Raw genomic sequence first — 57,671 nt, 5'->3', positions numbered from 1 at the left:
ATATACCGAAAGTGGGGTTCATATGAAAGAACAAGAGGATATGCAAACAAAAGAAGTAATTTTGCAAGTTGGTCAATTGTTACGACAAATAAGGAATGAACAGAAATTAAGTTTAGAAGAGTTAGCGAAAAAAACAGGTGTTAGTAAATTAACGTTAGGGAAAATTGAGAGAGGAGAAACGAATCCTACATTAGGCGTCATTTGGAAGATTACAAAAGGATTATCTATTCCGTTATCAAGGCTTATGGTGATAGAAGATATAGTAAATGTTGCACGCTGCGGACAAGGATTTATTATAGAAGAAAATCAAATGTGGCGATTAGAGACTATATTTCGTTACAAAAAAGAAACAGGATTGGAAATGCATCGTGCTTGTTTGCAACCGAATAGCGTATATGAGGCAGAACCTCATCATGAAGGAGCTATCGAATATGTAACAGTAATGAAAGGGGAAATTTCGATTCAAGTTGGACACGAAATGTATGAATTAAACGAATTTGATTCTATTCAATTTGAAGCAAATAGAAAGCATAGCTATGAAAACACAGGAGATGAAGTTGCAGTGCTCCATTTAACAATGAAATATTTATCTTGAAATAAGGTATCACGCGTATTTTCATCTTTGGATTTTATGTGCCACGCTATAGTTGAGAGCTGTATTGACAGAACCCGTGGAATTAGGTGTTTCAATGAAAAGAGCGGAGTGGGATTTAGCAAAGTAAGTATGTCTTACTGACCTTTATGAGAGATTTGCCTACAGGGCACTTCCTAACCAACAACTGCTTTTAGTGCAAATAGCAAAATGGGTGGAGAAAAATATTGTGTTTTTCTCCACAGTCTATTTCTTTCTGATCTATTGTTGAGCACGCAAAGTGGCTAGCACAGTTTTAGTTAAGATGTTTGTGCCGATTTCAAGAGCATCTGTATCAAAGCTCATATAAGGATGATGGAGTCCAGGAGTGAGGTTACAGCCTAGGCCAATCATCGTTGCTTTTAATTGTGGTTTCTTAATTGTGTAAAAATGAAAATCGTCTCCACCAGAGGTGATGAGTGTGGGTATGATATTTTGTTCGCCAATAACTTCGGCAATGCCTGTGCGTGCAAATTATAGGATTAGCACGTGCGCTTATTATGAATCCAGATATTATTATTTGTGATGAGCCTGTATCGGCATTAGATGTATCTATTCAATCGCAAGTGCTGAATTTATTGGAGGATTTACAAAAAGAATTTAACTTAACATTATTGTTTATTTCTCATGACTTAAGTGTTGTACGCCATATTTCCAATCGAATTGGCGTAATATATTTAGGAAAGCTAGTAGATGAAACAACGACAGATGAAATTTTTAGCAACCCAATGCATCCTTATACAAAAGCACTTTTATCAGCAATTCCTGTGCCCAATCCGCGAATAAGACATGAAAAGATTAAGCTGCAATGTGAAATCCCTTCTCCATTGAATCCACCGGCTGTGTTTTCCAGACGAGATGCCCTTTTGTAATGGAAAAATGCCGGACGGTGGAGCCAGAGTTGGTCGAACATTCACCTGCCCATAAAACGGCCTGTCATTTATATTACAAGTAGGGGAGTTTTGAGAAATGAAAATTGAAAAATTTATAGTTCGCAAAATGAAGATGACAATGAAATCACCCTTTGAAACAAGTTTTATGAAGCAGCAAGAACGTATTTTCTTAATTATTGAAGCGTATGGTGAGAAGCATGTTGGTTATGGAGAATGTGTTGTTAGCGCTTATCCTTATTATGGAGAAGAAACGGCTTCAACGGCATTCTCTATTATTGATGAATTTTTAATACCACTTGTTATTAATCAGGAATTCAACCACCCAGATGAAGTAAATGAGAAATTTGCTCGTGTGCGTCGCAATAATATGGCAAAATCTGCGATGGAAGCAGCCATTTGGGATTTATATGCAAAAGAGCAGGGCATACCTTTAGCACAAGCACTTGGAGGAGAAAAAAAAGAAATTACAGTTGGCATTAGCCTAGGCATTGAAGAGGATACGAATGTATTGCTGGAAAGCGTTGAAGGTTATTTAAAACAAGGGTTCAAAAAAATTAAAATTAAAATTAAGCCTGGAAAAGATATCGAAGTACTCCGTGTAATCCGTGATCGTTTTGGTGATATTCCTTTAATGGCAGATGCCAATTCTGCCTACTCGTTAGAAGATCTACCATTATTTAAGGAGATGGATAAATTAAATTTAATGATGATTGAGCAACCACTTGAGCATGATGATATTGTCGATCATCGAAATTTACAAAGAGAACTCAATACACCGATTTGCTTAGATGAAAGTATACATTCATGCGATGATGCTAGACGTGCAATTGAACTAGGTAGCTGCAAAGTGATTAATATAAAGATAGGCCGTGTTGGAGGCTTATCTGAGGCTAAAAAGATTCATGATTTATGTCAGCAGCATCAGATCCCTGTATGGTGTGGGGGCATGCTAGAATCAGGGATTGGTCGTGCTCATAATATTGCCATTACAACACTGTCAAATTTTACAATACCTGGTGATACAGCACCGTCTTCCCGCTATTGGCATGAGGACATTATTGAGCCAGAGATTGTCATGAATGTACAAGGACATATCCAAGTTTCTGATCTACCAGGTATTGGTTATAATGTTGCGCAAGACAAACTTGAAAAATACACACTAGAAAAATATATTTACGAAGCATAATGAAGGACGAATGCCTTGTTTTAGAGTTATTTGAACAGCTTCAAATTTCATTTCTTCTCTAAATTTAGCCATACAAAAACTGCACCTGCAATTGTTAGATTGTGTCTAACAATTGGGGTGCAGTTCACTATAAAGATGGGAGGCTTTAGAGCTCCATCAGATTAAACTTTACTACAATCCAAAAATTGTGAAGGTTAATTATGTGTAAAAGTTCTTGCTACAATTGCTCATTTTATTGTATGCGGCTCGACGCTCTTTAGCGAGAAAGATACCCTGTAGCAGAAATCAGCGTCTTTTCATTAAAAAAAGTGGGGAAAATTCGCTAATGAACGCACTTATTACTCTGAAGTAATAGACGAAAATAATACGAAATTTACAATGTGAATTTTTTTAGTTCTACAGACAATGTATTTGTCATTTCTTGAAGTTCTGAAACCTTATCACTAATTTTTTTGAATGATCCTAACTGTTCTTGAGTAGAAGCGGATATTTCTTCTGTTCCTGCAGCGGTTTCTTCCGTAATAGCTGAAATGTTTTCAATGGCATTGTTCATGTGCTGGCTTATTTCGCTTGTTTTCTCCATATCCTTCGTAAGGTGCTTTAACTGATCATTAATGTCTAATACATGAGTTGCAATTACCTCAAAAGACTTTTCTGTATCGGTCATCGATTGTAATTGTTCTTTTGAAAGCTGATGTCCATGCTCTGCCGTAGAAAGAATGAGTGTAATACCATCTTGTATATGTGTCACCATAGAAGAGATGAAAGTAGTTGCCTTTTCTGTTTCATGAGATAGTTTTTTCACTTCCTGCGCTACAATAGCGAATCCTTTTCCGGCTTCGCCAGCACGTGCCGCTTCAATTGCAGCATTTAATGCTAAGAGATTTGTTTGATCAGCAATCGCGTGGACTGCATTAGCCGCACCTTCAATTTTTGTTGTGAATTGAGAGAATTGAGTAACAGCCTCTTTGATATTAATTGAAGTGGATGAAATATCCTTTGCAATAGAGGATTGCTTCTCTAGTGAGCTACGACCATTTTGAACAGCAGTAAGTGCTTTGTTACCGTTTACTGCTGACTGTTCACTTGTTTCCTGAACAGTAGTAAATTGATCCGCCATCGTATTCATTAGGATAGCCGTTGACTGGATATCTTCTGAAATAGTTAGGCTTCCCTTTGCCAATTCGTCCGTTGATGTAGCAATTTGTTTACTGCCTTCGTTAACGGTTTCAATATAGCTTGTGACATCTTTAGTAAATAGGCCAACATTTTTACCTACATGATCAATGGATTGTACGGTGCTTTTTAAGCTAACAATCATTTTGGAAAAGTTCTCAGTCAGTTGATCAACTTCATTGCGGCTACCTTTCTTATAGGGAAGGGAAGAGGTGTCAATTGTCAAATTCCCTGCAGCCACCAATTGTGCACAATCCACGATTCGGTTAATCGGATTTGTAATTTTTTTCGTTGCGGCATACGAAAAAATGATAGTAGCAATAAGTAGAAGGATACTTCCTATTATTGTTGATGTAGTAATAAAAGAAATTTTTTGTGTTGCCAAATCATTCGTTTCTTTATACCATTCATTTGTTTCTTTTTTCAGTAGATACATATCGTTCAAAATACCGGATATTCTGATGGATTGTTTTTTTATCTCAGGACGATTGTGAGCAAGAAATCCTGCTTCTGAAGCTTTTTCTAATTCGTCGTATTTACCCCCGATTTTTTTGATGATGGCCTTATGCTCAGCTATTTTTGCAATAGTTGTGAGTTTTTCTAAATTTACTTTCGTTTCTTGTAAAGTTGAAAGAGCTTCATTTTTATTGGCCTCACTATCTAAAAAAGTGTAGTTATTTAATGATTGGCTCGCTAAAACTAAACTTTGTTCAAGTTCTTTCACTGCCAGCAATAGCTCTGTATCATCTTGTGCAGTTGTTTGTATATCAAATGTTTGAACGATAATAAAACCAATCATAGCCATTGCGAGGACAATGGGAATAAGTATGTTCATGAATAATTTTTTTCGTAGTGTCACTGACTGTTCCCCTTTTCTGCAGTAACTTTTATTTTACCCGAAACAATATCTTCTTGTGCTTTTTTAATGGCAGCCTGTTGCTCAGGTGTAAGTTTAATAACACGTATATCCGCTAGGCCCACGCCATTATCAGCTAAACCGAATGACAACGATTTTTCGGGAATTTTCCCTTCCTCATCTAATGTTTTAGCCAATTTAAAAACAGCCTGGTCGACGTTTTTTAACATTGATGTTACGACAGTTTTTTCTGCAATGTAAAATTGATCAATATCAACTCCGGCCGCATATATGCCCATATCTTCGGCTTTCTTTATGGCACCAAAGCCAGTGAATCCAGCTGCATGATAAATAAAATCTACACCGTTCTTAATGTAACGTTCTGCGATTGTGGCACCTGCCTCGGTATCATCAAATGTGCCAGCGTACTCACTAACAATTTCGATAGTTGGATTAAAATACCGAGCACCCTCAATAAAGCCGTTTTCAAAATGATGGATAACTGGAACATTTGCACCGCCAATAAATCCTAATTTTCCAGTTTTACTCGTCATTGCGGCAACCATTCCAAGTAAAAAGCTTCCTTCCTGCTCTTTAAAAGTGATTGAAGTGATGTTGGCAACATCCGATTGACCATCTATAAGGATAAATTGCTGATCAGGATATTTCTTCGCAGTCTTTTCTAAAGCTTCTTGTACAGAGAAGCCTAGACCAATAATGACGTTATACTTTTCTGCGACAAGTTCCTCTAGCTTCTGCTCGTAATTGCCATCAGGCGCCTCTTTATAATCAAACAAAATACCTAGCTCATCGCGTGCTTTCTCAAGCCCTTTAAAAGCTGAGTCATTAAACGATTCATCACCAAGCCCTGCATCCGAAAGTAAGATACCAACTTTATAGTCATCTTGCGCTTTTTCCTGCTGAGTAATGGAACAGCCTGCTAATAACAAAGCTATTAAGCAAAAGCCCATCATTAATTTTTTCAATATGAATACCTCCAATTGTATGTATTATTTATATCGGCAATAAGTTATTCTAAGTCAGAGGTCAGACGATGATTTTTTATTTTACCATTAAATACTATCAGATTATTTACAATTTACTACAGGAAAATGGGTTTAAATCATTCTCGATATTTTCTAATCACTGAGTATTTAGTTTGTTTTGTAATGGATTTCCTCTATTTGTATAGTGAAAAAGGTAGGGGAATAATGTGAAATATTTATATATTTTGCAAAATCATCCCTTTTCTTTAGCAAATAAAAAGCCTCGCAAACATCTAAAGAGTTTGCGAGACATACTAATGAATTAAACTGCACCAAATAACTTTAATATATTTATTATTATGATCCCTACAATGCCGAAGTCTGAATCACCAAATGTAGTTCCTTCATAGCCGATATCACCCATAAAGATCAGTAGAATCGCAGGGATAAAGCTAATAATTAATCCGTTGGCAAATGCTCCTACCATAGCACCGCGTCTACCACCAGTTGCATTTCCGAATACTCCTGCAGCAGCACCCGTGAAAAAATGTGGTACAAGCCCAGGTACAATTACTTTTAGCTCTATGAGAGGGAGTATAAACATGGACACTAAGCCTGCTACAAAACTAAACAAGAAACCGATAATAACTGCATTCGGTGCGAACGGAAAAATTGTAGGGCAGTCTAATGCAGGCTTTGTGTTTGGCACAAGTTTATCTGCAATACCTTTAAAGGCAGGAACAATCTCGGAAATTAGCATTCGCACTCCAGCCAAAATGATATAGACACCAGCGGCAAAAGTAATAGCTTGAATAATGGCAAAGACGATAAAATTCGAACCGCCAGATAATTGTGTCTCAATATAGGATGAACCTGCGAATAGAGCAACGATAATAAAAAATAGACTCATAGTTAAGGACACAGCTACAGATGTATCCCTTAAAAAACCTAGAGATTTTGGGACTTTTATGTCTTCTGTTGATTTGGCTTTGTTTCCAAACAGCTTCCCAATTTTAGCAGAGACATAATAACCAATACTGCCAAAATGGCCAACAGCAAAATCATCACTGCCAGTTATTTGACGAACAGTTGGTTGTAAAATGGCAGGGAATACGACCATACAAAGACCTAGTATAATAGAGCCGACGATGATAAGAGGTGTACCACTCATACCGCCGACTGACAGTGACGCTGCGATTAAACACGCCATAAACAATGTATGATGACCAGTTAAAAATATATATTTAAAAGGCGTAAATCGCGCAAATAATATGTTCATAATCATACCGAAAACCATAATCATGGCCGTAGATGTTCCGAAACTAGTTTGAGCGGCTGCTACAATCGCTTCATTATTTGGGATAACCCCTTGGACATGAAATGCATGATCAAACATTTTACTAAAATGATTTAAAGAACCAATTAAAACGCTTGCACCTGCGCCAAGTATAACAAAACCCATAACTGTTTTTAACGTACCAGAAAGTACTGTTGAAGTTGATTTTTTTTGGATTAATAAACCAACAAAAGCGAATAGGCCGACTAATATAGCTGGTGTTCCTAAAATGTCATTCATAATAACATCTAACATATTAACACCTCATCCTATCCATTTTTTAATTAAGTTCAAACTCGTTCCTTTATAACAGAGATTTAAGCTTTAATTTAATTTCAGAAATACTCATCATATTAACAATACTAACGATGTGACCTCTCTCTTCGCCTAATTGATTAACAATATCTTCTGCGCCAATATAAATATCCGCTTTCTCGGCCTTGGCAGATGCTAAATCTGTATGAGTTACTTCTGCAACTTTTCCAAGTTCAGCTAACGCTTTTTTTACATTCAATTCCATAATAAAGCTACTGCCTAAGCCATTCCCGCATACTACTAATATTTTCATCAAAATTACCCCTTTGCCATAATTTGTTCGATTTCTTTGATAATATCGTCTTTATGCTGGCAGGCAATGATGCTGTCTATTTGATTTGGTTCTTGCAAAATCTTTGTTATGTCAACTAATGCATGCAGATGAGACACATGATCAGTTGCCGCCAAGACAATAATTAAGAAAACAGGCTTTTCTGGTCCAAACAAAACAGGTTTTTGTAAGCTTAATAGGCTCATGGCTAGCTCATTAACGCCTTCTGTGTGCCGTGCATGTGGAATTGCTACCTTTGGTGTAATGACTACATAAGGTCCGTGTTTTTCAATGGAATGAATCATTGACTCAATATAGCGTTCTTCGATTTTATGCTGCTTTAATAGTGGACTTGCCGCTAAATGAATAGCTTCCTGCCAAGTATTTACAAAATTTGCGAGTTGTATAGTATCTTTTGTCAGTAACTCAGTTAGCAAGTACAACCCTCCCTTCATAGGGATAAACAACTCCCATTCCATATTACTATTGCTGACTATGGAATTATGTCATAAGAGGATATATTTTTAACTGTTTGGCTAAATCATAAATTGCAGTTTTTACAAATGCATCCATCTTGCTATCTAGACGAGATTTTGGATAAATAAGTTGAATTTTTCTATTAAGTGTCACATCGTGCAAGTCCTTTTTGATCAAAAGTCCTGATTTTAACTCATCTTCGATTAGGGCAACTGACAAAAATGCAATTGTCTTTCCGAAAGTAAGCATCTTCTTAATAGTGCTGACAGAATCGAGTTCAATCGTATAAATGGATGGATGAAATGGGTCCATCCATTTTTCTATAAAATGATTCGTTGAACTTGAGGATGTATGCAATAATACTTTATTTTTTAGGACATCTGCTTTTGTGATGTCCTTTTTTGATGCGAGCTCATGGCTAGGACTCAATGCTAATACAAGGGAATCTTCGCCGATTGTTTTGTATATAAGAGATGAATTTTCTTGTTTTGTTTCCATAATTAGCCCGAAATCTAATTCTTGAAGAGCTACCTTTTGTTCAATTTCGGGTGCTGTTTTTACTTCTAGCGATATTCGAATGTCTGGGTAAGCTGTTGAAACCAGATGAATAATATCTGGCATAAAAATATGTGCAGGTAGCCCGCTTGCGCCAAGACGAATGTAGCCGATATTACCCGCTAAAAGATTTTCGACAAAGCGATTCATGTCTTTTTGTAACTGTACAATTTGACGAGCATAATGATAGAGCCCTTCTCCCGCTTCTGTTAAACGGTATCCACCTGCATTTGTCCGAAATAAACGGATGCCATATTCCTCTTCAATGGAGCGAATATGAAAGGATACTGTCGGTGCTGTTAGACCAAGCTCTTTGGCAACAGGAGCTAATTTTTTTAATTCGACGAGTAGGCAAAATGCCTGTAATTTCATGTTATTCATTTTATCCTCCTAAAGTAAATTAGAAAAAATCTTAGTTTTGCTTTAGTTTATTAGATTTTTTTTAACGAGTTATTAATAATATATTAATATTTTCTAAATATCTGGAATTTATAGTTGTAATTAACGAGGAGGATATGATGAAAATTTCATTAACGAATATCGAGAAAAAATATGGACAGGCTCAAGTGCTATGGCCCATTAATGTGGAGCTGGATAGCAAGTTTATCACCATTTTAGGGCAATCAGGCTGTGGTAAGACAACGTTATTAAAAATATTGGCAGGACTTGAACAGCCGACAAATGGAGAAATCTACTTTGATGACAAAATTATTTATTCATCCAAACTCCATAAAAATGTAAAACCAAATAAGCGAAATATAGCAATGGTTTTTCAAGATTTTGCATTATGGCCTCATATGACTATTTTCCAAAACATTGCTTTTGGCCTGAAGGGTATTGTTCCAAAGTCAGACATTCCGGCTCGAGTAGAGCATGTTATGCGATTGGTGAAAATGGAGGGGTTTGAAAAACGAAAACCTGGGGAGTTATCGGGAGGACAGCAGCAACGGGTAGCGCTAGCGAGAGCACTTGCGACAAATCCACAGCTTATTTTGTTTGATGAACCATTATCGGCGCTCGACGCAGTACTAAGAGAAAAAATGCAAGATGAAATCATGCATATTATTCACAAGCTAGATTGTCAGGCTATTTTTGTTACACATGATCAAACAGAGGCAATGGCAATGTCAGATCAAATTATCGTGATGGAGGCAGGAAGAATTGCACAAGTGGGAACACCTGAAGAAATTTATCACGCTCCAGCAACGCCGTATGTGGCAGATTTTGTCGGCAAAGTGAACTGGTTTGATAAAGGTAATTATATTGTGCGACCTGAAGGAGTTTCCAGACTACCAGGCCCAGGTACGATTGCAAAACAAGCGATGATTGTAAAAAGTACCTTTATTGGTGATCGTTATTTAGTGCAGGCACAGGTAGAAGGTAAGCACTGGAGCTTTTACGAAGCAGAACCAATAGAACAAGGCAAACAGCTTGAAGTTTTTATTGATGAAAAACAAATATATCAATTGGAGGGTTTACATTGAAAAAACGAGGGTTAAAACTATTTGCTACAGCTGGGGTTCTTTTAACATTAGTATTAGCGGGCTGTGGAAATAAAGAGGTAGAGAAGAATGGTAAAGCAAGTTCAAACCCAAAAGAAGAACAAACTTTAACGGTATACTCTGCTGGTCCAGATGGTTTAGCTGCGAATATTCAACAAGCATTTGAAGAGAAAACAGGTATAAAAGTAGAGATGTTCCAAGGGACAACAGGCAAAATATTATCGCGTTTAGAAGCGGAAAAAAATAATCCTGTAGCAGACGTTGTCGTACTAGCCTCTGTTGCTTCAATGGATGGCTTAAAGGAAACAGATCAGCTTCAAAGTTATAAAGACGCTGTTAATGCAAAGAAAATCAATAGCGATTGGTCAAATGCAGAAGGGTATTACTATGGTTACAGTGCCTCAGCATTAGGTATTGCTTATAATACTAAAAATACGCAACAGGTTCCGGCAGAATGGACAGATTTAGCAAAAGCTGAATGGCAACATAAAATTAATATACCAGACCCTAGCTTGTCAGGCTCTGCTGTAGACTTCGTATTCGGATATACAGAAGCTGAAAAAACAGCTTGGGCTACGATAGAAAGGTGGAAGGAAAATGGTTTACAGGTGAATGGTGCCAATAAGGAAGCGTTAGATGCTGTTATTACTGGTGCCAAAAATGCCACAATTTCAGGGGTAGATTACATGGCCTATAAAGCGAAAGCTGATGGTGAGCCAGTAGAATTTATTTATCCAAAAAGCGGGACAGTTGTCAGTCCGCGGGCTGTTGGTATTTTGAAGGATGCAAAAAACGTAGAGAGTGCAAAAGCGTACGTTGATTTTTTACTGTCAGATGAAGGGCAAAAGCTTGTAGCAAATGCTTACTTACTACCAGGCAACAAAGATATACCTGTTAAGGATCGCGCAGCCTTAGATGAAATTCCACAGCTAAACGTGAATTGGAAAGGTGCAGAAGCGAAGCAGCTTGAAATATTAACTAAATTCAATGATATTTTTCGTTAAGTAGATAGGAAGTTTTTTAGCCTCCTTTAAGTTTTTTTAGGGAAGGATTGAATTATCAATGATTATGGAAGGCAGACGAACTTTTGGATTTTTACTGACACTTGTCGTTACGTTTGGTATCGCACCGTTAATTGCCATTGCATTTTATACGTTTATGAAAGATGGGCAATTAGATGTTTCGCAGATTAACAGAATGTTTGCCAATGAAAGAATGTGGCAAACGCTTGGAAACTCTGTGTTATTAGGGATTTTAGTTATTATAGGGACTACAATTGTAGCATTCCCAATGGCGTTAATAAGAACGAAAACAAGCTTATATAAATACGATTGGCTAGATATTATTTTAACGATTCCGTTTATGACACCACCATATATTGGTTCCATGGGATGGATATTGTTCATGCAAAATAATGGCTTTCTCCAACAGCTATTTCCAAGTGCTGCTTGGATGACTGAATCGTTCTTCTCCTTATTTGGAATGGTCATGATTATGAGCCTGCATCTTTTTCCTTTCTTATATTTAATGTTGAAAAATACGCTATTAAGAATCAATGGCTCCTTTCTAGATGCTGCATTAATTTTTGGACGAAGCTCTTGGAGAAATTGGACGAAAATAGTTTTGCCTTTAGTAGTTTCTAGCTATGTTCTAGGGAGCTTGCTAATTTTTATCAAAACACTTGCTGAATTTGGAACACCTGCAACGTTTGGTAGTCGAATTGGCTTTCAAGTATTTACAACGGAGATTCACTCTTACCTTTCAAGATGGCCAGTAGACATTAGTATGGCGACATCGCTGTCATTATTTTTACTATCAGTTTGTCTCGTTATCTGGTATTTTCAAAATCTTATTGGACGAAAATATACATATAGCGTGCTATCTGGAAAAACACCAGCTATTCGCGAGATCAAAGATAAATGGTATGTTAAGTTCGGTTCATGGCTTTTTGTCGGGATCATCATGTTACTATCAATCGGTATTCCTTACTTCTCAATTATTGTGACATCTTTGCAGAAAGTAAGGGGAGATGGTTTGCAGGCAGGGAATTTTTACTTTGCCTCCTACCAGGAAGTGTTTACAAGTGGAAGTGCTGGATTGTCAGCATTTTTAAATAGTGTTGTTTTCTCCGTAATCACAGCTGTCGTTACAGCAATTATTGGTTTGTTCATTGCCTTGTACATTAAAAAAGGAGAAACGAAAAAGCAGCAAGTATTAGATTTCTTTAGTTTAATGTCTAATATTATTCCCGGAATTGTCTTTGTAGTTGGGTTAATCATGTTTTGGAATGCACCGTGGCTACCAGTGACCATCTATAACACAAAGGCAATGGTTGTAGTCACGTATTGTGTACTTTTTTTACCATACTCCGTGCAATATATAAAGTCATCTTTATCACAATTAGATTCTTCGATATTCCAATCAGCCGCTATTTTTGGGCGAAGTAGCTGGGCTGTTTATCGACATATCATCATTCCATTATTAATGCAGGGAATTCTTGCTGGAATGATGATGACATTTATTATCTCAATGCGTGAGCTCGTCGCTGGATTACTCATTTTGCCTCCTTCAGTAGAGACTGGCGCAACATTTATTTACAGTCAATTTGAACAAGGCAATGTTGGTGTAGGAATGGCTGTAGCGGTGATTACAGTCGTCATGACCGTTATTTTCATGTTTCTATTAGATTGGCTGCAAAAACGGGGAGGACATGTAGATGCTTAATGTAGAGATTTTAGGTGGGGTCGGTGAGTATGGGCGTAACTGTTTTTTCATTGAAAATAATGGACATGCTATTTTACTCGATTGCGGAGTGATGAACAATCGACAAAAGACACCTCCAAAATTAACACAAGCTCATGTGGCAAAGCTTGATGCAGTGTTTATTTCCCATTCACATACAGATCATGTAGGTGCTATTCCTTTACTTGAGCGTTGGGGATATAGCGGGCCGATAATTATGAGTAAAATGACTGCGCAGCAATTAAAACAGTCTTGTCAACATACAAGAACCTTTCAACCAGAATCAATCGGAAAGTGGATAGTTGTTAGTAAATGTCTTGCCTTTCAATGGGGCTACAGTGGGCATCTAATAGGAAGCGTTTGGTACAAGATTCGTTTTTTTGAGGAGGTGATATTTTACTCTGGCGATTATGTTGTGGATTCCTATTTGTTAAAAGCAGCACTGCCGATAGAGGACGGGACTGTTTATGATCTAGCCATTATAGATAGCGGTCATGTTGAGAAGCGCATCAATAATTTAGAAGTATTGCAGCAAATGGCGGAATATATCAAAGTAAATCCAGGCTGCCCGATCATTTTCCCATCTTCTTTCTCAGGAAAAACAGCAGATATTGCTACTTATCTTTTTCAGCATACGACAAGAGCGATACGTGTAGATCATGATTTGTTGTCGTTATTTGATAATTATTATGAGGCACCTGAAAATTTATTGCCTATCAAAACAATTTTGCAAGAGTTTAAACTAGAATGTTTGACAAAGAAAACAGAATGTGAAAACTTCATTTATTTTGTACCTGAGCGTAATGAAGCGAAATTAGTGGAACTACTTCACAAAAAGCCAACAGCTATGGTTATCTTTACGGGATATTGGAATAAAGGCAAATATAAAATTCAATTTTCCCAAAATCAATATAAGGAATTTTTTTACAAAACGCATCCGGATTATGATGATATCATCGCACTTTTTAAGAAAATACATGCACATAAAACTATCTATTTTCACAGTTCATTAACGAATAGAGAAACGACTACCTTGCAATTACTAAAACATGAGGAGGAAATAACATGAAGAAATGGGCAGTAAATTTTTATTTAGTTGTTATTGTACTTGTTAGCATCATTGGATTGGATTCTACACAAGCTAAAGCAGCAATCGAACCAGGGAATGAAATTAAATTCAATCTTAAATCTAAGCTTTTCACTGAACCGGATATTTTTACTATTTTCCAAGCTACAAAAAAAGATGAAGTAAAGATTTATTTCTTTGATACTCCGAATAGAGCTTTTCTAAATGAGGATTATATCCACCGTTTACGTGTATATAAAGGAAGCAATAACATGGATATCACGTATAAAAAGAGATTTTTAAATACACCTTTGGATGAAGCAATTGCGATTACAGAGAGTCATGGCTTCACTGGAACAGAGTCTAACTATAAATTCGAAACGGATATTAAGGGTGGCAATCGTTCGTTCGCAATAAGTCGTAAGGAATCATTAAAGACTACAGCTAAAATTTCCTATGATGCAGTGGATACAAATGCGGCAAAAAAATTAATTTTAGAAAATGTTCCGAAGAAAATTTTAAATTGGGATTCTGAAGCATGGTATCAAAACACATTATCCCAAGCGGTTGTATATGGTCCTGCAAAGGCAACAACATATAAAGGAAGCTTTGCGGGCTATGCGGCGGATATTGAGGTTTGGCAATATCAAGGGGAGATTATGGTAGAGCTATCAACGAAAGAGGATGATGCATTAAAGGCCGCTATTATAGAAAAAGAATGGCATGATCGATTAGAATTAGCTGGTTATTTAAGTGAAGATCAACGTGGCAAAACGGCATTTGTAATGGATAAGTAATAAAAAATATTCTTTAAAATTCGCGACACTTCTAGGAATAGCGAACGAGCCGTGGTGCTTCAGCATCTACATGGCTTGTTACACGTTTGGAGAAGTAGAACGAATTTTTTTGTTAAAGAAACTATAGATTTTTAATTGTGGAAAAACAAGGGTATAGTTTTTGTCTAAGATAAAGCGCTACATCCTCGAGGTCGCTTCGATCCCTCGGGCTCTCCAGCGCTTTAGTGCATTTGTTCTTTTGGTGTAAAGAAGGACAGAAGGTAAATAAAAACAAAGAAAAAATTGTTCTAACTTTTTCATTTTAGCTTACACTTACTATAGGACGAACTTAGTGTTGAGCAAGGGAGGAAATGACATAGCGAAAAAAATGGGAATTGTCGCGCTACTTTTATTCGGTGTTTATGTGCTGTGTATGTATTGGTATATATTCCACAGCGGTGGTGGTACAATACCCCGTGCGATGCAAGGGACAGCTGCAGATCCAGTGATGTTTATGTCCGAAAAAGAACTATACTTAAGCGGTGAATATTCTAAAATACGGAACTTCCTATTCTTTGTTGCTACACCTTTGGAATGGTTAATTTATTTCATGATTTTAACTATGGGCGTATCACGTTACTTTGAAAAGGTGGCGACGTCACAAACAAAATGGAAGCTGTTACAAAATGCAAGCTACTTATTCTTATTATCATTTTTACTATACGTTGTACTATTCCCACTCGATTATTATCGTTACAATTTAAGCAAAACTTACGGAATTAGTACACAAGGTTTTTCTTCATGGATGCGAGACGGCATTATTGATTTTTGGGTTAACTTTGGCATGAGTCTAATTATCGTATCTGTCCTTTACTGGCTCATCAAAAAAAGTGCCAAAAGATGGTGGCTATATGCATGGTTTCTAACGATTCCATTTACAATATTTGTGATGTTCATTCAACCTGTAGTCATCGATCCTTTATATAATGATTTTTATCCGTTAAAAAATAAGGAGCTAGAAGAGAAAATTTTGTCTATAGCTGAACAGGCAAATATACCAGCAGAGCACGTATATGAAGTCAATATGGCAGAAAAAACAAATGCTTTAAATGCCTATGTAACGGGTATTGGCAGTAATTCAAGAATTGTGCTATGGGATACAACCTTAAATCGTTTAACAGATAATGAAATATTATTTATCATGGCACATGAAATGGGACACTATGTTGAGAAGCATATTTATTTTGGGATTGCTGGGTACCTTCTGTTGTCATTGCTAGGCTTATGGCTGACAGCGAAATGTTTGAGATGGTTCATTGGACGTTACGGACAGATATTAAAAATTAAAAAAATCGGTGATATAAGCTCTTATCCATTGTTCTTACTCCTAACATCTGTTTTATTATTTGCTTCGAGCCCTCTGTCGAATTATATTTCGCGGTATCAGGAAAATAGAGCTGATCAATATGCGATTTCACTAACGGGCGATCGAGAGTCCGCAATTACTGCATTCCAGAAGCTAACGATATCTGGTTTGAGTGAGGTAAATCCACAGTTGCTCGTAAAGTGGTTCCGTTATACACATCCGCCTATGCTTGAACGTATTTATAAGGTAGCGGAGAAGGCTGAAGAGAATAAAGAAGAGCCGTTAAAAGAAGAGCAGAAAAAAGAACATCAGAAGAAATAAAGAAATAAATGTCGTTGTTTTTACTGCAATAGTGCCCTACTCAAGGTTTTTTGAACGAATAAATTGGGTATTCTAAGGGAAAGAAGTACAAAACTCGTTCGTTATGATAGGGGATTTATTATGCGAAATATTGTCATTATTACACTTTCATCGATATTAGTCGCCCTTGCCTACAATCTTCTGTTAATCCCACATGAGATTTTAAGTGGGGGATTAAGTGGGATTGCTATCATGCTTGGTATTATTACACCGTTGAATACAGGGGTTTTAAATTTACTATTGAATTTACCTTTGCTAATTATAGGTGTCTTGAAGCTAGGGAAACGGTTTATTGGCTATACCATTCTTTCTGTAGTTGTCTTGTCGGTAAGCTTGTATATTATTCCGGTTTATAAAGCTACACAAGATCCAATTCTTGCGTCATTATTTGGTGGTGTTATTGTGGGCATAGGGTTGGGCTTGATTTTTCGTGCGGCAGGTTCTTCTGGTGGTTTTGATATTATAGCGATGCTACTAAGTCGTAAACGAGATTTTCCACTTGGTACATTAATCTCTGCGATGAATGGTATCGTTGTAGCTATCTCCGGGTTCGTCTTTAGCTGGGATGCGGCATTACTGACACTCGTATCAATTTATGCTACAGGGAAGGTTGTCGACACCATTCATACGAGCCATATTAAATTGACACTGATGATTATTACGAGTAAGGGCGAGGAAGTAAAACAGCAGCTACTGGAAAAGCTTCATAGAGGTGTAACGATTATGGATGCGAAAGGTGCTTATTCAGGAGAAGGGCGCAAAGTTTTAATTACCGTCATTACACGCTATCAGCTTGCTGATGTTAAAAGTATGATCAAGAATGCAGATGCTAAAGCTTTTGTCAATATATTACAAACTACTGAGGTCATTGGTGTGTTTGATAGAGGCATAAAGTAAAAAGTGTCCTAACACTTTAAAAATTAAATCGTGTGACCGAAGATCTGCTCGAACAAAAATTATTAGAAACTGAAATTAATTTAAAATAAAATAATTATTTCCTCTACACACGTTATTGATTATAATGAAAATAATCGAACGTGTGTTTCTTTATTTTAAAACGAAATGGGGTTAAATAATGAACAAAGAAACAATTCATAAATATTGCCTAAAACTTCGTGGAACAACGCATGATTACAAAGAAGAATGGCAGGCGGATCGTTATCATATTGGGGGTAAAATGTATGGCATGATGGGTGGAGATAGTACCGGAAGACCTGTACTTACTTTAAAATGTGAACCTAATCGAGCTGAAGAGTTAAGAGAAGCCTATGAAGGTATTATTCCAGGTTATTACATGAATAAAACACATTGGAATTCAATCTATATGGATGTAGATGACGTACCTATTGATTTAGTTGAAAATTTAATCAACCATTCGTATGAGCTAGTTTTCGGAAAGCTAACAAAAAAAGCTCAGCAGGAAATTCAGAAATGAAGTGAGAGAGCAAGTAGGATTCCAGCACGCAAAGAAGTGGGGGCAGGCCGACGAAGAACTGATCAGATCCAACTGATATTTACTCTACCAGTGAAAAGGAATTCCCCGGAAGGAGTGAATCCCCGTGCGATACAACACAATATATGAAACAAAAAAAGAATCTGCAAGTTTCTCAAGCTTAGTCTCGTAGAAAACAGATTCTTTTTTGTTATTTAATTATATCCACGTTCACCAAATGGCTGAAGTTTGTCGAGCCATTTTTGTTCCAGTTTTTCTAGCTCTTTTTTTGGATCGAAATAGCCTTCTTCTTTTTTCTTCAAATATTCCACAACTTCAATATCAAAAGCATCATGGCCGAATGTGTTGAAATCCGCTTGTAGTTCTTTATTAGTATGTGTCTTCGTTTTTAACATAAATTGAAAGCCGTTTAAGCGTTTTAAATTATTGAAGCTGCCAACAAACACTTTACCATTTTGTTGATTGGTCATTGTGAAAACACCAGCTTCGATTTTTATTTCTTTATACATTTCCTTTAATTCTTTTTTATGGTCCATTGGAAACCCTGCCTTCTTATTTTTTTATCCAGTAAGCACTGCCATCCTCATGTCGATCCATGAAGCCGTATTCGATTAAATAGCGACGTATTTGTACATAGTCCTCATATAATGGTTGAATTATTTCGTTTAATTCTTTTTCTGAATACTGTTTTGTTGCATCGAAAAGCTTTGTGATTGCACGGAGTATGACAATTTTATGTTTTTCACGTTTTGGGAAGCGGACAAGCTCTTTGCCAATACCGTTTGGAAAGTACTTTTCAAGTAATTGTTGTTCTTCAGAAATCGTAATATTATAGCGATCGTCGACCATCGTAGCCGTTTTGTGAATAGGTACAAAGCTGTCTTCCTTTTCATTCTGTTCTTTTAATAGTTCCATCATTGCAAGAAAGGTTTTCGCTTGACGTTCCTTTTCTTTAAGGGTAAAGCGATGATGACGTATTGTGGTTGCACTACCAATCTCCAATTCTTCTTTAATGTCTTGATCGGTTTTTCCTTCATAAAATAAGCGTAAAATATGACTTTGATGATCAGTTAGTCCTGTCATTTTTTTATTAAGGCCATTTAAATAATGAAATACGGATTGATGTGCAGCAGTAATATGATGTTGCATAAATTTTCCTGCCTCGTAGAGAACGCCTTCATGTGGATAAATAATACCCTTTTCAATCTTTTCCCCGCAAAGTAAACAAGTGAAGTGTGTTGCTTCATCGTTGTAGCCTTTTTTTATGTCATGAATCGAAGCTTGCCAAAATAATTCATTTACATCCATTGGAAATCCTCCTGTAAAACAAACGATTGTTAAATTTGTTTGCTTATATATTATTAAAATAACAAAATGTTTAAATAAAATCAATGAAAAACACATCGTTTTATAAACGATGTGCGAAAGTATTTATTTATTCTTCTTTTTAAAAATAATGATAGATAAGATAGCTAGCACAATAAATTGTGACGATAATAATGATCATGCTTGTTGAGGTACTTAGTATATTTCCGTGAAGGTCATAGACAATACCATATACTTTTTTGTATTCTTCTAGCTGTGAAGCGGGCGCACCTTCGAAAACCTTGGAGATTGAGCTCTCCATAAAGGCATTGCGTAATAGTAAAGTTGTATAGCTGATTGGGAAATATTAGAAACTGAATGTACTAAGGCGTAGGAAGAGCTGAGTAGACCGCTTGTCATCATACGTATAAATTTTTTCATATTATGAATCCCTTCCAATACCTAAGTGTTGTTTTAGTTCTTTTAAATATTTGCGGCTAACATGGACGGACACATCATTTTCTAAAATTAGTTCTGTTGTACCGATTGTACCCATTTGAATAGAGGTAATTTTGTTAATGTTGACGAGTGTCGATTTACTGACTCGGACAAAGTCTTTCGCAAATTGTGCTTCCAGCTCATATAATTTACGCTTCGTTTCGAATTCCTGTTCCTCCGTCTGCAAAAATACTTTTGCACCCTCTGCATAAATGGAGTAAATATCTGAAATTTTTAACATATGAATTTCTTGTTGAAAATAGCCATCTAGCATTGTCGTTTGTGAAGTTTGTAGTTGCTTCATCAGACGTTCAATTTGCTTGTTGTATTCCTTTGCATGTATATGAACCTCAGTTTCTTCTAAATCACTGTTAATCGTTAAGTAAATTTTCATTGAAGGCCTCCTTTACATATCTCCACAACGGAGAATCACTGAATCAGGGAATAAATATGTAGCATAGAAAATTTGGGCTTAGTCTTGGATAAGAGGTTTTATAAATAACAGGTTCAATTTTAACGATATAAAACATTGTAAAAAAGTGATGAAGTAGAAAAATAGGCAGGTTCACGGCATAATAGAATGATACAGTCATGAGGGGTTGCTTCTATGTTTATTTTTGACAAGCACATGTTTATTACATTATGTATTGGTTTAACAGGTGCGTTTTTATTTAATGTATTACATATTCCAATGCCATGGTTACTTGGAGCTATTGCGGCGGTGCTAATTGTTCAGTTATCGACAAAAGTACAATTGAAATGGCATAAATATTTTCGGAATTTTGGTTTAATCGTTGCGGGATATTCCATAGGTTTTGCGTTTACACCAGAAGCGGTGCAGGATATTAAACAATTTTTAGGAAGCATGATTGTTTTAAATGTATTATTTATTGTATTGTTTTTTGGTGTTAGTTATTTAGTTGCAAAACGTGCGGATTTAGATTTTGCGACCGCGTTAACATGCTGTGTACCTGGTGGCATGTCACAAGTTGTTGCCTTTGCCGAGGAGCAAGGGGATATGGATATGGTCGTCATTACGTTCTTCCAAATATTACGGGTTCTTTTAATTGTCGGCTTTGTGCCATTAATGGTATCAGACTCTGGGGGAACTAGCATAGTTGTCAACGGATCATATACATGGAGCCTAATAGCTTTACTTGCTGTATGTGGCGTAGCGGGCTGGCTAGCACAAAAGGCAAAAATTCCGACAGGCTATATGCTTGGTCCCGTGTTTCTATTGATGGGCATCAATATAGCAGGGATTGATGTACCGAAATTGCCGTTGTCACTACTTCATATCGCGCAGCTGATGCTTGGCATTTACATTGGACTTTTAATGAAAAAAGACGATCTACATTTATCGAGGAAGCATGTATTTTACGCTTTTATATCGGCATGTATCTTTGTTGGCGCAGCTTATGGCTTAACATTTGTCATGCAGAGTTTATACAGCCTTGATTTTCGTACAGGCTTTTTAAGCATCGTACCAGGCGGGCTTGATCAAATGGGGATAATCGCAGCTTCGGTACATGCAAAGGTCACAATCGTCACCGCATTTCAGCTATTCCGCGTACTGGTCGTATCCGTTTTCCTCGTACCGTTTGTTAAAATGTTTGTGAAAAAAGTAAGGACATAGAGGCCTGTTGTGAAGAACAAAGTTGATAATATGATAGGTTCTAAGTTGACCAAAATGATGCAAGCGTTGCGACATACGATTATGACCCATGGGGAACTTATTATCAGCTGAACCAGTCGACAGTCGTATAAAAGAGCAACCTATGCGCTACGCAGGCTATGTCTACGATGCCGAAACAAAGCAATACTATTTACAAGCCCGTTACTACGATCCAGCAACAGCCCGTTTCATCTCTCGTGACCCCGATCTAGGACCTAGTTACAACACATATGGGGATGATAATCCAATAACGAAAACAGACCCAGATGGAAAAAGGGTATGGCTCGTTATCAACGCAGGTTTTGCGGCCTATGATGGATATAAAGTAAATTTTATTCCCATCGGAAAAGTGAAGCGCGTTTATCGTGCAGTAAAAATTGCTAAGGGTTTAGGAAAATCTAATTAGGGAAATCCAAAAGTACTTATTTCATCCATATAATCCAGTATTGAAACCGAGAACATATTGTAACGTCTTTAACTTCAAAGGGTGAAGGGAGAAGTACATTGTTTAAATATGTGATACAACTAATTCTTGGTTTCTTGACTTTATTGATGTCAACAGCTATTTCTTGGTATGAGGGAAGTGGTATTATAGATAATCCGCTGGAATGGAAGTATTCAACCCCAGTTTCTCAGATATTTAATATTGAGATAAACAATGGCCAGGATATTAGCCAGCTTGATTACTTTGTCTATGCGGCTAAATTTCAACCATTTTTCCCGACTATTATGACAGTAAGTGTTCTTTATATTTGTACTGTACTTATATTTTTCATTTTTCAACTAAATCGTCAGTTAGCCATTATTTTATCAGGGATTATAAGTTGTGTATTTATTGTTATTAGCAGTATATTTTTTAATTCATCAACTGTTGGAGGAAACGTATTCTTTTGGATTACAGCTGTCAGTGCATTAATTTTTATAAGCATGGCGATAAGTTTATGGTTCAGAAAAAAATACATGTTTAAATTACAAGCATAATAGTTGGTAACATAAAAGTGCGAGCGCTAGTACATAAGTATTTGTACAGGAGTTCGCACTTTTTTAATTAACATCTTGGATTGGGGAATGGGTGATGAATTTTGGAAAACATTGACGCCCCAAGGAAGGCACCTAGTCGGAACGGAAATCAACCCTATGGTAAGGTGACAATGTGAAAGAATGTAATTTAGTCTTTTCAAAATTACCTGAATTATGGTAATATAAATTTAATTATATTGAACGGAGGTGAAAAGGAATGAATAAAAACGCTACGAAAACATGTGTAAAAGTGGATACAGCTATGTATTTTGCACGTGTTATTACTTTCGATTTTGCGAACAACGGGATAGGTCTGTCCATTTTTAAGCAAAATCAAATATCAAACGTAGCGAATTAACCATTCTTTTTCACAAACTTATGAGGAAAAGACTGCTTGTTAATCGAGCAGTCTTTTTTGTGTATTTAGATGTTTTTCGCACGTTTCATTGGAGGAAAAAACGATGCAAATTAAGGCTGAACAAATACAAAAAATTATTGGTGGAAATGTTTTATTTGAAGAGCTTCAATTAGAAGTAAATACAGGGCAGCATGTCGCTATTGTTGGTGTGAATGGCAGTGGGAAAACGACTCTATTACAGTTACTTGCCGGTTTGGATATGCCAGATAAGGGACGAATTATAAAAACCAAGGAAGCGACGATTGGTTATTTACATCAAATTCCACAATATCCTATGTTCTCAGTGAAGGAAGTGCTGGAGGAAGCATTTGCGGAAATTTATGCATTAAAGGCTAAAATGACAAAGCTTGAGCAGGAAATGCAGTTAGCTGTAACAGATAAGGTACTTCAGCAATATGGTCATGTGCAGGAACAGTTTATGCTGCAGGGGGGCTATGAAATTGATGCGCAATTAGCGATGATTGCAAATGGTCTAGGTATAACACCATTGCTTGAGCAACCTTTTAGTAGCTTAAGTGGCGGGGAGAAAACGAAGGTAATGCTAGGGCAAATCCTTTTAAGTAATCCTTCTATTTTGTTATTAGATGAACCGACCAATCATTTAGATATGCAGGCAATCGAATGGCTAGAAAATTATGTTCGAAATTTTGCAGGAATTGTTATAGCAGTATCACATGATCGCCACTTTATGAATCAAATGGCTCAAAAAATAATTGAAATTGAAGATGGAGAGGCATTTACGTACATTGGTAATTACGATGCATTTGTCGAACAAAAGGAAACTAAGCTTGAACAGCAATTTGCTCAATACGAAGAACAGCAAAAGAAAATAAAAAAAATGCAGGAAACAATAAAGCGCTTAAAGCAATGGGCAAATGAAGCGAATCCGCCAAATGCTGGCTTGCATCGTCGTGCTAAAAGTATGGAGAAAGCACTAGCCCGTATAGAGCGTGTGAAGAAGCCCCCAACGAAAAAGAAAATGAATTTAGCGTTAACGATGGCTGAGCGTAGTGGAAAAGAGGTTGTACAAATGAAGGGTATTAGCCATGCATTTGAGAAACCGTTATTTAAGGAAAGTAATTTAGCGGTTTACTTCGGAGAACGTTTGGCGATTGTTGGTGGTAATGGCAGTGGGAAATCAACGTTATTAAAAATGATGTTAGGTGAGGTTGAACCTAATAAAGGTACTTGTCATGTCGGCAACAGTGTTAAAATTGGCTATCTATCACAGCAATTTGAGCATAAAAATCCGGCCATTCGCTTAATAGATGCCTTTCGTGAGAGTGTCTCTGTGTCAGAGGCAGAGGCACGTCATATTCTTGCTCAGTTTTTATTTTATGGCTATGATGTTTTTAAAAAAGTGAAGGATTTAAGTGGCGGTGAAAAGATGCGCTTACGTCTAGCACAGTTAATGCATGAGGATATTAATTTATTGATGCTGGATGAACCAACTAACCATTTAGACATTGAAGCGAGAGAGGTATTGGAGGATACACTGGAGTCCTTTGAAGGAACCATTATAGGCGTCTCGCATGACCGTTATTTTTTACAAAAGATTTTTACAAAAGTTGCATGGATTGAGCATGAAAACATTCAAGTATTTGAAGGGGATTATGAATGGGCAAGACAAAAACACTTAGCAATAGTAAAAGAACCAGTTAAAAAAGAAGTGTCTGAAAAATCCTATGCTGTTAAAGAAGAGATAGCAATTGAAGAACAAATTGAAAAGCTTGAAATAAGATTAAAGGAGCCGACACTTGCGAAGGAGCAACGTCAAAAGCTTGAACAGCAGCTAGAGGATTTATTTGAAAAATGGATTGAGGGAGGACCAGAGCATGCATAAAATTGAGCACATCATGCAGCTAGATATTGATTTTTATCAATTATGCCACGGCATAATTGCATCCCGGAATCGGCTTTCGAGCCAGATATGTTTTTAAAGAAAATCAAGGATTTCTATCAGTCAAAATCTCTCATTCCAAGATTGAATTTATACAATCTGGAGGAAAATTAGTCATATATAAAAGCATTAGAGAATCATGGCTTTCAATTCGAAATTTTTACCGATTATGTACAATGTTGGAATGTGAATACTCGCGATTATCTCATAATCCAGTCATACAAATTGAACGTGTAACAGGTGCCAATATGGAAGAAGCATTTGCTGTAGAAATGAGCATTTCTACATTTGGAATCAAAAAAGCTTTTGAGGAGACATATCATTCCCTGCATTTTACGTATTATTTATTAAGATTGGATGGCAAAGCTTGCTGTACTGCCAATATTTTGTCTCAGGAAATCAAGGGAGGGTCAAGGGTGTAGCAACATTTGAAAGCTATCGAGGTCGAGAGTTAATTGGATATATTCTGCAGCATATTCAGCAAGAGTCGATAAAGCAAGGGTTAGAATATCTCTGGATATTATCTATCAATGAACAGGTTGCAAAAGTCTATGACAGGGCAAATTTCAAATCAGTAGGCACAATAATATCAATTCATGCCTTTACTGAAGTAAAAAGCATTAAGCAAATACGACAAGGGTCTTAATTGGATGAAAGATAAAAAATATAGCCTTACTCCTATGGGACAGAATTTTCCATAGGAGTAGTGCTTTTAGGGGTTTAATTTCGCTTATTTTAGTCGTAGAATATGTTCAAACCGTGTAAGTCAAAGCTTATTAGAGGTTAAATGGTAAAATTCCTCATTTTGAAGACTTTAGTAATCCTGAACAGTAACGACTGCTTAGGAATTTTTGAATTAATGTTTCGAAAGAAGGATTTTCAATCTTTAAAAGTTTTTTACTTGAAAAAATGGCGAATTCGATTTACTCTCTTTAGAGATACTTGTTTAATGGACTTGGAGGATATGGAATGCACGGAATTTATATACGCTATAATGTCTTAGAAGAAACCCCAGCAGCACAATGGCCCAAAAAAATGGATGCATTTGCGTATGTTCAACGAGGAAAGCCACAACAAGACAATGACAACTTGCTATCGATGGAAGAGCTAAAAAGCCATGCAATTCGCTATATTAAAAGCTTAAAAGACAATGCAGGTGATCATTTAGTAGAACAACGCAATGGTGAAATTGAGCACTTTGATCGACGCTATATGGAATCCTTAAAGCTAAAGGAAAGCATCGATTCACAGCTTATTAATCTAGAAGAAATTCGTTTGCTTTTACAGTTAATGAATGTATTGAATTTATCGCATGGTTTCGGAGAAAATGCTGGAAAGCTGCTTCGTCAAATTACCCCATATGCAAAAGAGGTAGAGCACCCAACATTCCAAACAACTCGTGTTGAGCGACATTTTTATTCAGAACTAATTGAACAAATTGAAGCAGTATATGCACGAATTATGCGTTACCACAACCCGTCAACGACTGAAATGCAGCAGTCAGAAAAGATATGGACAGCAGTTTGTGAGCAAGCAATAGAAAAGGTAGAATCGCGCATTGAACGCTTGTCTTCTATCAAGTTAAAGCATGAGAAAAATTTACTAGAGTTTAGTCAATTAAAACAGCAAAATATCGAGGCAAAGGAACGCCTAGATGTTGCTGTCAATGATCTTGATGCTATTTTAAATGTACTAGAATCTTAAAGGCTATGTTAATGCCTATATAATGCGGTTTGAGCTGTGGTTAGCTATTGAGCTAGCCTCATTTTCAATAGCTCAGTTAAATGTGTCGGTTGAATCAAAAGACCTAACAACACATTTGAAGGCATATCGCTTAGTCTCAAGTTCTATGTCAAACATTTCAAGGTAGACTTTATAACAAAATCGAAAGACCTACTTCAATTGCCTAGATGGCAATTGAAGTAGGTCTTTTTTTTTGAATAAGGGAAGGTGCCTGTTTTACCTTGAGCCCCTAGGACTCAGAATTCTGAAGTCAGACAGATTGTTCCGGTTTTTATTCCTGTAGGACCGTTAAATCCTGGAATTGTATCGATTACTGTATTTGTTTCTATATCTATAACAGACACAGTATTGTCAAGTTGGTTTGTGACATAAGCAAGTGTTCCATCCGGCAAGATGGTTACTTGGTCAGGAGATAATCCTACAGGGATCGTAGCAATCACCAAATTGGTTAATGTACTTATGACAGATACAGTATTACTACCTTTATTAACAATGTAAACAAATATTCCATCAGGTGTAATCGCTGTTCCAACAGGTCCTGTACCCACAGGAATTGTAGTAAATACTGTATTTGTTGCTACTTCAATTACAGATACTGTGTTACTAGATTCATTTGTAACGTAAGCAAATTGTCCGCTTGGTGTGAAAACAATAGATCTAGGGCGAAGTCCCACAGGAATTGTAGCAACCACTGAATTTGTAGCTGTATTAATAACTGATACTGAATTTGAGTTTTCGTTTGCAACATAAGCAAACGCGCCATTAGGAGTAAAAGCTATGCCTTGAGGTTGGAGCCCTACTGGAATAGTAGCGATTACAGTATTTGTAGCTGTACTTATGACAGATACAGAGTTAGCTCCAAGTCCATGATTTGATACATAAACAAGTGTTCCATCTGGTGAAATAGCTACACCAAGAGGCTCAAGTCCTACTGGGATGGTAGCAACCACTGCATTTGTTGCCGTATTAAAAACCGTTACATTATTTGAGAAAAGGGCTGGAACATAACCGAATCCTCCATTTGGTGTAATCGCTACCTCAAGAGGAGCAGTTCCTACTGGAATGGTCGCGACTATAGTATTTGTAGCTGTATCAATTACTGATACCATATTATCAGGAGTAGCTAGCTGACCAGCGTCTGTAACGTACACTAAAAAATGACATGGTGGAGTTGGTGGTTCAGGTATAAATGGTGGTGTAAATGGTGGCTTACAAGGACAAGGGCAACAAAAACCACAACAATTACAACGACAACTTGGGTTTGATTTAAATTTGAATCTTCTAAATTTATTTTCTTTTTCCACAATGCACACCCTTTCTATCATATATGGATACATTGATACAATATGCAAAAAGAATTTTGTTTTTTGTGCGTTTTACCTACACCAAATAATTTTGAACAGTACCGGGTGGTTGTTTATAGTAGTTTCATATCATTGTTTGATTCCTAAATTATAGTGTTGGCTGGTGATTCTTCGAAATGTACTTGTTCATGTATTTATATGGTAAAATTAAATATGCATAAAGGAGGTATTCTATTGTTTAAAAATTTTTCAAAACACCAATTAGCACTATCTTTTTTTATGGTTCTTATCGGTTTTTTACAAGCATATAACCATTGGGGAGAAAGGACTACTTTATCATTATTCTTTTTAACCTCCAGTATTTTACTTTTACTTCTTTCAATTATTGGCCTGTTTGTTTATAGGAAAAGACAAATATCTAATGCCTAAAGAGCTTTCTTACGCACACATTCCTGTACAACGCTCTCTGTATTTTTATAGCCTTTAAAACCGTTGAAAGCCTTCTGCAATATGTCCTTAGTTGCCATACTACCTTTTATTATGACATGGCTAGTATTACTTTAAGAGTTTTACTATTTAAAAACATATCATTAGAAAATTAAGAAAATGTAAAAGATTACGAAACCTTTTATAGGCTGCATCCGTATAGTAGGTAATACAATGAAAAGGGGTGAACAACTTGACGCTATTTGGCTATTCACTCGAGCAAATCTTTTTAGTGGGATTAATATTCGGGGGCCTTGCAACACTTTTATTTACATTTTTTAGTGATGCTGTCGAGGGCATTGGAGAGGGGCTACCGATTTTTAATCCAAGTGTCATTCTATCTTTCATTACGTTGATGTCAGCAGCAGGATTTATTTTAGAAAAACTAGCCTTCTTCCCTAGCGTTTGGAATATTGTTGCTGCTTGTATCATCGGAGTTATTTTAAGTGCACTATTTTATTTATTTGTTCTAGTTCCGCTACGATCAGCCGATGTTTCGTTAGCTTATACAGAAGAATCGCTTGGAGGTCAGCTAGGAAAGGTCATTGTTCCAATCCCGACTGACGGTTTTGGAGAGGTAGTTATTGAAACGACTAGCGGAATGATTTCAAAGCGAGCAACAGGATTTGACAATGAGGCTATTGATTACGATACGACGGTACTTGTGGTAGAAGTGAAAGAAGGAACGCTTTTTGTGAGATCTTATGATAAGAAATTTTTATAGAGGAGCGATATTTATATGTCAATGGAGATTTTAATTGTTATAGGGATTGTAGCCTTTGTTTTAATTGCACTAGTTGCACTATATGTGACAAAGTATCGTACAGCAGGTCCTGATGAAGCACTGATTGTGACTGGTAGCTATCTTGGCTCAAAAAATGTACATAAAGATGAGTCGGGAAACCGTATAAAAATTATTCGTGGTGGCGGTACATTCGTATTCCCAATTTTCCAGCAAGCACATCCATTAAGCTTATTGTCTAGTAAGCTTGATGTGACAACACCTGAAGTGTATACGGAACAAGGTGTACCGGTTATGGCCGATGGAACGGCTATCATTAAAATCGGTGGTTCCATTTCAGAAATCGCTACGGCGGCGGAGCAGTTTTTAGGAAAGCAAAAGGATGAGCGTGAAAATGAGGCACGTGAAGTGCTAGAAGGTCATTTACGTTCGATCTTAGGTTCAATGACGGTTGAGGAAATTTATAAAAACCGTGATAAATTTTCTCAGGAAGTACAGCGTGTTGCGTCTCAGGACTTGGCGAAGATGGGTCTGACAATCGTTTCCTTTACGATAAAAGATGTACGTGATAAAAATGGTTACTTAGAATCGCTTGGTAAGCCGCGTATTGCGCAGGTTAAACGTGATGCGGATATAGCTACTGCAGATGCTGATAAGGAAACACGCATTAAGCGTGCTGAAGCATCAAAAGAAGCACAAAAGGCTGAGCTTGAACGTGCGACAGAAATTGCAGAAGCGGAAAAAGAAAATCAATTAAAGGTAGCAGAATTCCGTCGTGAGCAAGATATCGCTAAGGCACGTGCTGACCAAGCTTATGAACTTGAAACGGCTCGTGCAAAGCAAGAGGTTACTGAACAAGAAATGCAGATTCGCATTATTGAACGTCAAAAGCAAATTGAATTAGAAGAAAAAGAGATTTTACGTCGTGAGAAGCAATACGATTCAGAAGTTAAGAAAAAGGCTGATGCTGATCGTTACGCTGTCGAGCAAAATGCAGCGGCAGCCAAAATGCGTGAGCTTGCGCAGGCAGATGCGGAGAAATACCGTATCGAATCATTGGCACAAGCCGAAGCGGAGAAAATTCGTTTGGACGGTCTTGCAAAAGCGGATGCTGAGCGTGCAAAAGGGGAAACAGATGCGGATATTATTCGTCTTCGTGGTCTAGCAGAAGCCGAGGCGAAACGTAAAATTGCGGAAGCCTTCGAATACTACGGTCAGGCAGCTGTCCTGGATATGATTGTACGTATGATGCCTGAATATGCGAAAGAACTTGCGAGCCCACTTGGCAATATTGATAAGATTACTGTCGTTGATACTGGTGGTGGGGAAGGCGGAGGCGGTGCTAATAAAGTAACTGCCTATGCAACGAATTTAATGTCAACATTACAGGAATCGTTGAAGGAAACTTCAGGAATTGACGTGAAGGAATTAATTGAAAGCTATGCAGGTAAGCATACGTTGCGTCCTGAGCTAGAGCAAATAGCAGTAGGCTTAGGAAAGCAAACAACAGCTACAGCTAATGAAACACAAGACGAAATAAAAGAAACGGTTGAACAATAATAGAAATAGCCGCCTGATTTGACCTCAGGTGGCTATTTTTTTCTCTATTTTTCCTTCCACTCACTAGCGAGCATGCCATAAGCAACGTGGTCAACATAATGATCATAAAGCCATTCTGCTGCACGAATCGTTCCTTCTTTTGTAAAACCAAGTCGTTCAGGGATGGCACGGCTTTTTGCGTTGCCCGTAGCAGCACGAATTTCGACCTTATTGAGCAGTAAATCCTCAAAAGCATATTGTAATAATGCTTGTACAGTCTTTGTCATAATACCATGTCCTTGAGAACCTTCACTGAGCCAATAGCCAATAGCAGCGATTTTATTACTATGATTTATCGTATTAAAGCCAGCAATGCCTACGATTTCATTTCGAAAAATGATAACTAGAGAGAGGCTGCTTTTAGCTTCGTGTCCTTTTATACAGCCTTCTATATATGCCGTTGTATCGGCTACTTCTTTTGTAATATCCAGCCACGGCAACCAGTCCTGCAAATATGCACGTGATGCATCTGTTAAGGCAAAAACAGCATTTGCATCTTCTAATTCGACAGTACGTAAAGATAATTCCGGATTAATTGTAATTTGCAATATTCTTCACCTCTTTATTATTTTAAGGCGTTATGCATAAAGCCCTTCATTTCGTGACTAAGAACTGTTAACTCCTCAATAATTTCACTAAAATCTTGAACGAGCTGAGACTGTTCGTTCGTTGCGTCATTGATTTGCCCCATATTTTGCTTAAGGTTTTCTAGGTTCCTATTTATATTTCGTAGGGAGGCTTCGATATTTTCCGTGGCGCTGGATGTTTCGAACGAGAGCTTTCTAACTTCCTGCGCTACGATGTTAAAGCCAGCACCATGCTGGCCTGCACGAGCCGCCTCAATAGATGCATTTAAGCCGAGTAAATTTGTTTGGCGAGAAATGCTTTTTATTAAATCTGTTACTTCATTTGTTTTCTTTGAATCTTCAAGGGCGTGCTGTGCTTGTTTGTTAATTTCCTCACTTGTTGCCGCTAATTCCTCAGAATGTGAGGCAATTGTATGTACTTTGTCCTGTAAGCTGTTTACAATGCTATCCATTGTCCCCATATAATCCTCAAGTTTAAGCTCATTGTCGATTGGTAGTCCAAATGCTAGGGCACCTACGACTTTACCATTTTCACGGATTGGAAATGAAAAGGCATTGATGGCAACCCCGTATACATCCTTTGGTATTACGACATCAGCATTTTTCCCAGTAAAGGCAATGAAAACATTTTGGTCATTAGCATTTACTTTTTGTCCATCTAGGTAGCCTGAATCTACACGTTTGCCGGCTAAATATTTTACAACTATTTCACTTTCCTTCTCGATGACAGCCACAATTGCCTCTTCCTTTAATGCAAGGTGGATATAAGGTACTGAAAGTGCTAAAGCTTCAATAATTTTCATGAAAATTCCTCCAAGTCTGTGCAGTGAAAAATAGTTTAGTCATCGGAGCTTTTTGCCAATGATTGTTAGATGATTACTTTCACTGTAACACAATATTTGCCAACTCAAAATAGATAAAAACTAAATTTATATGAAGAAAATGTGATTTTAGTCACGGTAATATTGTCAAAAAAAATCATGCTAATAATAAAAAAATAGAGGTAAATTTGTCTATTTTTCGACAAGTTATCGTGTGTTTTGAAGATCATTGTATTAGAATAATAGTAGAATTGAAAGAACGTAAGGAGAGAGAGAGATGGGTTACATTCAAAAGGGGACAAAGGCGTTTCATAAAGCAAACTGGGCTTTATTTTTAGCAGGCTTTATCACCTTCGCCAATTTATATGTATCACAGCCATTATTACCAACATTTGCGAAGGAGTTTCATGTATCACCTGCAGTTGCGAGTTTAACGCTTTCTGTGACAACTTTTGCGTTATCCATCAGTATGATTATTGTGGGTTCATTATCAGAGGCATGGGGTAGGAAATCTTTGATGACGAGTTCTATTTTTGCGGCATCTATTATTACACTTGCACTCGCCTTTTCGCCTAATTTTGAAACGATATTAGTATTACGTGTTATACAGGGTGTTGTTTTTGCAGGATTGCCGGCAATTGCGATGGCATATTTAGGAGAGGAAATGGATCCAGCTAGTTTAGGTATTGCGATGGGCTTATACATAAGCGGTAATTCGGTCGGCGGGCTTAGTGGCCGAGTTATTATCGGGACATTAACGGATCTTTACAATTGGCAGGTGGGGATGATAGTACTGGGTGTCATCAGTCTGATGATAAGCGTGTTATTTATCTGGATGCTACCTAACTCCAAGCATTTTACAGCACGCCCTTTGCAGATAAAATCATTGACGACATCTCTTTTGCAGCATTTAAAGGACCCATCCATGCTTTGTTTGTTTGGCATTGGCTTTGTGTTGATGGGAAGTTTCGTGACTCTATATAACTACATTGGCTTTAAATTGATGGCACCACCTTATAATTTAAGTGCTACGATTGTTGGCTGGATTTTTGTAATTTACTTAGTAGGTACATTTAGCTCTGCCTGGTTTGGTAGTCTTGCTGATCGATATGGCCGTCAAAAGATGTTGTTATTGTCTATTGCGATCATGTTTGCAGGGGCGATTTTAACATTAAATGGGCTACTTAGTTTGAAAATTTTAGGGATTACAATCTTTACATTTGGCTTCTTTGCAGCGCACTCGATTGCCAGTGGCTGGGTAAGTAAACGAGCCACTCGTGATAAAGCGCAAGCCTCTTCGCTCTATTTATTTTTCTATTATTTTGGTTCAAGTGTTGGAGGAACAATAGGAGGAATATTCTGGATGCATTACGGCTGGGGAGGCGTTATTGTCATGATTGCTGTATTTTTAATCGTTGCATGCTTGCTGTCTTTTTTATTAAAGCTGTTTTCTAAAAGATTGTTGCTACTTAACTAACGAATCAGTTCAGTGGAAGAAGTCATTGGTCTGAGTTAAAATAATGAAGCTTTAAGTATAAAAAGGATCCTTTATTATAGGGATGATTTGTATAGTTATTACGTTGCGTATTTACATACATGATATAAAGAAAGTTGATACTGTTAAGGAAAGTGGATGGAGTTTTTTAATTTTGTTGCAGACCCTTTTACAGGATATATCAAACTCACTTTGAGTATTTTTCTAATGGAAGATTAGCTCTGTTTTTTTATGTCTTAATAACAACAATCTAAACGAAAATGCCTTTATTAAATGGGATTATTACTAAACAGCAACGCATAGCAGCGGGGCACTTGGAATAGTATTTTTTGTTTAGTTTATATACTTTTCTTGTCTTCGCATCTATAAATATAGCCATCTGCATGAATTATTATAAAAATGATTTGTCGTAAACTATCTGATAATATAAAGAGTAGACTGGTGATTAAGAGGAGTTGAAAGAATATGTTCGCGCGTTTTAAAGGAATTTCTGTTGTCTTTGCTTTGCTGATGGTAGCATTTGTTTTGACAGGTTGTGGAGCCGCTAAAGAAAGTGGGCAATCGGAAGGAGATACGGCAAAGAAAACGGAAGAAAATGTGGATTATTCATCAAAAGTGAAGGAAAAACCAATTGTGACGATTACGATGAACAATGATGAAAAAATCGTAATCGAATTAGAACCTTCTACAGCGCCGAATACGGTAGCTAATTTTATTTCGTTAGTTAAAAAAGGTTTTTATGATGGCCTTATTTTCCATCGAGTTGTCCCTGATTTTATGATTCAAGGTGGAGATCCTTTAGGTAATGGTACGGGTGGCCCAGACTACTCGATAGAAGGTGAGTTTTCTTTAAATGGCTTTAAAAATGATTTAAAGCATGAACGCGGTGTCATTTCAATGGCTCGTTCGAAAGATCTAAATTCTGCGGGATCTCAATTTTTCATTATGGTAAATGAAGCATCACATCTTGATGGAGAATATGCTGCCTTTGGAAAAGTGATCGAGGGGATGGAAACAGTAGATGCTATCGCTGCTGCTCAACGAGATGGTGAAAAACCAATAAAAGATCAGCAAATGAAAAAGGTAGAAGTGGATACAAAGGGCTTTGATTATCCAGCCCCTAATGTAATAAAATAACGTTTGTTATATTCTGAAGTACAATACGAAACAAAGAAGCATGAGAGATCATTAAATGATCTTTCATGCTTCTTTGTATTTAACCCATAATATTGTAGCCTGCGTCGATATAAATCGTTTCGCCTGTTACACCGCGTGATAGGTGAGAAAGCATCACGATTGTCATATCTGCTACTTCGTCTTGTTGAACATTACGTTTTAATGGAGCTGTTTCTTCGATTTTGTGTAAAATTGTATTGAATGAAGGAACACCTTTTGCAGCAAGTGTGCGAATTGCTCCAGCAGAGATCGCATTAACGCGAATATTATCTTTACCAATATCTGCTGCAAGATAGCGCATAGATGCTTCTAATGCTGCTTTCGCTACACCCATGACATTGTAGCCATCAAGCACGCGCTCTGCTCCTAAGTAACTCATTGTTACGATAGAGCCACCCTCAGTCATATAAGGATGTGCGGCCTTTGCTGCTGAAATAAGAGAATAAGCGCTAGTATCTTGTGCAAATGCATAGCCATCACGAGTTGTATCTAAGAAGCGATTGTGTAAATCTTCTGCATTGGCAAAAGCTACTGAGTGCACGATACCATGGATAACGCCTACTTTTGTACCGATTTCATTGAAAGCCGCTTGTGTGCTCTCGTCGCTGTTGACATCACATTGTACGATCAGTGAATCAGATTGTCCGATGTTTTCTAATTGCTTTTGTAATTTTTTTAATGAACGTTCTTGGCGATATGTGAAAATAACATTTGCACCTACATCAAATAAACGTTTTGCGATACCCCAAGCAATACTTCGATCGTTTGCCACACCCATTACGACAATATTCTTATCTTTTAATTGTAATAAATTATCTATCATTTATAAGGACCCCTTTATGAAATAATATCTGTTATTAGTACCAACTACTAAAATCTTATCATACATAAAAAATGGTTGCAATAACAAGATGAAAAGAGTGACCAACTTTCCTTGAAAAGTACAAAAAAAATTCATCTCCATTATGTTAGAGATGAATCATGGTATAAGAATCTGTTACTAAGTGGTTCGTTTGTAGAAAATGGCTCATCACCATAACGTGTGGTTGATTTCCGTTCCGGCTGGGCGCTTTGTAGCTGACGCTTCGCTTTCGCTACAGAAAACATTTGTTGCTGTCGCTTCGCTTTCGCACAGATAAAACATTGTAGCTGACGCTTCGCTTTCGCGCAGAGCAGAGCTTCCTGGGGGCGTCCGATGAGCCGCTGCGCTGCAGGGTCTCGGGCCAACACGATGTCGGTCACGAAGGCGTTATCACAGGATGTGATGCTTTTAGCCTTCGTTCCTCTATCGCTGATCCCCTAGGAGTCGCCCAGCCTCCACTCCAATTAACTAATATGCGCGGAATACGTTTTGATAAAATGTCCTCTCTAATTTTCATGATAGACAAAAATTTATTAGAAATCATTTGTATGGCTTATTACCATAACGTGTGGTTGATTTCCGTTCCGGCTGGGCGCTTTGTTGTTGCTGACGCTACGCTTTCGCACAGATAAAACATTTGCTGACGCTTCGCTATGCTACAGGGTCTCGAGCCAACAGATGTTTTTTGCGAGAAAGTGTAGTGACGATATGGCGGCAGCGTCACGATGTTGGTTAGGAAGGCGTTATCACAGGATATGATGAATTTAGCCTTCGTTCCTCTATCGCTGATCCCCTAGGAGTCGCCCAGTCTCCGCTCCAATCAACTAATACATGAGGGGATAAAATAAAGGCACCCAGTTAAGGATGCCTTTAAAGATACGTATGAAGAACTATTCGAATTTTAATGAGTCGCCATCAAAAGTTTCATCTGCTACTTTGATTGAGTCAGTTGGGCATCCTTCGAAAGCATCTTGCATGTCTTCTAGTAGATCTTCTGGAACTTCAGCAGTTCCCATGTTATCATCTAAAATAACGAAGGCAATCCCTTCATCATCATAATCATAAATATCTGGGGCTGCGGCTCCGCAAGCGCCACAAGCGATGCATGTATCTTTATCAACAATTGTGAATTTAGCCATTTTTCTATCTCTCCTTTTACATGTTCCTACAAAGCTTCATACTCATTTTAAAGATGTTTATCTTACATTTCAACATAAATACTATTAAATTGGAGGAATTTGCGTCTATGTTTCATCAAATTTTATTGCAAATCTTTCAAAAACTAAATAACGAAAGAACAATTTCTGCTGCTTATCACGTATTAAGAGGAAAGCGCTCAGGTCAGACTATTCAAGACATTGGCCTATTTCAGTTACATAATTATTTTGGGCTATTACCTAAGTTACCTAGGAAGACATTTGATGAAGCCGTAACTTCGTTTTTACAGTATAGTTGGTTAACAATGCAACAATCTGGTCACTATTCCATGAAAAATCTAGGTTTACAGCGAGCAGAGCAGACACCTGATTTTTTATTTGACGGGTGGCACTATCGGGGAAATGAGCATGTTTTTTTTGCGAGGTTCTCGTTAATTGTACAAAGTTTATCTTATCAAAGTGCTGGGGTTCGTTCTTTTTCTCCCATAAGTAGGGATACGAATATTCAGTCTTGGGTGCGTACATTTTTAATCGAACATAACTATCAAGATGGGCATTTACAGCAACGATTATTGGAGGAATGTGAACAGGTACTTTCTGTATTACCTTTATCAGATGCCAACAAACAGCTTGTCCTCTATCGGTTGAGTGGTCAAAGTTTACCTGGATGGACGTGGCAGCAGCTTGCGGGTGAACGTCAGGAAACAGTTTTAGATTGTCAGTTAGCGTTTATAGAATTGCTACATACATTATTAAATGAAGTTCGTCAGACAAATGATTATCCGTTGCTTGGTAAGATCGCAGAAGGATTAAGAGTAAAAGCATTACTAACTGATTCAGCGCAGCAAACAGCACATTTATATGAGCAGGGCTATTCAATTGAAAAGATTGTGCAAATAAGGAAACTAAAACAAAGTACAATCGAGGATCATTTGGTGGAACTAGCCATGAACGAACCGAACTTTTCGATTGGTCCATTCGTCTCATATGAAGAAGCGGAAAAAGTTTGGCAGGCATCGAAACACTATCAAACAAAAAAATTGAAAACATTGCATGAAGTAGTTGAAGGTATGAGTTATTTCCAGTTAAGGCTTGTCCTCGCGAAAGGAGAAGTATAAATGGAACTTGAACAAACGTTACTAAAGTATTTTGGCTATACAACATTTCGTCCAGGCCAGAAAGAGGTTATTGAAGCGATCTTAGAAGAAAAAGATGTTATTGCTTTATTACCAACTGGAATGGGAAAGTCACTTTGTTACCAACTATCCGGATATATCCTGCAGAAGCCAGTATTAATTGTTTCTCCGCTGCTTTCTCTAATGCAGGACCAGGTAGAGGAGCTAAAACGCTTTGGTGAAAAGAGGGTAGTTGCCTTAAATTCATTTTTAACCGTAAGTGAAAAACGATATGTATTACATTTTTTAGAGCAGTATCGTTTTATATTTACGTCACCGGAGATGCTTTTACAGCAGCAAGTTCAAGACAAGCTTTCACAAATGCAGCTAGGTCTTATCGTCGTGGACGAGGCACACTGTATTTCTCAGTGGGGCTTTGATTTTCGGCCAGATTATTTACGAATTGGACAATGGTTTTCACAAGTTAATCGTCCACCGATTTTAGCATTATCAGCGACTGCGACGAATAAAGTAATCAATGACATACGAGATACACTGTCGCTAGATACACCATTTGAGTTTTTGTACAATGTGGATCGGCCTAATATTCATCTTGGGCGTGTCGTATTTGAGGATAGGGCAGATAAAACACACTGGATTATGCAACATGTTAAAGAGACGGCAGGACCGGGTATATTATATATGTCCTCGCGTAAGCGTGCTGAACAATATAGCGAAGCGCTTATACAGGCTGGTATACGAGCGGCAGCTTATCATGCAGGCTATGGTGCTGAGGACCGTCAGTTTATTCAGCAACAGTTTATTGACGGGGAGCTCGACTGGATTGTGGCGACGAATGCTTTTGGAATGGGTATCAATAAGTCAAATATTCGTCAGGTTATTCATGAAACGCTTCCTGCTAATGTAGAAAATTACATGCAGGAGATTGGCCGTGCAGGGCGTGATGGTCAATCAGCGCTCGCAATTTTACTTTATAGTGATGGTGATGAGGAACTTGCGAAATTTGTTGTAACAGGCGATTTGCCAACAGCTGGTTATGTTGATCGTTATCAGGAACTACTAAATCAACAAATGCATCCTTCACAAATGTTGAAAAATGGAGAGGTGAGTGAGACCGCTTTTCGTGTGCTTGATTACTGGCTACAACAAGAAACGGTGGAACAAGTTAAAGTACGTTTAAATCATTTAGCACTGGAAAAGTATCGAGCTGTCGATAAAATGCATAAAATTACTCAGACAAAAGACTGTATTCGCACACAGCTAGTCGGGTATTTTGGGCAAAAATTGCTGAAAAAACCAGAAAACTGTTGTGAAAATTGTGGAATCCATTATGATGAAATCAATAAGGTACGCTTAAAAGAAGAGAAGAAAATAGAAATGATTCCATGGAAAAGTCGGCTAAAGCAGCTCTTAATGGGTTGTTAAAGGCTCATCACTAAAAGTTGTGGATGACATTTGTTAAAAACGTATGCCATATATAAGTTGATTTCCGTTCCGACTGGACGCCTCCAGGAAAGCGCCCTGTGGAACGGAAATCAACCCCACGTTATGGCGATGTGTCCTTTTTAGCCTATAACTGACGGTCATTTACTTTTTTCGCAAAATTCGTCATAATAGAATGATAGAAAGCGTAGTAAGGTTGGAGGAACGGCGAATGAGTAAAGAAGATTATCGCGATAAAATCGAAGAACATCGTCAATCTTTTGAGGAAGAACAAAAAGAACAGCAAGATTTATCTAGAGTTTCAAGAATGAAGAAAAATGGAAATGACAATAAAAAACCAAGTAATACAAAACGAAAACCGCCATTAATGACGATTCTTTTTGTAATTTTTATCTTAATTCCATTATCGATATTAGTCTATTTTTTGAAATTCTATGAACCTGGAACAACAATTGAAGAGGCTGAAAAAAATTCTTCGGAAATTGTAGAAATTGACAATTCAGGGGATGAAGATAAGGTGCCTGTATCTACTGACAAAGCAAAAGAAGACGATAAAGCAAACAAAGATAAGGCAGACAAAGCAAAAGAGCCTTCTAAGAAAGACACTGAGAAATTAGCTGATGAGCAGAAGGCAGCTGCGGAAGCGAAAAAGGCCGAAGCAGCCAAGAAGGCAGAAGAAGCTAGAAAAGCCGACGAAGCTAAAAAAGCTGAGCAAGCTAGAATAGCACAAGCAGAAGAGGCTAAAAGATCGGAACAAGCACGTAAAGCCGATGAAGCACGCAAAGCAGAAGAAGCAAAACAATCTGCAAAAGCAAGTACTCATACTGTAAAAGCAAATGAAAATCTATATCGTATTGCTTTAAATCACTACGGCGATGGAAGTGAAGCAACATTATCGAAAATTCGTGCAGCAAATGGTATGTCTTCAAATAATGTAATGATTGGGCAAGTGATTAAGCTACCATAAGAAAAGCGGGTGTCATTCTTTGGCAATGATGTTTTTCTAGTATAAAATAATGGACAAACGTCAACACCAAATATGGTTGAGGCGTACGTCTGATTTAGTGAAAAGGCGATTCTTCATTATTACGAATCGTCTTTTTGCTTTCGTAAGGAGATGTGAGGGAATGATTTATTTTGGACTATTTGTTTTATTAGTCATTGCGTTCCTGCTTTATATGTTGAAGGTGGCACATGAAAATAATGTTTTACAGCATCAATTGTTATTAAAGGGTGAACAGGAAAAGATCCGACTATTTTTTATTTCGGATACACATTTACGCAAAATTAATCGCCAAATGATTGAACAGTTAGATGGTCAATTTGATGCTGTTATTATTGGTGGAGATTTTGCAGATGGACGCACACCTATTCAACGTATTCATGACAACCTAAAATTATTAACTCCTTTAGGACCGACATTTTTTGTATGGGGTAATAATGACAGAGAAGTAGGCGAAGGACGATTAAGAAGTATTTTGCAGGAACATGGTGTTCAGATCATCGCTAATGATGCTGTATTACTACCTAAAAAAAACCGTTTTTGGCTAAATGCAATTGAAGACACATCTACAATGAAATATAGCTTTGATGAAGCATTTGCAAAGGTAGGAGAGAAAGACTTAGTTGTTTTCATCTCACATAACCCTGGTGTTTTTGCAAGAGTCCGTGCAAAATTTAGAGCAGATTTAATGATTGGTGGGCATTTACACGGTGGTCAAATTAGAATTGGTCCATACGGTGTGCATCCTAATGGCTCTTACCGGAAGCGTGAGGGTGTGATGACGTTAGTAAGTAACGGCTATGGTACGACATTATTGCCTTTCCGGCTTGGTGCGAGACCACAGTGTCATATTATTGACATTGAAATTTCGGGTAAATAAACAACCAAAACTCGATTGAAGGCGTATAATGGAAGCGATAAGGATTTATTCGGTAAAAGCCCGATTATTGAAAGTAAAGTATTAGCATTGCTGATACAAAGTTGATAGGAGTGTCAAGAAATGCAACAAGTAGATGCAATTATTGTTGGAGGAGGCCCATGTGGTTTAGCAGCAGCAATAGCTTTGCAAAATATTGGATTAAAGCCAATTGTCATTGAAAAAGGCAATATCGTAAATGCGGTTTACAATTACCCTACGCATCAAACTTTTTTTAGTACTAGTGAACGACTAGCTATTGGTGATGTACCCTTTATAATTGAAGGTCGTAAACCAAAGCGAAATCAAGCACTAGTTTATTATCGAGAAGTTGTACGTTTGAAAGGTATTCAAGTAAACCGCTTCGAGAAAGTAAATAGCGTTGTAAAAAATGGAGCGGTGTTTACAGTAACGACAAATAAAGAGGTCTATACAACGCCTTATGTTGTGATTGCAACAGGCTACTATGACCATCCGAATTATTTAAACATCCCAGGTGAGAAATTGCCGAAAGTCTTCCATTACTTTAAAGAGGGACATGAATTTTTTGATACGGATGTTCTTGTAATAGGTGGGAAAAACTCTGCAATAGATGCGGCGCTTGAGTTAAATAAGGCTGGAGCTCGCGTCACTGTTGCCTATCGCGGCAGTGAGTATTCACCTAGCATCAAGCCATGGGTTTTACCAGAATTTGAAGGTGTAGTACGAAATGAAGAAGTCCAAATGCATTTCAATACAAATATACTGGAAATCCGAGAGCATGAGGTCGTAATAGAAATTGCTGGTAGCAAGAAAACTTTAAAAAATGATTTTGTTTTTGCTATGACAGGTTATCATCCGGATCATTCATTTATTCGAGCAATGGGTGTCTCTATTGATTATGAAACGGGTCGTCCTTTCTTTAATCCAGAAACTATGGAAACAAATGTAGAAGGCTTATTTATTGCGGGAGTTATTGCAGCTGGAAATAATGCCAATGAAATTTTTATAGAAAATGGCCGTTTCCATGGCGATTGTATTGCAAAGACAATTGACAAAAGAGCAAAATAGCAAGATGAGCTGTATAGGCATATAAGCTTATACAGCTTTTTTAAACCGTCGGATAGAAGAGAGAAAGCAGCGGGAGAAGTTCGAAGCGACGGATGAAAGGTCCAGAGCGACTAAATGAGAATGAAGCGGCTCCCAGGATCCCTCAGGTAAGTGACCAGTCATAACGGAAATCAACCTTACATTATGGTGATAGTACATAATTTCTTTAATGGAAGTTGATAAAAAGGTGTGAAAGAATGATTGGATTATATTGGATTATGAGTTATGTTATAGGGAACTTCATGACAGCGTATGTCGTTGGAAAAGCATATGGCGTTAATTTACAGGAAGAAAGAAGTGAAAATTTAGGTGCTAGAAATGCTGGTAGTGTGATTGGGAAAGGTGCTTTTCTATGGACTTTTTTAGGGGATTCTTTTAAAGGTGCGCTCATTGTTAGTGTAGGGCGTTTATTGCATTGCGAAGAATGGGTAATTGTGTTAGGCGCTAGTTTGGGCATGCTTGGTCATATGTTTCCGTTTTGGCTTAAGTTTAATGGGGGAAAAGGAGTAGCAACTTTTATAGGTGTAGGTCTGGCATTATCTCCGAGCTTATTTTTTATGATGGTTGTTGGAACAGCTATTACGCTTAGTGTAACTAGAAGTTTAACACTTAGTATGTTAGGTGGCTTAGTTTTATATGTTGGAGCAATTGTTTATACAGATAAATTACTGTTATACATACCGATACTAGTAGCAATTTGTTTTATGCTTATTAAACATATGTCGAATATTAAAGAGTCTTTAGAGAGAAGGAAGTGATTATATGTATTGGTGTAAAATTGCGCATACAGAAGCGGAGTTTGAGGAAATTGCACGTTTAAATTACGAAACCTTTGTTGAAGAAATTCCACAGCATAAACCAAACTCTGAAAGGAAAAAAGTTGACCGTTTTCATCATGAAAATTCGTATATTGTTGTTTATAAAGGAATAGAACTTATAGGCATGCTTGCATTTAGAGATCAGAGGCCGTTCTCAATTGATGAAAAGATAGGAAAAGTTGAGCAATATTTATCAAAAGAGATTAGTGCTAAGCTATGTGAAATTAGATTGCTTGCAGTTAAGAAGGCATACCGTACAGGAAGAGTACTGCTGAAATTGACACAGGCATTGACTGCTTTTGCATACGAAAAAGGTTATTCGGCAGCGGTTATTTCAGGTACTACTCGTGAAGAGAAGCTTTATAAGCAAATGGGCTTTAGCCAATTTGCACCTGCTACAGGGATCGAGGATGCTTTATTTTTACCAATGGTATTAACAAGACAGCAGTTTGAAAAGTCTTTACAGCAAAGACTTGCGAAGGAATGTCATACTTTTTATCCAGGTCCAGTGAAACAAAGAGAACCATTTATGTATTCAGAGCTTTCTCATCGTTCGTTAGGCTTTCAATCATTATTTGAGCAAATGAGAAATAAGTTGCTTCAATTATCAGGAGCAGAGCATGTAGCTACAATTGTAGGGACTGGGACATTGGCAAATGAAGTTATGCTAGGGCAATTGAAGGCTCAACAATTAGGGCGTGGACTAATTTTAACGAATGGTGAGTTTGGAGAACGTCTTCGAAAGCAAGCAGAGAGATGGTCATTGGATTTTGATGTAATTGAGCAAGATTGGGGAAGTTCCTTTGATACAAATATTTTGGACGCTTATTTGCAAAAAAGATCGTATCAATGGCTTTTAGCAGTACATGGAGAAACGTCGACTGGTACTTATAATGATATAAAGGAAATTATACAGCTAACAAAGCGGTATAATATAAAGCTTTGCATTGATTGCATTAGTTCTTTCGGAGCAATGCCATTTTGTTTAAAAGATTGTTATTTAGCGACTGCTGTGAGTGGAAAAGCAATAGGTGCGCTCAGTGGTTTGGCTTTTATTTTTTCGCAAAACATTGTGACATCTTCTTCAACATTACCAGATTATCTCGATTTAGCTAATTACCAGCAAGGTGCGATTCCATTTACATTACCAGCAGTACTTGTTGCAAATGTTACTGCAGCGTTACAAGCATATCCAGAAAGGTATGGACAGTTACAGCAACGTTTTAAAACATTACTGCAACTACCATTTATGCACTACAAAGTTTCAACTAGACAGTATCCGATGCTGATAACTTTACAGCTTCCTAAGACTTTGGCAAATCTACAGAGAGATTTAATTTTAAATGGTTATTATGTTCATGCGGATAGCCAATACTTACGTCAAAGAGACTTCATACAGCTCTCTGTTATTCAGCCGGATTTTGAGATAGCAATCAATCATTTACATAAAATCTTGAATTATTATAAGCAAATTGTAGATGCATAAGCTTAATTGAAAATTGAATACAATAGCCTTATATGAAAAATTCCTTTAAATCAAGAGGAGTTCCTACTTTGTTGAGCCCAATTAATAATTTTAGTCGTGCCTTTTGACCATTAATACCAGTTGCAAATATAGCGCCTAAGTCTTCGAGCATTTTGCCACCGCCAACATAGCCATAAACTCCTTCTGCGATACCATTAAAACAACGGGATACCAGTATAACAGGAATACCGCGCTCTAAAAGACTTTCAATACCTTTAACAACTGTTGGAGGGACGTTGCCTTGTCCAAGGCCTTCTAACACAACGCCATCATATTTACATGCGAGTACTACATCAAGTAAGTCAACCTCCATGCCAGCATACACTTTCAGCATGGCTACTCGTTTTGATAATCCATCAATTTCTACATATTGACGGCGGATAGGGGCATGATGAAATAATATTCTTGATTTTGTAATAAGTCCAATTGGGCCATATTGAGGTGACTGAAAGGTATTTACAGAACTAGTATGTACAGTAATTCATATGTGTTTTAAAATGTACAGTTAGTCTATCCCCTGTAAATGTTGATATATAAGGCTTTACAAGATGTGGATAGCGTATCAATAGTTATCCACAATACATAAAATACAAGGTGAAATAAGCATGACAATACTATATAATGTTGGAGAGGTGAAATAAGCATGACAAAAAAGGTAGTATTGATTACAACTGGAGGGACAATTGCCAGTAAAAGAAACACATCAGGGAAATTAGAATCTGGTGTTTTAGATGGAAACGAAATTCTTTCAATGTGTAATTTAGAAGATAATATTGAAATAATATTAATTGACTTATTGCATTTACCATCAATGCATATGACATTTGACAATCTAAATACCTTAACGCAAACTATAAACGAGCAACTTAAGGATGAATCAGTAAATGGTATAGTAGTTACTCATGGTACTGACTCGTTAGAAGAGACTGCATATTTCTTAGAGTTAACAACTAACGACACTAGACCAATCGTTGTTACAGGTTCTCAAAAATCACCAGAAGATATTGGGACAGATGTGTATTCAAATTTGAGGAATTCTATTCTTGTAGCTTCAAATGAAAACGCAAATAACTTAGGTGCTGTTGTAGTTTTCAATGATGAGATTTTACACTCTAAATATGTGAAGAAAATTCACTCTTCGAGTATAAATGGATTTGGTTCTATAGGGTACGGAAGGTTGGGATTCATTGATAATGATGAAGTTGTAATTTATCAAAAACCGACTAAAAGAGAATGTTATGATTTAAAAGACGCATATCCAAATGTCGAAATCGTAAACGCTTATTTAGGATGTACAGGCTTTGTATTGGATGCACTATATACTTCTAATATTGATGGAATAGTTTTAGTTGGTTCTGGTAGAGGGCAAATAACTCCAAGTATGACAAAATCAATTGAAAAGTTGATTGAAAAGAATGTTAAAATCGCACTAACAACTTCTACTGAAGAAGGTAGAGTATTTCCTTCATATGATTATTACGGTAGTGCAAATAATCTCAAAGAGATTGGGGTTATTATGGGCGGAGATTTTGATGCGAAGAAAGCAAGAATTAAATTAATGTTAATGCTTGCGAATAATAATGATATGTACGATACTTTCATGCACTAAAATAAAAAATCCCTATCCACAATAATGATTGGATAGGGATTTAAATTGGTTCTGACCCAGTATTACAGTTAAGTTAACCGTTAGACATTTATTATAATACCATGTCTAAAATAATAAATCTACAGTGAAATTATTTTTTGTAGTATAAAAATAACATTTTTCTTATTATACATCTAGATTATATATATTCTCTTATGTGTATCTCATACCATAGCACTTAAATTATTTTAAGCAAGTCATTCGATAAATTCAAAAGTACATAATAACATTTGAAACATATTTAAACTCTATAAAAGGAAATTTAGTGAATGTTTTAAAAGATAAATTACTTAATTTTTAATATAATCATCAAAATCTTCTTTATACATCCAACGAAATCCGCCTGCCGTTTTTCTTTTTCCAGTACAGCATTGAGAAATACTGCCTTTATCAATATTTGTTCTTCGATACGCATCTATAGGGCTACTGTGTTGATTAACATAATTCCAATTCAAATCTAACTGAACAATTTTCTTATATCTTGTATAGGATAATTTAGCATTAGTATCATCTGATGTACTATTTAAATAATCATCTAAGAACATCCATTTATAGCCTCCAGTGGATTGTCTGATCTCATTACACACCCTAATAATATAAGAACTATTAAGTCCTAATGATTTTACAACACTATTTACAGAATCCCATTCTTTTATTAGCTCTCCATTTAAATCAAATTGAGCTATAGTGATTGCATCACAATTTTTATTGTTAACTGTAATCAACAACTCTCCACTTATATACTTTCTATAATCCTCTTCGTAAAGCCATTTATATCCATGAGATGTTTCACATTTATGTGTACAGCTTCTTTTTATATGAACTTTAGAGTAATTTAATTCATCTTCTATTTCCTGAAAGCTTCCCCAAACCTTTATTAACCTAAGACTTGTGTCTAGTTGATAAATACGCAACTCATGTCGTTCTTCGTAGCCGTCTCTAGTTTTAATTCCAAAATGTTTCAATGCTCTATATATCGTACTTATATGTAAATTCAACATTTCTGATATTTCAGATTTACTATATCCATCTTTGAAAAGTTGCACTATTTTTACTTTAAATGATTTATTTATATTTAGTTTGATATTACTCCAATTTACATCGTTAAATTCACATAACTTAGTCAAATCACTATTCAAAATGTTATTTTTTATATATTTGAAGTCAGAAATTTTCGCATCAATAACGATATATCGTTTGATACCGTTATTTTTTGCTAATTTTTCTTTTAATTTATCATTCTTGATTTCTTCTTCGAAAATTCTTCCACCAAGTTCTTCAAAGCCATTTCCTGAATGCTGTCCGCCATGCATCTCTATTATTGCATTATAGACAGGTAAATAGAAATCATATCTTTTATTTTTACTCCATCCAAAGGTTTTTTGACAACAAAATTCCAAATCGAATTCTTTTAATAAATGATACATTATTTTTTCTGGATAACTAATTCCATCAGAACATCGTGGGCAAGAAAGACCATAAATGTTAATATCTGAAATAGTTTTATTCTTAATAATTTCACCACATTCCGAACATTTCCAGTCAACTTTCTTTTTACTACCCTGCATATACTTAAAACCATCTTCAGGATTGGCTAATAGAGAAGCAAGTTCTGGATTTGTAGTCCACATGTCGTTATATCTAATTGAGACTTTTTTATTACTGCAATACGGACATTTACTTCCATTACTCCTATTAATGATTGAAGCGTCCCACTCATGTCCTATCTTACATTTCCACCAAGCTTTAATTCCTTGACCTTTAGTAACTCTATAAATATCAATACCTAATTCATCATTCTTTTTGAAATCCCATTCGTACCACAATTCAGGTCTGATTTTTAACAGGGCATTATCAGCTAGAAAGATTGTTGGATCAAATTGATATTTATTTAGTGTATTATTCGATATATTCGCCAATACAAGCATCTCCTTTTTATTATTTTATGTATTTTGTTATTTAATTATTATATCAAAACATCTCTATTTTGGCAAAATATTCAACTTCTTTTTGATTAATAAAAATAGGCTTCTTGTTTGATATAAAGAAGCCTTAATTCGACTTATTTAAAAAACTCAAAAGAAGTTGCCAGTGTCTCCTTTTTGCAAAGCATCCTTAGCTATGTGAACCTCTTGTTTCCTAATATCGACTGCTGTTTCATCAAATTTTTCAGCAATTAATTCTTTCCCAAAACCACTGAACGATGAAGAGTACATAAGTGCATATTTTAACAGCTCCATCTGCCTCTTACTATTTTTATTAAATGTAACCCCTTGAGTAATGTATTTACCTTTAGTTTTTCTTTTCATTTCCTCAATTATTTTATCTACTTCATCTTCTGACCTAATCCATCCCATAACCAATCACTCCTAAATTGAACATTCCTCTAGCCGATGCCGTAATGGGATCATCCATGACTTGTAAATTAGGGAAGTAGAACTTAATATGACTTACTAACTCTTCGTTCAAAGCTCCACCACCTAAGAGATATACGACATCGTTAGAATTCCATTTTGCTAATAATTGCCCACATATATAATCAGCTAATGCTTTTGCGTTGAATCCTTCTCCTAGCGCTTCTAATCCTTTATCAAAGAATGTTCCAGATCCAGTATCAATCATTCTACAATTACCATCTATACATAGCGATGTAGAAAAATTCACTGTCCTAGATCCAATATCTAAGAATCTTGTCATACCACTTGGTTTATCTACAAAATAAGCAGTTGCGCTTTCTGCTGAAACTTTGACATCTGCAACTAAGAATGTCTTAGTCACTCCGTTTACAGTTAACGTATGAGAACCTCGTAACCTTCTTATTCTCCCTTGTTTCTCTTCTTCTGTGTGCATTTTTACAGGAACTGAAACCACAAGATAGTTTGAAGCATACCCATATTGATGAATAGAAGTCAGTACGGATAGATCAAAAAAATCATGCTGTTTACTTTTACTAAATATTTGAAGTGGATACTCGCAGTCAAATTTGCTAAGAGTACCTAATACGTATTTCTCACCTTTATATTCCACGATAAAATCATATTTCGAAGTTACCTTAGTTAATGTCCTATCCCCATATACTCCTTTTACGCTCGGAAAAACTTCTATTTCATTTCGTGTCACAACCACAGTATTTGAACCTCCGTCGTCTACAACAATAAGACCTGCGACTTCATCCTTCAATAAAATCCCCTTTCGCTCATTTGTTAATGTTAATTTAGCTTATGAGTAAGATTTATAAAAATGAGTAAAATTTAAAAAATATTTGACTTGTTTTAAACTATTTTGATTTTCAAAAGCCCTATAAACATTGGGTTTTAAAGTCCTTAAAATTTAATAAAATGGGGATTTTATTAAAAGTAATATTTAGAAGGGGATCTGAACAACAAAAAACCATCAAACGTCACTTTTATAGATGGAACGCAGATGGTTTATCATTTATTTATTTTCGTTATCAAGATAATCGATTATAGCCTTTCTTGCATACGCACCAAACGAAGTAGACCTCATTAACACATTCTTTAGCAATTCTAATTGTTGGGGACTGTCTTTTTTAAATAAAACACTTTGAGTGATGTATTTTCCATTTCCTTTTTTCAGTAGTTCTTCTATTATACGTTCAGCTTCTTCTTCTGATCTGATTATAGCCAAGACATACCACTCCCTCCATATTTATTATTTATGACATATAAGGAGAGGATATGTTTGAATTATTTAAAATAATTTTTAATTATTTGTAATTATTTTTATCATGCCCACATAAATTACGATTAAGTTCAAAACAATTTAAAACAATATAAAATCCCATTGCATTCACTACAATGAGATAGTCTGTAGATAATAATAAAACATCAAAACTGTTTTTAAAAGTTAAGGAATATTTTCAATTTATTTTAGATAATATGGCAGTGAGAAGAGAAAGCTAATTATCAAATAATCAAATTATCGCTAAGAAAAAGCTTAATTATCGCTAGAACTGATACATTTATTTCGATAATAAGAAGAAAAATTCAATGTACTACTACACGAATCTATAATATAAATCATCCTTCATATTCAACCTTTTCAAATACTCCAAACTCTTCAAGAATTTCTAAAATCGCTTCAACTTCTTTTCTTTCCATTTTTAACTCGTGAAACAATCTGAGGTCACAACTATCTAAATTTACTTTCCAATCTGACTGAGGACGATGTAGCCAATCATTAAAAAACATACCCATAATCGCAACTCCTTTTTCAGCTTTGTAATATCAATCTGTCCATTTTAAATTATTTAATACATTTTAAGAGGAGGAATATTATGAGCAGTATTGTTGTGTTATTAGGTCAAGTAGGAATTGCATTAGGTGGATTTATAGGTATGTCATCTATTTTAAGTTGGTATCATGGAGGAGGGAAAAAGAATGACAAATCTAATAGTAAATTACCATTACAATAATGGAGTTCGTAATATGACATTGAATGGGAGAGAGTTGAAAAGAAAAGAAGTAAATCAAACTTTACCTTTTCTAGAGGAACTAACAAAGGAGGTGAGAATGCAACCAAAGAAAATTCAAAGACGCTTTTTCGCAAAGCTAAAGAAACTGTCCTTGTTAATAATTCCAATGATTGTACCAACAAAGATAACTCATGCTCAAGAAATTGTAAGCTTTCCACTTTTGGAGAAATCCCACGGAATAGAATTACTACCTCCAGAAATTATAGATATTCTGAAGCAATTAATTTTAGCTTTCGGGACAGTTTCAGTTGCATTGGCAATTCTGTTTCTAATGGGAGCAGGGATTTATCGGATGATAGGGAACGAGAGAAAAGCAAGCGAGTGGTCAGTAAACGTAATAAAAGGTTTCGGTCAGGTATTATTAGCACCAGTAATCATTCTAATTTTGACAACATTGACAACTTTAATATTCAAAAACGTTCGTGGCTTAGATATATTCTTTTAACATTAACCGTACCATTTGCAACTTTAAGTACATCTCAAGCAAAAGCATCTGCTTCTTGGTATGACAAATTTAATCCTATACCACCTGAAACACAAGCAAAAGTAGGATCAATAATAAATACCATCTATAAGATATTTGATTGGTTTAAAAACATTAAACAGAACATAACTGAATTATCAACTGATGTAATGTTTTGGGTATATGAAACATTGACAAAAGTAGTTCTACATACACCTTCAATTTTATTCAATAGTGATTGGTTTAAAAGTAACATCTTAACGTTCACAGGATTGTCTATTGCTACTTCATTAATTTTATCAATGTTAGAAGGTCTAAAATTAATGTCAGGTGATTTGATAGAAAATAGAAAACCGACTGATTTAAAACGTATAAGCAAAAGAATTCCTTTGGTTGTATTAGGTTCTGCAATTGCTCCTAGTGCTTTCTATTACCTGTTTAAAGGACTAAATAAGCTTACAGATATAATTATCGATTTTGGGAAGCTTCAAATGGGGAAAGGTATGAGTCAATTGAAAATTGATGATGTATCTTTACTTCAAGTATTTGGATTTATTGGATTTGATATTGCATTAATTACAATGTTGATCCCAATACTTTTGCAGAATTTTAGACGATGGTTTGATTTACTGGCTTTAGGTGTTATGACACCATTAGCATTAGCAAGTTGGGTATTTGCATCACAGGAACATTGGTTCATTATGTGGAGAGAGCACATCAAAAAATGTGCCACTGTTCAAGTTGTTTATGCTATATTCCTACTGCTAATTGGTACATTATTATTTGGCACTAAGCTTCCAAACGATTCTTTTGACGTTATGATTCAATTAGGTATTGTTATTGGTGGATTATGGAGAATGAACACTCCTCCAAATTTTTTATTCCGTTATATTGACAGAGGAGAAGACATTACTTCGATGTGGAATGGTGCTTTTAATGTTGTTAGACCCATCACAATGATTAAGAAGAAGTTTAAATTAAATTATAAGAATACAAAAAGGAGTGTGAAATCAAGATGAGTTTGAAAAGATTGATAAATCCTAGTGTTACTTCAAATGAAAAATATAGCAATTACAATATTGAATCATTGACGATGAGTACCATAAAAGAAATATTATCAAACTCATTTATTGATGGAGTATTTGGAGTTGAAGCATTTAGGATAGCGAATGGAGAGAATTATACTTTCTTTTCTCAACCTAATTATAATTGTAAGTTAACAACAATTAGAAATAACTCAGCACATTACTTAAACTCGAACTCAGAGAATACTACATTTGTACAACTGTACATGTCTAAACCTTCAATGTTTCCTATTGAAATGAATACTCCTACAACTTTCTTAGAAATAATTAATTCAATTATTCCTTCGCACATTAATTATAAATATCAGTTACTCCTTGTATACAGACAAGATAACTGGAGAGATAGAATTGTAGAGCAATATAATGACTATTTAAACGGAGTTCAGAATCCTTCTGATAATGGTTTACTTAGAAAAATACAAAGAAGCATCACTGAGAAGATTGATGAATTATTAAGGTGGGAACAAAAGCATTCTGAAATTAAAGAAGTTGGACAGAAATTAAAGGAGAATGGGTTTAGATTTAATATTAGATTAGCTTTAATTGGAGGGAGTAAGCTAGAAAGAGAGTATTCGTTATCGAAGATTGAATATGAAATAAATAAATATTCTTATACAAATGAATGGTTAGTTGACCACAATATTGATTTTAAGCATGGATCAGAAATGTTTAATAATAGAGTATTAGATTATCAATCTAAAAATCATACATTGTCAGAATCAGAATTGCTACAATTTATTGTATTAGAAAACAAGACGCAAATTAATGAAAATGCAAGTCTTATAGAAAAGAAAGTAGAAGAAAACGAGTCTGAATCAAACAATTTAATTAAATTATTACCTAAAGGAAATGGCATTAAACAATTTGATGGCAATGATTTAGCTGATAAATTTATATTTGCATTGAGAGAATTAAAACCGTTCAGGGGAAATTTGGAAATGATTAAGTGCCAATCAGGATCAACTTCAATGAAGATAACACTTAAGATACCTAAACATTTAAAGTTTTCAGAAATAAATAAACCTAATATAATAAGTGACATCCAAATAAAAATGGGAGTTAAACACTTACAAATTAAACAGGGAATAGATGTAGGGGAAATTGACATAATACTACCTTTAGAAAAAAGACAGAAGTTATTTTTAGCAGATTACATTAATAATGAAGAGTTTAAAGAATTCGCAGACAATCATCCACTACCTTTCTTAGTTGGCGTAGATGAGGTTGGTAGTCCTATTTATAGCTGTATGAGTACAATAAAACATTTACTAGTTGCAGGTTCAACAGGTTCTGGAAAGAGCGTGTGGTTGAATCAGCTAATTTTAACATTACTCATTTACAAGAATCCTTCTGAATTACAACTATTCATGATAGACATTAAACAAGTAGAATTAGTTCAATTTTCTTCATTTAATCATGTTCAATCTGTCATTACAGAAGCAAATGAAGCTGTCAAGCTATTGAATCAATTAATTACTGAAATGAATAGACGCTATGAGTTATTTAAGAATGCAGGAGTTAAAAATATTCGCTTGTACAATAAGAAATCTAAAAATAAACTCCCATATATTTTGTGCATTATTGACGAGTATGCAGAACTAACTAGTAGAAATGGTGATATTCATTCTTATATTCAATCGTTAACTCAACTTTCTCGTGCTTGTGGTATTCATTTAATAATAGCAACCCAAAGACCTAGTATTGATGTGATTAGTGGAACAATAAAATCTAATTTACCTAGCAAGATTGGATTTAGATGTGCAAATAAGCGTAGTTATTTAACGTTCTTAAATACTTCGCCTAAGTTCGAATTATTAGGTAATGGTGATGGAGTGATGGATTTTGAAGGTCAATCTGAGGAACATATGAGGTTTCAAGGTGCATTAATTGTGGATGATCCAAATGATGAGGATTTGGAGAGTAAGCTAATAAATAAAGTAGCAAATCAAATTAAACATGAAAAAGTGAAGATTGAATTACCTGAAGTAGAGGAATTAAAAGAAGAAAATGATTTGGATAAATTGAAGCGAGTAATTGTCGATACAGGCGAAACAAGAGTATCTCCTTTACGCAGTATAATGAAAATAAATATAAATAAATTGAATGATTTAATGAGAGATTTAGTAGAAGATGGATGGATGGAAGCCCCGATAACTAAACAATCAGGATACAAGTTAATTGTAAGTGAAGAGGAAATGGAAAAGTGGAGAAGATGAGTATATTCTATGAGTTGAAATATTTTATAAATCCCTATTCAGCGATAAGATTCTGATAGGGATTTATAAAATAATATTAATTTGATGGTATATAATATGTATTTGATTAAAATGCTAATGCTATACAGAACTGATATATGTAATTTTAACTATGTAATTCATTATTTATTAACAATTACTACCGATAATTGAAGCGTATCTAATAATCTTTGCATTTAACATCTTCTTACTAGCTGATTCAGCATCTTTTTGAGATGTATATTTACCACTTTGTAGACGATAACCGTCTTTATCATTTCCAAACACTTCTGCATATTTTAAGTAGCCTTTAGATACAAAATCTTTTTGAGCTTTTTCAGCATTTGCTTTAGATGTAAACGCATCAGTGTGAATACGAAAAGCATTTGCACCATTGACAATTTTATATCCAATTTTCTTAGAACCTTCTGTCGATGGTTGAGTATTGGAAGTTGATGTATTGTTGTTTGTTAACGGCTTACATGTATTCAATTCAATCCATGTCATAGGATCAATCGCATTTGGTTGACCAGAAGCGTACCTACCATTATGAATTTCGAAATGTAGATGTACACCAAAGCTTCCTCCATTATTACCCATGATACCAATTTGTTCACCTTGTTTTACACGTTGACCATTTTTAACCGTAATTTTGTCTAGGTGAGCATAATTTGTTTCGTAAGTTTTACCGTTCACAGTATGTACAATGCGAACTGAATTACCATAAGTACTTAATGGAGCAGACCATACTACTTCACCGCCTGCACTTGCATAAACAGGAACTTTAAATCCTGCGATTGGGGAAGCTAAATCTACACCTTGATGTCTTTCCCATCCTCTTCCGATATTGCGCATTCCAAAAGGCGATGTTAATCTTGCATTTACTACTGGACAATTAAAAATACCCATTATTCTTCATCCTTTCTTTTTCTTGAATTGAACTTGAAATAAAAAAAGACCAACAACATTAGTTGAAGGTCTTATATGTATCAGTTACTTTTGTAAGTATCACTACGATTCCTTTATATTTGATGTTTTACCAAAGTAAAAGGAAATGACACTGATTACTACAGTTTGAATGAAATTAGTTTCTAATTTACCCATTAATGACAAAGTGACGAATAGAAGAATAGTGAATAGAGCAATCAGTTTACGAACTTCAATTAATGCAGAAATTTTATTTTTCACATGTATCAATTCCTTTCTTTGTAACTATTCTTTTCAATATTATCTACACGTACCTCTAATGACTGTAAGCTCTTATTAATACCTTCAATCGCATTCGTTTGTCTTTCATGTAATGCATCAGATTTAGATAAGTGCTCCATAAGTTTATTTTCTCTATCTTTTGATTCTGAGCGATATTCATCATGCAATGAAGTTAATCGTTCTTCTTGTTTATCATTCTTGTCATATATCTTTTTTAATATAAATCCTACTAATGCGATACAGCACATTGCCCATACAGCAGGGCTATTGGCTACATCACTTAATGTTTTAATGTCCATACATGTAATCACCGACTTCTATTAAAATAATAAAAGAGTAGGGGAGAATTAACTCGCACCTACTCTAAACTGAATTTCCTGATTCACTTTTAATTTAATTGTATATTCATTCGATAATTGTTTGTTTATACAGTGTTTATACGTTATTTCTGTATGAATATACTATGTATTTTAGATAATATGTGTATTTTATTAAATTATAATCTCTTCGTCTTTACTGAATGTATCAGGTTTAGCACGTAGATTAGTCATGATTTTTTCAATACGTTTTTCAATTGTTTCAGCATAAGCCTCAGCGATAGTTTGCGCCTTCTCACCAAATTCAACAGAACTGAAACTACGTGAGAAAGGAATGTCTGTAGGGAAGGCTTTATATTTTGATCCTAATCGTAATAATACTTCTTCTTTTTCTGTAGGTACTACAACATCGTTAAATGTAGGATTATCATTATCATCTAAAACTGGTTTGCTATCTGAATCTACAATGGGGACTTTGGTAATAACATTCTCAATTGTTGTTTTAACAATATCTCCTGCAATATCTAACTTTTGAGTTTCAGCATCTTTAATTAGTTCTTTTCTGCTTCATCTAATACGACAGATTTCACATCTACAGTATAAATACCTTTTTCTAAATCACGTACAATATTTAACTTCATAAAAAATATTTCCTCCAACTATTATGTATTTTATTATTTACAATTAGAATTACTGGAAATGTCTTCGACCATTATTTCTTTAACCATTCGTTGTAAAAGGCGAATGTATTCTAACATTTCTTTTTGATCAAACCGTTTTGTAATAGTATTACTTAGACGTTCATCATGCAAAGCAATTTCTATGTACCGCTCAATTTCTGTTTTACCGTTTGTTTCTACTTTCTTAACAATAGGAGTAACTACTTGATAAATATCTTTTTCAATTGGTACTTTTGCTGATTGAATTGTTTCACTATAATTTATGTATTCTACCAGTACTGACATGTAATCACCATCTTTCTTTAAGGAACAATATGGAACGATTATTTTATAAACACTCTAACGATATTAGGTGTTACACGCTCCATAATACGAATATTGGTAGGATTTTCAGATAGAGTTAATTCTCCGTCTAACGCTCCAACTTTAGCGAAGTTGTTAGGGAAAAGTGTACCGTCGTCACGAACTAATAATTTACCAACCAGACCTACAGCATCCCATTCAGCACGTTTTTCACGAGGTGTATATGCTTGATCAGGATTCCAATTTGGACTCAACTTTTGAACATAGTCCTTGCGTGTCTTAGAAACTTTTTCAATTCCAATACTTCCGTCTTCATTTACCACTTCTGCATCTTCTTCATATTTAACATCAATCCAATGAAATTGAATACGACCCCATTCATCTGTTACATACTTATTGTTCCAATCATCTTGATAACTATCTCCGATAACAGATGGGGTAGCAGATACAATACCTAAAATATAGGCATCTTTGGCAGTTGCTTTACGTATTTTACCTTTATCTAGAGTCACTACATATCCAACCCTATCTTGATTACGTGGATTTCCATCCATCCATTCAAAGTATTCAGC

At 35.9% G+C, this 57,671-nt stretch carries 59 protein-coding genes and 1 pseudogene; 34 read left to right on the top strand and 26 right to left on the bottom strand.

The features are described from left to right. Window positions 1-22 precede the first annotated feature (22 nt). Window positions 23-595: a helix-turn-helix domain-containing protein gene (locus tag ACIPKN_RS08935; RefSeq protein WP_400935213.1), complete on the top strand. Its 573-nt coding sequence runs from the start codon at window positions 23-25 to the stop codon at window positions 593-595. 258 nt (window positions 596-853) lie between these two features. Here the strand turns inward: ACIPKN_RS08935 and ACIPKN_RS08930 are convergent, their stop codons facing one another. Next, a complete protein-coding gene (locus ACIPKN_RS08930; protein WP_400935527.1) occupies window positions 854-1,090 on the bottom strand; it encodes a M20/M25/M40 family metallo-hydrolase in 237 nt (78 codons plus the stop codon). An 11-nt stretch (window positions 1,091-1,101) separates the two neighbouring features. On the opposite strand from ACIPKN_RS08930, the pseudogene ACIPKN_RS08925 reads away from it, so the two are divergent. Together ACIPKN_RS08925 and menC are read left to right on the top strand one after the other, a co-directional pair. Next, window positions 1,102-1,586 (top strand): annotated as a pseudogene (locus ACIPKN_RS08925) (oligopeptide/dipeptide ABC transporter ATP-binding protein); the annotation flags it as partial. Between the two features lie 14 nt (window positions 1,587-1,600). Beyond that, window positions 1,601-2,710 carry an o-succinylbenzoate synthase gene (gene menC / locus ACIPKN_RS08920; protein WP_400935211.1) on the top strand — a complete coding sequence of 370 codons (1,110 nt, stop codon included), beginning with the start codon at window positions 1,601-1,603 and terminating at the stop codon, window positions 2,708-2,710. A 373-nt stretch (window positions 2,711-3,083) separates the two neighbouring features. Here the strand turns inward: menC and ACIPKN_RS08915 are convergent, their stop codons facing one another. The 6 genes from ACIPKN_RS08915 to ACIPKN_RS08890 all read right to left on the bottom strand — a co-directional run bounded on the left by ACIPKN_RS08915 (window position 3,084) and on the right by ACIPKN_RS08890 (window position 9,063). After that, entirely contained in the window at window positions 3,084-4,745 is a 1,662-nt protein-coding gene (locus ACIPKN_RS08915) for a methyl-accepting chemotaxis protein (protein WP_400935209.1), read from the bottom strand. Then, window positions 4,742-5,728 carry a BMP family lipoprotein gene (locus tag ACIPKN_RS08910; RefSeq protein ID WP_400935207.1) on the bottom strand — a complete coding sequence of 329 codons (987 nt, stop codon included), beginning with the start codon at window positions 5,726-5,728 and terminating at the stop codon, window positions 4,742-4,744. Before ACIPKN_RS08910 ends, ACIPKN_RS08915 begins: the two co-directional genes overlap by 4 nt. A 322-nt stretch (window positions 5,729-6,050) precedes the next feature. Continuing rightward, window positions 6,051-7,319 carry a PTS ascorbate transporter subunit IIC gene (locus ACIPKN_RS08905; protein WP_400935204.1) on the bottom strand — a complete coding sequence of 423 codons (1,269 nt, stop codon included), beginning with the start codon at window positions 7,317-7,319 and terminating at the stop codon, window positions 6,051-6,053. Between the two features lie 49 nt (window positions 7,320-7,368). Next, window positions 7,369-7,632: a PTS sugar transporter subunit IIB gene (locus tag ACIPKN_RS08900; protein WP_400935202.1), complete on the bottom strand. Its 264-nt coding sequence runs from the start codon at window positions 7,630-7,632 to the stop codon at window positions 7,369-7,371. Window positions 7,633-7,637: 5 nt separating this feature from the next. Continuing rightward, window positions 7,638-8,087: a PTS sugar transporter subunit IIA gene (locus ACIPKN_RS08895; RefSeq protein WP_400935200.1), complete on the bottom strand. Its 450-nt coding sequence runs from the start codon at window positions 8,085-8,087 to the stop codon at window positions 7,638-7,640. Window positions 8,088-8,151: 64 nt separating this feature from the next. Beyond that, complete coding sequence (locus tag ACIPKN_RS08890) at window positions 8,152-9,063, bottom strand: LysR family transcriptional regulator (protein ID WP_400935198.1); 912 nt, start codon at window positions 9,061-9,063, stop codon at window positions 8,152-8,154. A gap of 134 nt (window positions 9,064-9,197) precedes the next feature. Between ACIPKN_RS08890 and ACIPKN_RS08885 the strand changes: the two genes are divergently transcribed. The 8 genes from ACIPKN_RS08885 to ACIPKN_RS08850 all read left to right on the top strand — a co-directional run bounded on the left by ACIPKN_RS08885 (window position 9,198) and on the right by ACIPKN_RS08850 (window position 17,929). Beyond that, a complete protein-coding gene (locus ACIPKN_RS08885; protein ID WP_400935194.1) occupies window positions 9,198-10,166 on the top strand; it encodes an ABC transporter ATP-binding protein in 969 nt (322 codons plus the stop codon). Further along, window positions 10,163-11,188, top strand: coding sequence for an ABC transporter substrate-binding protein (locus tag ACIPKN_RS08880; RefSeq protein WP_400935190.1), 1,026 nt, complete (start codon window positions 10,163-10,165; stop codon window positions 11,186-11,188). Before ACIPKN_RS08885 ends, ACIPKN_RS08880 begins: the two co-directional genes overlap by 4 nt. Window positions 11,189-11,246: 58 nt before the next feature. Continuing rightward, window positions 11,247-12,908, top strand: coding sequence for an ABC transporter permease (locus ACIPKN_RS08875; protein WP_400935187.1), 1,662 nt, complete (start codon window positions 11,247-11,249; stop codon window positions 12,906-12,908). Then, window positions 12,901-13,995 carry an MBL fold metallo-hydrolase gene (locus ACIPKN_RS08870; RefSeq protein WP_400935185.1) on the top strand — a complete coding sequence of 365 codons (1,095 nt, stop codon included), beginning with the start codon at window positions 12,901-12,903 and terminating at the stop codon, window positions 13,993-13,995. Before ACIPKN_RS08875 ends, ACIPKN_RS08870 begins: the two co-directional genes overlap by 8 nt. Beyond that, a complete protein-coding gene (locus ACIPKN_RS08865) occupies window positions 13,992-14,789 on the top strand; it encodes a hypothetical protein (RefSeq protein WP_400935182.1) in 798 nt (265 codons plus the stop codon). Before ACIPKN_RS08870 ends, ACIPKN_RS08865 begins: the two co-directional genes overlap by 4 nt. A 355-nt stretch (window positions 14,790-15,144) precedes the next feature. Continuing rightward, a complete protein-coding gene (locus ACIPKN_RS08860) occupies window positions 15,145-16,455 on the top strand; it encodes a M48 family metallopeptidase (protein WP_400935525.1) in 1,311 nt (436 codons plus the stop codon). Between the two features lie 120 nt (window positions 16,456-16,575). Continuing rightward, on the top strand, window positions 16,576-17,391 hold the full coding sequence (locus ACIPKN_RS08855; RefSeq protein ID WP_142508412.1) for a YitT family protein: 816 nt from the start codon (window positions 16,576-16,578) through the stop codon (window positions 17,389-17,391). Window positions 17,392-17,569: 178 nt separating this feature from the next. Beyond that, window positions 17,570-17,929 (top strand): MmcQ/YjbR family DNA-binding protein, encoded by a 360-nt coding sequence (locus ACIPKN_RS08850; RefSeq protein WP_400935179.1) that lies wholly within the window; start codon window positions 17,570-17,572, stop codon window positions 17,927-17,929. A 212-nt stretch (window positions 17,930-18,141) separates the two neighbouring features. Here ACIPKN_RS08850 and ACIPKN_RS08845 read toward each other — a convergent pair whose 3' ends face one another. From ACIPKN_RS08845 to ACIPKN_RS08835, 3 genes are all read right to left on the bottom strand, one after another. Beyond that, window positions 18,142-18,483: a GIY-YIG nuclease family protein gene (locus ACIPKN_RS08845; RefSeq protein WP_142508410.1), complete on the bottom strand. Its 342-nt coding sequence runs from the start codon at window positions 18,481-18,483 to the stop codon at window positions 18,142-18,144. 16 nt (window positions 18,484-18,499) lie between these two features. Beyond that, the gene (locus ACIPKN_RS08840; RefSeq protein WP_400935175.1) at window positions 18,500-19,255 is read right to left on the bottom strand and encodes a DUF2087 domain-containing protein; all 756 of its coding nucleotides are present in this window, start codon (window positions 19,253-19,255) and stop codon (window positions 18,500-18,502) included. A gap of 439 nt (window positions 19,256-19,694) precedes the next feature. Then, entirely contained in the window at window positions 19,695-20,144 is a 450-nt protein-coding gene (locus ACIPKN_RS08835) for a LytTR family DNA-binding domain-containing protein (protein ID WP_400935172.1), read from the bottom strand. A gap of 213 nt (window positions 20,145-20,357) precedes the next feature. On the opposite strand from ACIPKN_RS08835, the gene ACIPKN_RS08830 reads away from it, so the two are divergent. The 7 genes from ACIPKN_RS08830 to ACIPKN_RS08800 all read left to right on the top strand — a co-directional run bounded on the left by ACIPKN_RS08830 (window position 20,358) and on the right by ACIPKN_RS08800 (window position 26,467). After that, window positions 20,358-21,386, top strand: coding sequence for an AbrB family transcriptional regulator (locus ACIPKN_RS08830; RefSeq protein ID WP_400935169.1), 1,029 nt, complete (start codon window positions 20,358-20,360; stop codon window positions 21,384-21,386). An 88-nt stretch (window positions 21,387-21,474) separates the two neighbouring features. After that, window positions 21,475-21,831 carry an RHS repeat-associated core domain-containing protein gene (locus ACIPKN_RS08825; RefSeq protein WP_400935167.1) on the top strand — a complete coding sequence of 119 codons (357 nt, stop codon included), beginning with the start codon at window positions 21,475-21,477 and terminating at the stop codon, window positions 21,829-21,831. 98 nt (window positions 21,832-21,929) lie between these two features. Beyond that, window positions 21,930-22,406 (top strand): YjdJ family protein, encoded by a 477-nt coding sequence (locus tag ACIPKN_RS08820; RefSeq protein ID WP_400935165.1) that lies wholly within the window; start codon window positions 21,930-21,932, stop codon window positions 22,404-22,406. A gap of 256 nt (window positions 22,407-22,662) precedes the next feature. Next, window positions 22,663-22,803, top strand: a complete 141-nt coding sequence (locus ACIPKN_RS08815) for an RAxF-45 family protein (RefSeq protein WP_166672191.1) — start codon at window positions 22,663-22,665, stop codon at window positions 22,801-22,803. 103 nt (window positions 22,804-22,906) lie between these two features. Beyond that, window positions 22,907-24,706 carry a ribosomal protection-like ABC-F family protein gene (gene abc-f, locus ACIPKN_RS08810; protein WP_400935163.1) on the top strand — a complete coding sequence of 600 codons (1,800 nt, stop codon included), beginning with the start codon at window positions 22,907-22,909 and terminating at the stop codon, window positions 24,704-24,706. A 424-nt stretch (window positions 24,707-25,130) separates the two neighbouring features. Beyond that, complete coding sequence (locus tag ACIPKN_RS08805) at window positions 25,131-25,409, top strand: GNAT family N-acetyltransferase (protein ID WP_400935161.1); 279 nt, start codon at window positions 25,131-25,133, stop codon at window positions 25,407-25,409. Between the two features lie 323 nt (window positions 25,410-25,732). Beyond that, window positions 25,733-26,467 carry a hypothetical protein gene (locus ACIPKN_RS08800; protein WP_400935158.1) on the top strand — a complete coding sequence of 245 codons (735 nt, stop codon included), beginning with the start codon at window positions 25,733-25,735 and terminating at the stop codon, window positions 26,465-26,467. A 275-nt stretch (window positions 26,468-26,742) separates the two neighbouring features. Here ACIPKN_RS08800 and ACIPKN_RS08795 read toward each other — a convergent pair whose 3' ends face one another. Then, a complete protein-coding gene (locus tag ACIPKN_RS08795) occupies window positions 26,743-27,810 on the bottom strand; it encodes a beta-propeller fold lactonase family protein (RefSeq protein ID WP_400935155.1) in 1,068 nt (355 codons plus the stop codon). Between the two features lie 234 nt (window positions 27,811-28,044). On the opposite strand from ACIPKN_RS08795, the gene ACIPKN_RS08790 reads away from it, so the two are divergent. The 3 genes from ACIPKN_RS08790 (at window position 28,045) to ACIPKN_RS08780 (ending at window position 30,598) form a co-directional block, all read left to right on the top strand. Continuing rightward, window positions 28,045-28,239 carry a hypothetical protein gene (locus tag ACIPKN_RS08790; RefSeq protein WP_400935152.1) on the top strand — a complete coding sequence of 65 codons (195 nt, stop codon included), beginning with the start codon at window positions 28,045-28,047 and terminating at the stop codon, window positions 28,237-28,239. A 250-nt stretch (window positions 28,240-28,489) separates the two neighbouring features. Next, entirely contained in the window at window positions 28,490-29,020 is a 531-nt protein-coding gene (locus ACIPKN_RS08785) for an NfeD family membrane protein (protein WP_400935150.1), read from the top strand. Between the two features lie 15 nt (window positions 29,021-29,035). Beyond that, a complete protein-coding gene (locus ACIPKN_RS08780; protein WP_142508400.1) occupies window positions 29,036-30,598 on the top strand; it encodes a flotillin lipid rafts scaffold protein FloT in 1,563 nt (520 codons plus the stop codon). 44 nt (window positions 30,599-30,642) lie between these two features. On the opposite strand, the gene ACIPKN_RS08775 is transcribed toward ACIPKN_RS08780, so the two are convergent. Then, on the bottom strand, window positions 30,643-31,185 hold the full coding sequence (locus ACIPKN_RS08775) for a GNAT family N-acetyltransferase (RefSeq protein WP_400935147.1): 543 nt from the start codon (window positions 31,183-31,185) through the stop codon (window positions 30,643-30,645). 17 nt (window positions 31,186-31,202) lie between these two features. Continuing rightward, window positions 31,203-32,027, bottom strand: coding sequence for a methyl-accepting chemotaxis protein (locus tag ACIPKN_RS08770; RefSeq protein ID WP_142508398.1), 825 nt, complete (start codon window positions 32,025-32,027; stop codon window positions 31,203-31,205). Window positions 32,028-32,322: 295 nt separating this feature from the next. Between ACIPKN_RS08770 and ACIPKN_RS08765 the strand changes: the two genes are divergently transcribed. Beyond that, window positions 32,323-33,522 carry an MFS transporter gene (locus ACIPKN_RS08765; RefSeq protein ID WP_400935141.1) on the top strand — a complete coding sequence of 400 codons (1,200 nt, stop codon included), beginning with the start codon at window positions 32,323-32,325 and terminating at the stop codon, window positions 33,520-33,522. A 483-nt stretch (window positions 33,523-34,005) separates the two neighbouring features. Next, window positions 34,006-34,677 carry a peptidylprolyl isomerase gene (locus tag ACIPKN_RS08760; protein ID WP_400935138.1) on the top strand — a complete coding sequence of 224 codons (672 nt, stop codon included), beginning with the start codon at window positions 34,006-34,008 and terminating at the stop codon, window positions 34,675-34,677. 79 nt (window positions 34,678-34,756) lie between these two features. Here ACIPKN_RS08760 and ACIPKN_RS08755 read toward each other — a convergent pair whose 3' ends face one another. Then, window positions 34,757-35,539: an enoyl-ACP reductase FabI gene (locus ACIPKN_RS08755; RefSeq protein WP_142508395.1), complete on the bottom strand. Its 783-nt coding sequence runs from the start codon at window positions 35,537-35,539 to the stop codon at window positions 34,757-34,759. Between the two features lie 929 nt (window positions 35,540-36,468). Further along, window positions 36,469-36,717 (bottom strand): ferredoxin, encoded by a 249-nt coding sequence (locus ACIPKN_RS08750; RefSeq protein ID WP_053482601.1) that lies wholly within the window; start codon window positions 36,715-36,717, stop codon window positions 36,469-36,471. A 107-nt stretch (window positions 36,718-36,824) separates the two neighbouring features. Here ACIPKN_RS08750 and ACIPKN_RS08745 point away from each other — a divergent pair, with 107 nt between their 5' ends. The 7 genes from ACIPKN_RS08745 (at window position 36,825) to ACIPKN_RS08715 (ending at window position 44,626) form a co-directional block, all read left to right on the top strand. Continuing rightward, window positions 36,825-37,853, top strand: a complete 1,029-nt coding sequence (locus tag ACIPKN_RS08745; protein ID WP_400935135.1) for a YpbB family protein — start codon at window positions 36,825-36,827, stop codon at window positions 37,851-37,853. Beyond that, window positions 37,854-39,296: a RecQ family ATP-dependent DNA helicase gene (locus ACIPKN_RS08740; RefSeq protein ID WP_400935132.1), complete on the top strand. Its 1,443-nt coding sequence runs from the start codon at window positions 37,854-37,856 to the stop codon at window positions 39,294-39,296. 229 nt (window positions 39,297-39,525) lie between these two features. Then, a complete protein-coding gene (locus tag ACIPKN_RS08735; protein WP_400935130.1) occupies window positions 39,526-40,281 on the top strand; it encodes a LysM peptidoglycan-binding domain-containing protein in 756 nt (251 codons plus the stop codon). A gap of 160 nt (window positions 40,282-40,441) precedes the next feature. Continuing rightward, window positions 40,442-41,197 (top strand): metallophosphoesterase, encoded by a 756-nt coding sequence (locus ACIPKN_RS08730; RefSeq protein WP_400935128.1) that lies wholly within the window; start codon window positions 40,442-40,444, stop codon window positions 41,195-41,197. Between the two features lie 120 nt (window positions 41,198-41,317). Then, window positions 41,318-42,283 carry a YpdA family putative bacillithiol disulfide reductase gene (locus ACIPKN_RS08725; RefSeq protein ID WP_400935126.1) on the top strand — a complete coding sequence of 322 codons (966 nt, stop codon included), beginning with the start codon at window positions 41,318-41,320 and terminating at the stop codon, window positions 42,281-42,283. Between the two features lie 236 nt (window positions 42,284-42,519). Further along, window positions 42,520-43,080, top strand: a complete 561-nt coding sequence (locus tag ACIPKN_RS08720; protein WP_400935123.1) for a glycerol-3-phosphate acyltransferase — start codon at window positions 42,520-42,522, stop codon at window positions 43,078-43,080. Window positions 43,081-43,084: 4 nt separating this feature from the next. Beyond that, window positions 43,085-44,626 (top strand): aminotransferase class V-fold PLP-dependent enzyme, encoded by a 1,542-nt coding sequence (locus tag ACIPKN_RS08715; protein WP_400935120.1) that lies wholly within the window; start codon window positions 43,085-43,087, stop codon window positions 44,624-44,626. 28 nt (window positions 44,627-44,654) lie between these two features. Here the strand turns inward: ACIPKN_RS08715 and ACIPKN_RS08710 are convergent, their stop codons facing one another. Then, window positions 44,655-44,999 carry a hypothetical protein gene (locus tag ACIPKN_RS08710; RefSeq protein WP_400935117.1) on the bottom strand — a complete coding sequence of 115 codons (345 nt, stop codon included), beginning with the start codon at window positions 44,997-44,999 and terminating at the stop codon, window positions 44,655-44,657. Window positions 45,000-45,308: 309 nt separating this feature from the next. Between ACIPKN_RS08710 and ACIPKN_RS08705 the strand changes: the two genes are divergently transcribed. After that, window positions 45,309-46,274, top strand: a complete 966-nt coding sequence (locus ACIPKN_RS08705; protein WP_400935115.1) for an asparaginase — start codon at window positions 45,309-45,311, stop codon at window positions 46,272-46,274. A gap of 329 nt (window positions 46,275-46,603) precedes the next feature. Here ACIPKN_RS08705 and ACIPKN_RS08700 read toward each other — a convergent pair whose 3' ends face one another. From ACIPKN_RS08700 to ACIPKN_RS08680, 5 genes are all read right to left on the bottom strand, one after another. Continuing rightward, the gene (locus tag ACIPKN_RS08700; RefSeq protein ID WP_400935113.1) at window positions 46,604-48,232 is read right to left on the bottom strand and encodes a zinc-ribbon domain-containing protein; all 1,629 of its coding nucleotides are present in this window, start codon (window positions 48,230-48,232) and stop codon (window positions 46,604-46,606) included. A gap of 156 nt (window positions 48,233-48,388) precedes the next feature. Continuing rightward, the gene (locus ACIPKN_RS08695) at window positions 48,389-48,670 is read right to left on the bottom strand and encodes a hypothetical protein (RefSeq protein WP_400935111.1); all 282 of its coding nucleotides are present in this window, start codon (window positions 48,668-48,670) and stop codon (window positions 48,389-48,391) included. Beyond that, the gene (locus tag ACIPKN_RS08690) at window positions 48,657-49,493 is read right to left on the bottom strand and encodes a ParM/StbA family protein (RefSeq protein ID WP_400935109.1); all 837 of its coding nucleotides are present in this window, start codon (window positions 49,491-49,493) and stop codon (window positions 48,657-48,659) included. The genes ACIPKN_RS08695 and ACIPKN_RS08690 overlap by 14 nt, the downstream gene beginning before the upstream one ends. A gap of 255 nt (window positions 49,494-49,748) precedes the next feature. Further along, window positions 49,749-49,961: a hypothetical protein gene (locus tag ACIPKN_RS08685; protein WP_400935106.1), complete on the bottom strand. Its 213-nt coding sequence runs from the start codon at window positions 49,959-49,961 to the stop codon at window positions 49,749-49,751. A 392-nt stretch (window positions 49,962-50,353) separates the two neighbouring features. Then, complete coding sequence (locus tag ACIPKN_RS08680) at window positions 50,354-50,530, bottom strand: hypothetical protein (protein WP_400935103.1); 177 nt, start codon at window positions 50,528-50,530, stop codon at window positions 50,354-50,356. Window positions 50,531-50,610: 80 nt separating this feature from the next. Between ACIPKN_RS08680 and ACIPKN_RS08675 the strand changes: the two genes are divergently transcribed. From ACIPKN_RS08675 to ACIPKN_RS08665, 3 genes are all read left to right on the top strand, one after another. Further along, a complete protein-coding gene (locus tag ACIPKN_RS08675; RefSeq protein ID WP_400935101.1) occupies window positions 50,611-50,748 on the top strand; it encodes a hypothetical protein in 138 nt (45 codons plus the stop codon). 381 nt (window positions 50,749-51,129) lie between these two features. Continuing rightward, window positions 51,130-52,290 (top strand): hypothetical protein, encoded by a 1,161-nt coding sequence (locus tag ACIPKN_RS08670; protein WP_400935098.1) that lies wholly within the window; start codon window positions 51,130-51,132, stop codon window positions 52,288-52,290. Continuing rightward, window positions 52,287-54,572 carry an FtsK/SpoIIIE domain-containing protein gene (locus ACIPKN_RS08665; protein ID WP_400935096.1) on the top strand — a complete coding sequence of 762 codons (2,286 nt, stop codon included), beginning with the start codon at window positions 52,287-52,289 and terminating at the stop codon, window positions 54,570-54,572. The genes ACIPKN_RS08670 and ACIPKN_RS08665 overlap by 4 nt, the downstream gene beginning before the upstream one ends. A gap of 168 nt (window positions 54,573-54,740) precedes the next feature. Here ACIPKN_RS08665 and ACIPKN_RS08660 read toward each other — a convergent pair whose 3' ends face one another. From ACIPKN_RS08660 to ACIPKN_RS08640, 5 genes are all read right to left on the bottom strand, one after another. After that, window positions 54,741-55,499 carry a peptidoglycan DD-metalloendopeptidase family protein gene (locus ACIPKN_RS08660; protein ID WP_400935093.1) on the bottom strand — a complete coding sequence of 253 codons (759 nt, stop codon included), beginning with the start codon at window positions 55,497-55,499 and terminating at the stop codon, window positions 54,741-54,743. 102 nt (window positions 55,500-55,601) lie between these two features. Next, window positions 55,602-55,778 (bottom strand): hypothetical protein, encoded by a 177-nt coding sequence (locus ACIPKN_RS08655; protein WP_400935091.1) that lies wholly within the window; start codon window positions 55,776-55,778, stop codon window positions 55,602-55,604. 5 nt (window positions 55,779-55,783) lie between these two features. Further along, window positions 55,784-56,098: a hypothetical protein gene (locus tag ACIPKN_RS08650; protein ID WP_400935089.1), complete on the bottom strand. Its 315-nt coding sequence runs from the start codon at window positions 56,096-56,098 to the stop codon at window positions 55,784-55,786. 692 nt (window positions 56,099-56,790) lie between these two features. Beyond that, entirely contained in the window at window positions 56,791-57,081 is a 291-nt protein-coding gene (locus ACIPKN_RS08645; RefSeq protein WP_400935087.1) for a hypothetical protein, read from the bottom strand. A 38-nt stretch (window positions 57,082-57,119) separates the two neighbouring features. Further along, the coding region (locus ACIPKN_RS08640) for a peptidase G2 autoproteolytic cleavage domain-containing protein (protein ID WP_400935085.1) at window positions 57,120-57,671 on the bottom strand (552 nt) is incomplete at its 5' end.

Origin of the sequence: Lysinibacillus sp. NPDC086135 (assembly GCF_044746345.1) — a bacterium.
Taxonomy (GTDB): Bacteria; Bacillota; Bacilli; order Bacillales_A; family Planococcaceae; genus Lysinibacillus.
The sequence above is the reverse complement of the archived record's forward strand: the minus strand, read 5'-3'. Positions and strand labels throughout refer to the sequence as shown.

What these genes read in the sequence shown, in the direction of transcription:
- ACIPKN_RS08935 (WP_400935213.1), top strand. Translation starts at nt 23, where the DNA reads ATGAAAGAACAAGAGGATATGCAAACAAAAGAAGTAATTTTGCAAGTT.
- menC (WP_400935211.1), top strand. Translation starts at nt 1,601, where the DNA reads ATGAAAATTGAAAAATTTATAGTTCGCAAAATGAAGATGACAATGAAA.
- ACIPKN_RS08905 (WP_400935204.1), bottom strand. Translation starts at nt 7,319, where the DNA reads ATGTTAGATGTTATTATGAATGACATTTTAGGAACACCAGCTATATTA.
- ACIPKN_RS08900 (WP_400935202.1), bottom strand. Translation starts at nt 7,632, where the DNA reads ATGAAAATATTAGTAGTATGCGGGAATGGCTTAGGCAGTAGCTTTATT.
- ACIPKN_RS08890 (WP_400935198.1), bottom strand. Translation starts at nt 9,063, where the DNA reads ATGAATAACATGAAATTACAGGCATTTTGCCTACTCGTCGAATTAAAA.
- ACIPKN_RS08885 (WP_400935194.1), top strand. Translation starts at nt 9,198, where the DNA reads ATGATGAAAATTTCATTAACGAATATCGAGAAAAAATATGGACAGGCT.
- ACIPKN_RS08875 (WP_400935187.1), top strand. Translation starts at nt 11,247, where the DNA reads ATGATTATGGAAGGCAGACGAACTTTTGGATTTTTACTGACACTTGTC.
- ACIPKN_RS08870 (WP_400935185.1), top strand. Translation starts at nt 12,901, where the DNA reads ATGCTTAATGTAGAGATTTTAGGTGGGGTCGGTGAGTATGGGCGTAAC.
- ACIPKN_RS08865 (WP_400935182.1), top strand. Translation starts at nt 13,992, where the DNA reads ATGAAGAAATGGGCAGTAAATTTTTATTTAGTTGTTATTGTACTTGTT.
- ACIPKN_RS08855 (WP_142508412.1), top strand. Translation starts at nt 16,576, where the DNA reads ATGCGAAATATTGTCATTATTACACTTTCATCGATATTAGTCGCCCTT.
- ACIPKN_RS08850 (WP_400935179.1), top strand. Translation starts at nt 17,570, where the DNA reads ATGAACAAAGAAACAATTCATAAATATTGCCTAAAACTTCGTGGAACA.
- ACIPKN_RS08845 (WP_142508410.1), bottom strand. Translation starts at nt 18,483, where the DNA reads ATGGACCATAAAAAAGAATTAAAGGAAATGTATAAAGAAATAAAAATC.
- ACIPKN_RS08840 (WP_400935175.1), bottom strand. Translation starts at nt 19,255, where the DNA reads ATGGATGTAAATGAATTATTTTGGCAAGCTTCGATTCATGACATAAAA.
- ACIPKN_RS08835 (WP_400935172.1), bottom strand. Translation starts at nt 20,144, where the DNA reads ATGAAAATTTACTTAACGATTAACAGTGATTTAGAAGAAACTGAGGTT.
- ACIPKN_RS08830 (WP_400935169.1), top strand. Translation starts at nt 20,358, where the DNA reads ATGTTTATTTTTGACAAGCACATGTTTATTACATTATGTATTGGTTTA.
- ACIPKN_RS08825 (WP_400935167.1), top strand. Translation starts at nt 21,475, where the DNA reads ATGGGGAACTTATTATCAGCTGAACCAGTCGACAGTCGTATAAAAGAG.
- ACIPKN_RS08815 (WP_166672191.1), top strand. Translation starts at nt 22,663, where the DNA reads ATGAATAAAAACGCTACGAAAACATGTGTAAAAGTGGATACAGCTATG.
- abc-f (WP_400935163.1), top strand. Translation starts at nt 22,907, where the DNA reads ATGCAAATTAAGGCTGAACAAATACAAAAAATTATTGGTGGAAATGTT.
- ACIPKN_RS08800 (WP_400935158.1), top strand. Translation starts at nt 25,733, where the DNA reads ATGCACGGAATTTATATACGCTATAATGTCTTAGAAGAAACCCCAGCA.
- ACIPKN_RS08780 (WP_142508400.1), top strand. Translation starts at nt 29,036, where the DNA reads ATGTCAATGGAGATTTTAATTGTTATAGGGATTGTAGCCTTTGTTTTA.
- ACIPKN_RS08770 (WP_142508398.1), bottom strand. Translation starts at nt 32,027, where the DNA reads ATGAAAATTATTGAAGCTTTAGCACTTTCAGTACCTTATATCCACCTT.
- ACIPKN_RS08765 (WP_400935141.1), top strand. Translation starts at nt 32,323, where the DNA reads ATGGGTTACATTCAAAAGGGGACAAAGGCGTTTCATAAAGCAAACTGG.
- ACIPKN_RS08760 (WP_400935138.1), top strand. Translation starts at nt 34,006, where the DNA reads ATGTTCGCGCGTTTTAAAGGAATTTCTGTTGTCTTTGCTTTGCTGATG.
- ACIPKN_RS08755 (WP_142508395.1), bottom strand. Translation starts at nt 35,539, where the DNA reads ATGATAGATAATTTATTACAATTAAAAGATAAGAATATTGTCGTAATG.
- ACIPKN_RS08750 (WP_053482601.1), bottom strand. Translation starts at nt 36,717, where the DNA reads ATGGCTAAATTCACAATTGTTGATAAAGATACATGCATCGCTTGTGGC.
- ACIPKN_RS08745 (WP_400935135.1), top strand. Translation starts at nt 36,825, where the DNA reads ATGTTTCATCAAATTTTATTGCAAATCTTTCAAAAACTAAATAACGAA.
- ACIPKN_RS08740 (WP_400935132.1), top strand. Translation starts at nt 37,854, where the DNA reads ATGGAACTTGAACAAACGTTACTAAAGTATTTTGGCTATACAACATTT.
- ACIPKN_RS08735 (WP_400935130.1), top strand. Translation starts at nt 39,526, where the DNA reads ATGAGTAAAGAAGATTATCGCGATAAAATCGAAGAACATCGTCAATCT.
- ACIPKN_RS08730 (WP_400935128.1), top strand. Translation starts at nt 40,442, where the DNA reads ATGATTTATTTTGGACTATTTGTTTTATTAGTCATTGCGTTCCTGCTT.
- ACIPKN_RS08725 (WP_400935126.1), top strand. Translation starts at nt 41,318, where the DNA reads ATGCAACAAGTAGATGCAATTATTGTTGGAGGAGGCCCATGTGGTTTA.
- ACIPKN_RS08720 (WP_400935123.1), top strand. Translation starts at nt 42,520, where the DNA reads ATGATTGGATTATATTGGATTATGAGTTATGTTATAGGGAACTTCATG.
- ACIPKN_RS08715 (WP_400935120.1), top strand. Translation starts at nt 43,085, where the DNA reads ATGTATTGGTGTAAAATTGCGCATACAGAAGCGGAGTTTGAGGAAATT.
- ACIPKN_RS08710 (WP_400935117.1), bottom strand. Translation starts at nt 44,999, where the DNA reads ATGCTGAAAGTGTATGCTGGCATGGAGGTTGACTTACTTGATGTAGTA.
- ACIPKN_RS08705 (WP_400935115.1), top strand. Translation starts at nt 45,309, where the DNA reads ATGACAAAAAAGGTAGTATTGATTACAACTGGAGGGACAATTGCCAGT.
- ACIPKN_RS08695 (WP_400935111.1), bottom strand. Translation starts at nt 48,670, where the DNA reads ATGGGATGGATTAGGTCAGAAGATGAAGTAGATAAAATAATTGAGGAA.
- ACIPKN_RS08680 (WP_400935103.1), bottom strand. Translation starts at nt 50,530, where the DNA reads ATGGGTATGTTTTTTAATGATTGGCTACATCGTCCTCAGTCAGATTGG.
- ACIPKN_RS08675 (WP_400935101.1), top strand. Translation starts at nt 50,611, where the DNA reads ATGAGCAGTATTGTTGTGTTATTAGGTCAAGTAGGAATTGCATTAGGT.
- ACIPKN_RS08665 (WP_400935096.1), top strand. Translation starts at nt 52,287, where the DNA reads ATGAGTTTGAAAAGATTGATAAATCCTAGTGTTACTTCAAATGAAAAA.
- ACIPKN_RS08660 (WP_400935093.1), bottom strand. Translation starts at nt 55,499, where the DNA reads ATGGGTATTTTTAATTGTCCAGTAGTAAATGCAAGATTAACATCGCCT.
- ACIPKN_RS08650 (WP_400935089.1), bottom strand. Translation starts at nt 56,098, where the DNA reads ATGGACATTAAAACATTAAGTGATGTAGCCAATAGCCCTGCTGTATGG.
- ACIPKN_RS08645 (WP_400935087.1), bottom strand. Translation starts at nt 57,081, where the DNA reads ATGTCAGTACTGGTAGAATACATAAATTATAGTGAAACAATTCAATCA.